This is a genomic window from Streptomyces sp. OR43, assembly GCF_008042275.1.
GTDB lineage: Bacteria > Actinomycetota > Actinomycetes > Streptomycetales > Streptomycetaceae > Streptomyces.
Window position 1 is genome coordinate 3,820,029 of the sequence record NZ_RDBK01000043.1, and the last position, 46,734, is coordinate 3,866,762.

39 protein-coding genes and 3 pseudogenes are annotated in these 46,734 nt (G+C 70.7%); 20 read left to right on the top strand and 22 right to left on the bottom strand.

Annotated elements, in window-relative coordinates; genetic code table 11:
• Positions 1 to 22: 22 nt before the first annotated feature.
• Positions 23 to 2,146 carry an alkaline phosphatase D family protein gene (locus tag EAO72_RS36375; protein ID WP_148021277.1) on the bottom strand — a complete coding sequence of 708 codons (2,124 nt, stop codon included), beginning with the start codon at positions 2,144 to 2,146 and terminating at the stop codon, positions 23 to 25.
• A gap of 234 nt (positions 2,147 to 2,380) precedes the next feature.
• A complete protein-coding gene (locus tag EAO72_RS36380) occupies positions 2,381 to 3,460 on the bottom strand; it encodes a zinc-binding dehydrogenase (protein ID WP_148021278.1) in 1,080 nt (359 codons plus the stop codon).
• Between the two features lie 303 nt (positions 3,461 to 3,763).
• On the opposite strand from EAO72_RS36380, the gene EAO72_RS36385 reads away from it, so the two are divergent.
• Positions 3,764 to 4,492, top strand: a complete 729-nt coding sequence (locus tag EAO72_RS36385; protein ID WP_187285327.1) for a GntR family transcriptional regulator — start codon at positions 3,764 to 3,766, stop codon at positions 4,490 to 4,492.
• A gap of 70 nt (positions 4,493 to 4,562) precedes the next feature.
• Here the strand turns inward: EAO72_RS36385 and EAO72_RS36390 are convergent, their stop codons facing one another.
• Both EAO72_RS36390 and EAO72_RS36395 read right to left on the bottom strand, forming a co-directional pair.
• Positions 4,563 to 5,726 (bottom strand): cellulose-binding domain-containing protein, encoded by a 1,164-nt coding sequence (locus EAO72_RS36390; protein ID WP_148021279.1) that lies wholly within the window; start codon positions 5,724 to 5,726, stop codon positions 4,563 to 4,565.
• A gap of 174 nt (positions 5,727 to 5,900) precedes the next feature.
• The gene (locus EAO72_RS36395; RefSeq protein WP_187285328.1) at positions 5,901 to 6,563 is read right to left on the bottom strand and encodes a DUF4230 domain-containing protein; all 663 of its coding nucleotides are present in this window, start codon (positions 6,561 to 6,563) and stop codon (positions 5,901 to 5,903) included.
• 319 nt (positions 6,564 to 6,882) lie between these two features.
• Here EAO72_RS36395 and EAO72_RS36400 point away from each other — a divergent pair, with 319 nt between their 5' ends.
• The 3 genes from EAO72_RS36400 (at position 6,883) to EAO72_RS36410 (ending at position 10,882) form a co-directional block, all read left to right on the top strand.
• Complete coding sequence (locus tag EAO72_RS36400) at positions 6,883 to 8,757, top strand: transketolase (protein WP_148021280.1); 1,875 nt, start codon at positions 6,883 to 6,885, stop codon at positions 8,755 to 8,757.
• A gap of 65 nt (positions 8,758 to 8,822) precedes the next feature.
• Positions 8,823 to 9,197 (top strand): VOC family protein, encoded by a 375-nt coding sequence (locus tag EAO72_RS36405; protein ID WP_148021281.1) that lies wholly within the window; start codon positions 8,823 to 8,825, stop codon positions 9,195 to 9,197.
• A gap of 176 nt (positions 9,198 to 9,373) precedes the next feature.
• A complete protein-coding gene (locus EAO72_RS36410) occupies positions 9,374 to 10,882 on the top strand; it encodes a DUF4246 domain-containing protein (RefSeq protein WP_148021282.1) in 1,509 nt (502 codons plus the stop codon).
• Here EAO72_RS36410 and EAO72_RS36415 read toward each other — a convergent pair.
• The 6 genes from EAO72_RS36415 to EAO72_RS36440 all read right to left on the bottom strand — a co-directional run bounded on the left by EAO72_RS36415 (position 10,849) and on the right by EAO72_RS36440 (position 18,148).
• Positions 10,849 to 11,967 carry a peptidase C39 family protein gene (locus EAO72_RS36415; protein WP_148021283.1) on the bottom strand — a complete coding sequence of 373 codons (1,119 nt, stop codon included), beginning with the start codon at positions 11,965 to 11,967 and terminating at the stop codon, positions 10,849 to 10,851. The two genes, EAO72_RS36410 and EAO72_RS36415, sit on opposite strands and share 34 nt — an antisense overlap.
• Positions 11,968 to 12,065: 98 nt before the next feature.
• Positions 12,066 to 14,168, bottom strand: a complete 2,103-nt coding sequence (locus EAO72_RS36420) for an iron ABC transporter permease (RefSeq protein ID WP_148021284.1) — start codon at positions 14,166 to 14,168, stop codon at positions 12,066 to 12,068.
• 4 nt (positions 14,169 to 14,172) lie between these two features.
• On the bottom strand, positions 14,173 to 15,240 hold the full coding sequence (locus EAO72_RS36425; protein ID WP_148021285.1) for an iron-siderophore ABC transporter substrate-binding protein: 1,068 nt from the start codon (positions 15,238 to 15,240) through the stop codon (positions 14,173 to 14,175).
• A gap of 294 nt (positions 15,241 to 15,534) precedes the next feature.
• Positions 15,535 to 16,398: an ABC transporter ATP-binding protein gene (locus EAO72_RS36430; protein WP_148021286.1), complete on the bottom strand. Its 864-nt coding sequence runs from the start codon at positions 16,396 to 16,398 to the stop codon at positions 15,535 to 15,537.
• A 205-nt stretch (positions 16,399 to 16,603) separates the two neighbouring features.
• Positions 16,604 to 17,413: a helix-turn-helix domain-containing protein gene (locus EAO72_RS36435; RefSeq protein ID WP_187285418.1), complete on the bottom strand. Its 810-nt coding sequence runs from the start codon at positions 17,411 to 17,413 to the stop codon at positions 16,604 to 16,606.
• 129 nt (positions 17,414 to 17,542) lie between these two features.
• Positions 17,543 to 18,148: a class I SAM-dependent methyltransferase gene (locus EAO72_RS36440; protein WP_148021288.1), complete on the bottom strand. Its 606-nt coding sequence runs from the start codon at positions 18,146 to 18,148 to the stop codon at positions 17,543 to 17,545.
• A gap of 407 nt (positions 18,149 to 18,555) precedes the next feature.
• On the opposite strand from EAO72_RS36440, the gene EAO72_RS36445 reads away from it, so the two are divergent.
• Together EAO72_RS36445 and EAO72_RS36450 are read left to right on the top strand one after the other, a co-directional pair.
• Positions 18,556 to 20,469: a family 20 glycosylhydrolase gene (locus tag EAO72_RS36445; RefSeq protein ID WP_187285329.1), complete on the top strand. Its 1,914-nt coding sequence runs from the start codon at positions 18,556 to 18,558 to the stop codon at positions 20,467 to 20,469.
• 110 nt (positions 20,470 to 20,579) lie between these two features.
• Positions 20,580 to 21,020 (top strand): hypothetical protein, encoded by a 441-nt coding sequence (locus tag EAO72_RS36450; RefSeq protein WP_148021290.1) that lies wholly within the window; start codon positions 20,580 to 20,582, stop codon positions 21,018 to 21,020.
• Between the two features lie 304 nt (positions 21,021 to 21,324).
• Here EAO72_RS36450 and EAO72_RS36455 read toward each other — a convergent pair whose 3' ends face one another.
• The gene (locus tag EAO72_RS36455; RefSeq protein WP_148022235.1) at positions 21,325 to 22,356 is read right to left on the bottom strand and encodes a zinc-binding dehydrogenase; all 1,032 of its coding nucleotides are present in this window, start codon (positions 22,354 to 22,356) and stop codon (positions 21,325 to 21,327) included.
• A gap of 91 nt (positions 22,357 to 22,447) precedes the next feature.
• Here EAO72_RS36455 and EAO72_RS36460 point away from each other — a divergent pair, with 91 nt between their 5' ends.
• The 3 genes and pseudogenes from EAO72_RS36460 (at position 22,448) to EAO72_RS43545 (ending at position 24,387) form a co-directional block, all read left to right on the top strand.
• On the top strand, positions 22,448 to 23,023 hold the full coding sequence (locus EAO72_RS36460; protein WP_148021291.1) for a TetR/AcrR family transcriptional regulator: 576 nt from the start codon (positions 22,448 to 22,450) through the stop codon (positions 23,021 to 23,023).
• A gap of 242 nt (positions 23,024 to 23,265) precedes the next feature.
• Positions 23,266 to 24,021, top strand: a pseudogene (gene recA, locus EAO72_RS36465) (recombinase RecA); the annotation flags it as partial.
• 60 nt (positions 24,022 to 24,081) lie between these two features.
• Positions 24,082 to 24,387, top strand: a complete 306-nt coding sequence (locus EAO72_RS43545) for an AzlD domain-containing protein (RefSeq protein WP_261991836.1) — start codon at positions 24,082 to 24,084, stop codon at positions 24,385 to 24,387.
• Positions 24,388 to 24,463: 76 nt separating this feature from the next.
• Here the strand turns inward: EAO72_RS43545 and EAO72_RS36470 are convergent, their stop codons facing one another.
• Entirely contained in the window at positions 24,464 to 25,378 is a 915-nt protein-coding gene (locus EAO72_RS36470; RefSeq protein WP_148021293.1) for a hypothetical protein, read from the bottom strand.
• Between the two features lie 79 nt (positions 25,379 to 25,457).
• Here EAO72_RS36470 and EAO72_RS36475 point away from each other — a divergent pair, with 79 nt between their 5' ends.
• The 5 genes and pseudogenes from EAO72_RS36475 to recX all read left to right on the top strand — a co-directional run bounded on the left by EAO72_RS36475 (position 25,458) and on the right by recX (position 29,576).
• Positions 25,458 to 25,652 (top strand): DUF3046 domain-containing protein, encoded by a 195-nt coding sequence (locus tag EAO72_RS36475; RefSeq protein WP_148021294.1) that lies wholly within the window; start codon positions 25,458 to 25,460, stop codon positions 25,650 to 25,652.
• A 205-nt stretch (positions 25,653 to 25,857) separates the two neighbouring features.
• Entirely contained in the window at positions 25,858 to 27,072 is a 1,215-nt protein-coding gene (locus EAO72_RS36480) for an AI-2E family transporter (RefSeq protein ID WP_148022236.1), read from the top strand.
• A gap of 300 nt (positions 27,073 to 27,372) precedes the next feature.
• Positions 27,373 to 28,353: pseudogene (recA, locus tag EAO72_RS36485) on the top strand (recombinase RecA); the annotation flags it as partial.
• Positions 28,353 to 28,805, top strand: a pseudogene (locus EAO72_RS43890) (recombinase RecA); the annotation flags it as partial. The pseudogenes recA (EAO72_RS36485) and EAO72_RS43890, both read left to right, overlap by 1 nt.
• Before the next feature lie 3 nt (positions 28,806 to 28,808).
• Positions 28,809 to 29,576, top strand: coding sequence for a recombination regulator RecX (gene recX / locus EAO72_RS36495; RefSeq protein ID WP_148021295.1), 768 nt, complete (start codon positions 28,809 to 28,811; stop codon positions 29,574 to 29,576).
• A gap of 210 nt (positions 29,577 to 29,786) precedes the next feature.
• On the opposite strand, the gene EAO72_RS36500 is transcribed toward recX, so the two are convergent.
• Positions 29,787 to 30,428, bottom strand: coding sequence for a DUF6197 family protein (locus EAO72_RS36500; RefSeq protein ID WP_148021296.1), 642 nt, complete (start codon positions 30,426 to 30,428; stop codon positions 29,787 to 29,789).
• Positions 30,429 to 30,937: 509 nt separating this feature from the next.
• Between EAO72_RS36500 and EAO72_RS36505 the strand changes: the two genes are divergently transcribed.
• Positions 30,938 to 31,693 (top strand): ArsR/SmtB family transcription factor, encoded by a 756-nt coding sequence (locus tag EAO72_RS36505; RefSeq protein WP_148021297.1) that lies wholly within the window; start codon positions 30,938 to 30,940, stop codon positions 31,691 to 31,693.
• Positions 31,690 to 34,290, top strand: a complete 2,601-nt coding sequence (locus EAO72_RS36510) for an FtsX-like permease family protein (protein WP_148021298.1) — start codon at positions 31,690 to 31,692, stop codon at positions 34,288 to 34,290. Before EAO72_RS36505 ends, EAO72_RS36510 begins: the two co-directional genes overlap by 4 nt.
• A 47-nt stretch (positions 34,291 to 34,337) precedes the next feature.
• Here the strand turns inward: EAO72_RS36510 and EAO72_RS36515 are convergent, their stop codons facing one another.
• The 8 genes from EAO72_RS36515 to EAO72_RS36545 all read right to left on the bottom strand — a co-directional run bounded on the left by EAO72_RS36515 (position 34,338) and on the right by EAO72_RS36545 (position 40,656).
• On the bottom strand, positions 34,338 to 34,748 hold the full coding sequence (locus EAO72_RS36515; protein WP_148021299.1) for a rhodanese-like domain-containing protein: 411 nt from the start codon (positions 34,746 to 34,748) through the stop codon (positions 34,338 to 34,340).
• On the bottom strand, positions 34,745 to 35,281 hold the full coding sequence (locus EAO72_RS36520) for a cupin domain-containing protein (protein ID WP_410090531.1): 537 nt from the start codon (positions 35,279 to 35,281) through the stop codon (positions 34,745 to 34,747). Before EAO72_RS36520 ends, EAO72_RS36515 begins: the two co-directional genes overlap by 4 nt.
• 74 nt (positions 35,282 to 35,355) lie before the next feature.
• Positions 35,356 to 35,442 (bottom strand): putative leader peptide, encoded by an 87-nt coding sequence (locus EAO72_RS44215; protein WP_311307652.1) that lies wholly within the window; start codon positions 35,440 to 35,442, stop codon positions 35,356 to 35,358.
• Between the two features lie 32 nt (positions 35,443 to 35,474).
• Positions 35,475 to 37,088, bottom strand: coding sequence for an FAD-dependent monooxygenase (locus EAO72_RS36525; protein ID WP_148021301.1), 1,614 nt, complete (start codon positions 37,086 to 37,088; stop codon positions 35,475 to 35,477).
• Positions 37,089 to 37,328: 240 nt separating this feature from the next.
• A complete protein-coding gene (locus tag EAO72_RS36530; RefSeq protein WP_148021302.1) occupies positions 37,329 to 38,219 on the bottom strand; it encodes an amino acid ABC transporter permease in 891 nt (296 codons plus the stop codon).
• Positions 38,216 to 38,881 (bottom strand): amino acid ABC transporter permease, encoded by a 666-nt coding sequence (locus tag EAO72_RS36535; protein WP_148021303.1) that lies wholly within the window; start codon positions 38,879 to 38,881, stop codon positions 38,216 to 38,218. The genes EAO72_RS36530 and EAO72_RS36535 overlap by 4 nt, the downstream gene beginning before the upstream one ends.
• Before the next feature lie 74 nt (positions 38,882 to 38,955).
• Complete coding sequence (locus EAO72_RS36540) at positions 38,956 to 39,798, bottom strand: glutamate ABC transporter substrate-binding protein (RefSeq protein ID WP_148021304.1); 843 nt, start codon at positions 39,796 to 39,798, stop codon at positions 38,956 to 38,958.
• Between the two features lie 69 nt (positions 39,799 to 39,867).
• On the bottom strand, positions 39,868 to 40,656 hold the full coding sequence (locus EAO72_RS36545) for an amino acid ABC transporter ATP-binding protein (RefSeq protein WP_148021305.1): 789 nt from the start codon (positions 40,654 to 40,656) through the stop codon (positions 39,868 to 39,870).
• Between the two features lie 315 nt (positions 40,657 to 40,971).
• Here EAO72_RS36545 and EAO72_RS36550 point away from each other — a divergent pair, with 315 nt between their 5' ends.
• Together EAO72_RS36550 and EAO72_RS36555 are read left to right on the top strand one after the other, a co-directional pair.
• Positions 40,972 to 41,664 carry a response regulator transcription factor gene (locus EAO72_RS36550; RefSeq protein ID WP_148021306.1) on the top strand — a complete coding sequence of 231 codons (693 nt, stop codon included), beginning with the start codon at positions 40,972 to 40,974 and terminating at the stop codon, positions 41,662 to 41,664.
• Between the two features lie 16 nt (positions 41,665 to 41,680).
• The gene (locus tag EAO72_RS36555) at positions 41,681 to 43,075 is read left to right on the top strand and encodes a sensor histidine kinase (protein WP_148021307.1); all 1,395 of its coding nucleotides are present in this window, start codon (positions 41,681 to 41,683) and stop codon (positions 43,073 to 43,075) included.
• Between the two features lie 15 nt (positions 43,076 to 43,090).
• Here EAO72_RS36555 and EAO72_RS36560 read toward each other — a convergent pair whose 3' ends face one another.
• Positions 43,091 to 44,089 (bottom strand): TAXI family TRAP transporter solute-binding subunit, encoded by a 999-nt coding sequence (locus EAO72_RS36560; RefSeq protein ID WP_148021308.1) that lies wholly within the window; start codon positions 44,087 to 44,089, stop codon positions 43,091 to 43,093.
• 135 nt (positions 44,090 to 44,224) lie between these two features.
• Here EAO72_RS36560 and miaB point away from each other — a divergent pair, with 135 nt between their 5' ends.
• Both miaB and EAO72_RS36570 read left to right on the top strand, forming a co-directional pair.
• The gene (miaB, locus tag EAO72_RS36565) at positions 44,225 to 45,745 is read left to right on the top strand and encodes a tRNA (N6-isopentenyl adenosine(37)-C2)-methylthiotransferase MiaB (RefSeq protein ID WP_187285330.1); all 1,521 of its coding nucleotides are present in this window, start codon (positions 44,225 to 44,227) and stop codon (positions 45,743 to 45,745) included.
• Positions 45,746 to 45,846: 101 nt separating this feature from the next.
• The gene (locus tag EAO72_RS36570) at positions 45,847 to 46,566 is read left to right on the top strand and encodes a class III extradiol dioxygenase subunit B-like domain-containing protein (RefSeq protein ID WP_148021309.1); all 720 of its coding nucleotides are present in this window, start codon (positions 45,847 to 45,849) and stop codon (positions 46,564 to 46,566) included.
• The last annotated feature ends 168 nt before the right edge of the window (positions 46,567 to 46,734 follow it).

Consider the following 46,734-nt stretch of genomic DNA (forward strand, 5'->3'; position numbering starts at 1 on the left):
GAAGGGGGCGGGACGACGGGGTTCAGCGGTGGCCGGAGGGCCTGGGGTAGGAGGTGTGGCCCAGTTCGCCCGCGGTGCGGGTCACCTCGAAGAGGCGCTCGCCGTCACGGTTGATCCAGGTGGCCGTGAGGGTCGGCATGTCGAGCGTCGTGTCGGCGACCAGCTTGAGGAAGACGTGCGGCTCGACGGCACTGTGCACCAGGTGGGGGCTGGGCACGTTGAGACTCGGGATGGTGCTGTCGTGCAGGGGGCTGACGATGAACTGCCACAGGTCGTAGCCGACGCGGGGGCCGTAGCTCAGGGCCCGGGAGACATGGATGTCGCCGCCGACCAGGAAGCAGCCGGGAATCCGCTCCTCCGCGATGAAGTCGTAGATCGCCTCGCGCTCGTAGGAGTAGGTGGCCCAGTCGTCCTTCTCGGCGTTCTGCTTGTCGTCCCAGATCATGCCGGTGGCGATGGCCTTGAACGGCGCGGTGCTCCCGCGGAGCTGCTTGCGGAGCCAGTCCCACTGCACCGTGCCCAGACAGGTCAGCTGGGTGCTGTCGGCCCAGCTCGGCGCGGTACGGCTGAACCAGCGCGGGTCGAGCAGGAACACCTCGATCGGGCCACGACGGAAGGATGTATAGACACCCTCGCCGTCCGTCCGCTGCGTGAGGATCTTCCCGTCCGCGGTCTGCCCGAAGGTGGGATTGGCGCGGTAGTTGACGAAGGCCGTGCGGTTCTGGCGCTTGCTCTTGTAGTCGCCGTGGAAGTCGTTGCCGCCGAAGTCGTGGTCGTCCCAGGTGGCCCAGACGGGCATGGAGCTGATCATCCGGGAGATCTCCGGCTGGACCAGGAACGTACGGTGTTTCTGCCGTGCCACCGCGAGGTCGGCGCTGTCGACGTACGGGGTGTCCCCCAGCATGACGAAGCTGTCGCAGCCCTCCTCCATGATCTTCGTCCACACGTGGTCGGCGACCGACGGTCCGCACGAGCCCATTCCCATGGTGACCACGGACGGCTTGTCCGGCGGGGGCGAGGTGGTGAACGAGCCCGTCATCGGCGTGAACCCGGCCGCCTCGTTGACGGGGGTCAGGACGAACTCGTACGCCGTGTCCGGGGCAAGACTTCGCAGTTGGGCGATGAGCGTGTGGTCGTTGTCGGGCTCGACCCTGGTGGTGACGGTGCGCCAGGCCCCGTGACCGTGCTTTCCGAGCTTCCGGTACGCACAGTTCCAGCGGGCGTACAGCGAGGGGTCGAGGCCGGGGCGCGCCCAGATGCGGGCGCTGCCGGCTTCGGTGTGGCCGACCATGGGCCCGACCGGCCGCTCCGGCGGCATCGGCGTCGGGACGACGGCGGGTGCCGTACCGGCACGCACCGACGTGACGTACCCGGCCAGCGCGGCGAAGAACGCCGCGCTGTCCGCCACCGCCTCGGCGGGCTGAACCGCGGCACCGGCACTGTCGCGGATCTTGTCGAGGGTCAGGCTGGTCACGAGGAACCGTCCGGCGCCGAACTGGCCCTCCAGGAGCGCGGGCGGGAACCCTGAGGCGGCGCACGCCATCAGCACCCGCATCGAACTCCACCGCTGGACCGTCTCGTAGCTCACCCGCGGGCTGGTGTTCCGGCCGGTGAACAGCCGGCCGTTGCTGACCCGCTGCCCCTTGACGAGCGGATGGCCGGCATCGACCGGGTAGATCGTGTCGTAGTCGGCGTCCGTACGCACGGCGGACACACCGGTCGGCAGATAGGCCACCGAGGCGCCGTACTGGTCGGACTGCGCCAGATCCAGGACGACCCCGCGGCCGGCGACGAACCGCCGCAGGGATTCGGCCTGGTCGGCGACGTACTCGAGGTAGTCACTGCTGTTGTTCGTGAACGTGCCGAAGGCGATCAGGTCGGCCGGCTGCGGCKGTTCGTCCGCCGGGAGCGCCAGATCGAGCGGAACGACCTCGAAGCCGGCCTGCCCCAGCAGTTCGGCCAGTCCCAGGGCCTTGGTCCAGGGGTCCTCGTACTCCAGGACGGCGGCGCGCAGCGGGGCTTCGGCACCCCGCGCGGCGTCCGGCGCGGCGCCTGCGGCGAAGGCCGGCGCGGCTCCACCGACCGTGAGAGCGGCTGCGACGCCGCCGGTCAGTATCTTCCGTCTGTCCAGGCCGTTGTCCGGCATCTTCTCTCCTTCGGAACGCGGTCCTCGTATCCGCCCGGCGGATACGAGGACCGAAAGGTGATGGCCCGTCCGGGGCCCCGGTGAAGACGCTGACAGAGCGCGCGGCGAAGGACAATGACTTGTATCTACAAGTCACTTCACGTTCATGCACGCCGCGGGGTCGGCGCACGGTGTTCACCCGCCCCCGGCCGCGCTGCGCGCCCGGCTGCCGCACGCGCGGCGCGGGGGGTGCGGTCAGCCCAGGGCCGGCAGAACGGCCTGCCGCGGCGCGTCCGCCCCCTGGGCGGCCCGCACGGCAGCACCGAGATCGCCCAGCGCGTACGCCCCTTCCACCAGGCCGGCGAAGGGGTGTGCGGCATGACGGTCGGCAAGGAACGCGACGGCCGACTGGAGGTCGGCGGGGCGGTAGTTGTGCACACCGGTGACCGTGCGCAGCCCCCGTACCAGCCACTCGGGGTCGACGGGCACGGCGTCCGCGGGAGAGACCGAGCCCGCCAGCACGGCGGTTCCCCCGACATCGAGGGCCGACAGGCACGCCACCACACCCTCCGTACGCCCCGACAGCTCCAGAGCGACGTCGAAGAGGCCGGGAGGTTCGTTCACGTCCCGCACCCGGGCGGCCCCGAACTGCCCGGCCCGCTCCCTGCGGGCCGGAGACGGATCGACAGCGGTCACGCGGGCACCCGCCATGGCGGCCATCGCCACCGCCGTCAGACCGAGCATGCCCGCCCCGGTGACCAGCACCTCCCGCCCTTCCAGCGGACCGGCGGCGGCCAGGACGGCGGCCACGGTGGCGGTGGCGCAGGAGGCCGGGGCGGCGACCGCGTCGGGCAGCCCTGCGGGCACGGCGACGATGGCCGTGCCCGGCAGCAGCAGGCAGTGGGTGGCGAACCCGCCGGTCAGGGGGGCCCGTTCGTCGAGCGGCTCGTGCCCGTACTTGCGCAGGCCCTGGCACTTCTGCGGGTTGCCGCGCAGACAGCGCCGGCAGGTTCCGCAGGAGGCGGTGACCGACCACACCACGCGCAGCCCCGGCACCACCGGCGTGCCGTCCACGCACGACGGCGCCCCGGGCCCCACCGCCAGCACGGTCCCCACCTGCTCGTGCCCCAGCACCGCGGGGACCGGGGACGGCCGCCGCCCGTGCACGGTGTGCAGGTCGCTGCCGCACACGGTGGCCAGATCGATGCGCACGAGCACCTCCCCCGCACCGGGCGACCGGGGGGTCGTGGCGGTCACCAACGTGAAGGGCCGGTCGACCCCGTCCCAGCGGGCGTAGCGAACGGCGACGAGTTCGTCGGGGGCGGTCCCAGGCATGGCGTCAAACCCAATCCGTCATGATTGCTTGCGTACGAGTAAGCAACATGTATAGACAGCCCTGAGGGGCCGGGGCGAAACTCTGGGTGAACAGCGGATGCAGAATCACTCCGGGGCCCAGCCCGCTCGACCACCCTCGGCAGCCGCCGCCCTCCACGCGCGGGGCCGAACAGCGCACGCCAGGAGGGCAGTTCGCGTCGGTTCCGCCCGAAGCGCACCGGGCTCGGAGGCGCCGAGGCGGGCCGCACGGCCAGGTGGCCGACGGCCGGAGTCGGATCGAAGGACATCTGTAGAGTCAAGTCCATGGCAACACCTCTGCACCGGACCATCGCAGCCGAACTCCGCCACCGGGTTCGTTCCGGGAACCTCCAGGTCGGCGAGTCGTTGCCGTCCGAATCCCAGCTGTGCGAGGAGTTCTCGGCGTCACGCGGCCCGGTCCGGCAGGCGCTCGCCACCCTGCGCGACGAGGGACTCATCGGTGGCGGCCAGGGCAAGCGGACGGTGGTGCTGGACACGGTCCCCACCCAGCCGTTCGAGTCCTTCCTGTCCTTCACCCACCGCGCGGAACTGACCGGACACACTCCCGGCCAGAAGCTGCAGGAGATCGCCCTGCGGCGCCCCGAACCGGAGATCGCCGCCGCCCTGGAGATCAACGCGGACGATCTCGCGGTCCAGCTCATCAGGCTGCGCCTGCTCGACGGGCGCCCCGCGATGCTGGAGCGCATGACGTATGTCGAGTCGGTGGGCCGCCCGTTGATCTCCGCCGATCTGGACGCCGGGTCCATCTACGCCCTGCTCACCGAGCAGGGCGTAGATCTGCACTCGGCCCGGCACACGTTCGACGCCGTACCCGCCAACCGACTGGACGCCGAGCTCCTGGACGTTCCCGAGGGCTTCCCGCTCCTGAGGGAACGGCGCCTGACGACCGATTCCCTGGGCACCCCCGTCGAATGGTCCGAGGACCGCTATCGCTCGGACACCGCCACGGTGACCGTGACCAACACCCGCAGCTCCCGCAGCGCGATGCTCTGAGCGCGATGGAGCCCGCTCCCCCGGCCGGAGCGGACTCCGGGCCCCGGCCGGGGCCGGGCGGATGCGGCCCTCAGCAGCCGACGGGCGACGAGCCGGCGACCACGTCGTCGAACCACAGGGTGTCATCGCCGGTTCCGTAGCTCTCCCAGCCCAGCCGCAGCTCGACAGGTCTCGGCGGAGTGGTCCGGGAGAGCCACTGCTGGTCGACGTCCTGCGTCGGTACACCGTCGGCATGCAGCCCGGGCACCTGCTCGTCGTTGAGCCAGGTGTCGAGTCCCGGAGCCGTGGTGTCGATGGCGAACCGTACGCACTGCCAGCTGTCCGTCGGCAGAGGCCTGCTCAGCCCCACCCCCACCGGGCTCTGCGCCGGAAGCGTGGCGTCGTCGCTCTCCCGGTTCCACTGCAGGGCACCGTTCTGGCCGCCGATCCGCAACGCCTTGCCGCCCTGGGAGCTGTCCGGCATCGACACGAAGGTGACGTGCGCGGCCGGGAGCGCGGTGGTGTGCCGTACCCACATGCGCAGGTGCAGCACCGGGCCCACCGACGACAGGTCCGCTGCGGCGGCCACGAAGGCGTGGTTGCAGTAGCCGGCCCGCCCGTCCAGCCGCAGCGATCTCGTGCCGCTGTGCGCGACCTCCGTATCGACGGCGGCCGTCCCGGTGCCCTGGCAGTCGGGGGCGGTGAACCGCCAGTTCCCGGCGGGGGCCGGCCCGGTCTGGTCCTCGAAGTCCTCGCAGACGGCGGCATCGCCGCACTCCGCCGAAGGCGGTGGCGTCGTGGGAGGTGGCGTGGTCGGTGGCGAGGTGCCGTCACCGCCGCAGGAGACGCCGTTGAGGGCGAAGTCGGTGGGGGCGTGGCCGGCCGACTGCCAGGTTCCCTGCAGACCGAAGTCCACGCTGCCCCCGTCGGCCACCTCGCCGTTCCAGTCCGCGTTGACGGCGGTCACCACGTGGCCGGTCTGCGTGACGGTCGCGTTCCATGCGGAGGTGACCTGCCGGTCGCCGTCGTACGTCCACGTCAGGCGCCAGCCGCTGAGCGCGGAGCCCGTATGAGTGAGGCGCACCTGCGCGGAATAGCCGCCGGTCCACTCGTTGACGGTGTAGTCGACCCGGCATCCGGATGCCGGGTCCGCACCGCTGGCGGGCATGGCGACGAAGGCCGAGATCACCAACGCGAGAGCGGCCGCAGCCGCCGTCCAGGGTCTGCGCAGTAATCGCGGGAGAAGTTTCGGCATGTGCGCCTCCTCGGGTGGGGAACCGTGGGACCGTGCGACAGTGATGGCAGTGGGAGCGCTCCCACTGCCATCACAGCGACTTGACGGCACACTGTCAATATTGATGTCCGTCCGAGTTCACCTCTCGGAGGCCGGGCGGACGCGTCCTGACACCCGGGCACCGAGGATTCCCCGTCAGGTGCCGTAGGAGACGCGCACGTCCTTGAAGCCCAGGGAGCGCAGGAGGCCCTCCAGCATGGTGGTGGTGTTGGCCTCGGCCCTCGCGGTCAGTCCGCTGTCCTCGGCCGCGTCGCCGATGTGCGAGACCGCGAGCTTCTGCACGGCGTGTTCACTGTTGGGATTGTCCGAGAACACGTCTCCGAGACGGTCCAGCAGTCCGCGTTGCTTGGAGACGGCGTAGGAGTGGTCCACGTCCAGTGCGGGTTTGCCGAGCCGCGCGTGCGGGAGCCGCAGCGTGGCGGAGGTGCGGTCCTCGTTCACCGTCACGCCGTTTTGCCCGATGGCGCCGAGGTCGACGTACGCCTCCACCGTGCCCGCGCCCACGTAGAGCGTGCGGGAGCCGCGTACGGCGTCCGGCAGGTACTTGGCGTCCTTCTCGAGGTCGACGACCACCTGGAAATTCCCGGATGCGGCGTCGAAACGGCTCATGTCCTTGATGGACTTCAGGACGGCGGGGCCCGAGCGGTCGGTCGTCCGGGTGCCGAACAGATCCTTGATGCCGGGCAGTACGGCCAGCCTGATCCCGGCGAACAGCACCGCCATCACCAGCACGAGAGCCGTCACCACCTTCGCCCAGGCAGGCATACGTCCCGGCAGGCGCCCCAGCGAATTCGTCATCCGAAGGCCCTCCTTTCCTGTACTACTCCGGATGCCCCCGAAATCCCGTACGAGACAGTCGAGTTGAGGAACGCGCAAGGCCCGGCCCGATGCGGGAACGTGCGACGGGCGGTGCGGACGCGCCCGGCCACCGCACGGCATCCCCGACGAGCCGGCCCGCAGGCGCTCGCGAGGCCCGGCCGGAGCAGCATCGGCACGGCCCCGCGCCTCCTGCTCACCGCCGAACGAGGTCAAGCGCTCCCGTGGGCGTGATGGACCGCGCGATTGCGGGAACCCTCCTTCGCATCGCATCGCGGCCACCCGACGAAAGGACCTGGTCATGTCCGCCCGAACGACCACGCTCGATTCCAGCACCGACCTGCCTCAGATCTTCGAACTCGCCCAGCAGCTCCGGGTGGATTCGGTGCGCTCCAGCACCTCCGCAGGATCCGGGCACCCCACCTCCAGCCTCTCGGCGGCAGACCTGATGGCCGTGCTGCTCGCTCGCCATCTCCACTACGACTGGTCCGCGCCGGACAACCCCGCCGGCGACCACCTCATCTTCTCCAAGGGGCATGCGTCGCCTCTCCTCTACGCCATGTTCAAGGCGGCCGGAGTCATCAGCGACGAGGAGCTGATGACCACGTACCGCCGGTTCGGCCACCGCCTCCAGGGCCATCCCACCCCGGTGCTGCCCTGGGTCGACGTGGCCACCGGCTCCCTGGGCCAGGGCATCGCCTACGGCGTCGGCATCGCGCTGGCGGGCCGCGACCTGGAGAAGCAGCCCTACCGGGTATGGGTGCTCTGCGGGGACAGCGAGATGAGCGAAGGCTCCGTCTGGGAGGCGCTCGACAAGGCGGGCAGGCACCAGCTGGCCAACTTCACCGCGATCGTCGACGTCAACCGGCTCGGTCAGAGCGGCCCCACCGAGCTCCAGTGGGACACGGCCGCGTACGCGCGGCGGGCCGAGGCGTTCGGCTGCCGTGCCCTCGTGGTCGACGGCCATGACCTCGAAGAGGTCGACCGGGCCCTGGCCACCGCCGCCGACGGGCAGGCACCCACGGTCATCGTCGCCAGGACCGTCAAGGGCCGCGGCGTCAGCGAGGTCGCCGACCAGGAGAACTGGCACGGCAAACCTCTGCCCGAGGATCTGGCCGAGCGCGCCGTGGCAGAACTCGGCGGCGTACGCGACCTGCGGGTGCGCGGCCCCCGGCCGCCCGAGGCCACCGCAGTCGCGGCCCCAGCGGCGGGCCCGGTGGAGCTGCCTCGCTACGACGTCGGGGACGAGGTCGCCACCCGGGTCGCCTTCGGCAAGGCGCTGGCCGCTCTGGGTGCTCGCCCGGACGTGGTCGCCCTGGATGCCGAGGTCGGCAACTCGACGCACGCCGAGGACTTCCGGAAGGCGCATCCGGAGCGGTACTTCCAGGTCTACATCGCCGAGCAGCAGATGATCGCCACCGCTGTCGGCATGGCCGTTCGCGGCTTCCGCCCCTACGCCACCACGTTCGCCGCCTTCCTCACCCGGGCGCACGACTTCATCCGGATGGCCGCCGTCTCCGGGATCACCATGGCCCTGTGCGGAACCCACAGCGGGGTGGAGATCGGCGCCGACGGCCCCTCCCAGATGGGTGTCGAGGACCTGTCGATGATGCGCGCGGTCCTCGGGTCCACCGTCCTGTATCCGTCCGACGCGACCTCGGCCGCCGCCCTGACGGCCGCGATGGCGGACATCGACGGCATCTCGTACCTGCGCACCACGCGCGGCGCCTACCCGGTGCTGTACAACGAGGACGAAAGCTTCGCGCCGGGTGGGTCCAAGACCCTGCGCGGGGGCGGTGACGACGACCGGGTCACCCTGATCGGCGCCGGCGTCACCCTGCACGAGTGTCTGGCCGCCGCCGAGGAGCTCGCCGGTGACGGGATCCCGGCCCGCGTCATCGATCTGTACTCGGTCAAGCCGGTCGACGCCGGCGCCCTGGCCCGAGCCGCCTCGGACACCGGCGCGCTGATCGTCGCCGAGGACCACCATCCCGAAGGCGGCATCGGCGAAGCGGTCCTCTCGGCCCTGGCCGCCTCCGGCGCCCACCCCCGCTTCGCCCACCTCGCCGTCACGAGCCTGCCGGGTTCGGGCGCCCCCGGCGAACTCCTCGACGCGGCCGGTATCTCCCGCTCCCACATCGCCGATGCCGCCCGCGCCCTGGTCGGGCGGCGCTGAAGGAGCCGCCGGGCGCTCCCGCGGAACGGATGCGCGCGGGCCCATCCCGCGGGCACAGTGGGGTCATGACGATCTCGCTCGGTGCCACGGTCCTCGGCACTCCCGATCCACCCGCGCTGGCCGACTTCTACCGTGCCCTGCTGGGGTGGGAGGAGGTGGAGCGGGAACCCGGCTGGGTCCGGCTGAGGGCTCCTGAACAGGAGCGCCCCGGACTCAGTTTCCAGGAGGAGGCCGACCACACGCCACCGGTCTGGCCCCCACGTCCGGGCGCCCAGCAGATGCAGGCGCACCTGGACCTCCAGGTCGACGATCTGGAGGCGGAGACCGCGCGGGCGTGTGCGCTGGGCGCGACGGTCGAGGAACATCAGCCCCAGAACGACGTGCGGGTCATGCGCGACCCGCACGGTCACCTCTTCTGCCTCTTCCTTCCCGGCGCCTGAAGGCGAGTCCTCCCGCGCGCCCGAAGACGCGTTCTCCCGGCGCCCTCCCGTGTGCCGGTGGCCATGCAGCCGCGGTCCCGCACCCGGACCCGGCGACGGCGGGGACGACTGAGGCACTGTCAGTCGGCTCACGTATCGTTCCCGCCACCACACGCCGACTCGGAGGAACAAGAGAAGTGACCGGCCTGACCGCCTTCCCGATGCCCTTTCACACCACCCGTTCCCGGTCGTCCCAATCGCCCCGGACACTCCGGGAACTGCAGATAACGCAGTGCAGCGCACACATCCGGGCGAAGCCGGACTGGTTCGACAAGAGGAACGACGCCGGCATCGTCGCCAGGTGGACGCGGGAGGCGGTCGCGCAGGGACTCACCGAAGCAGAGGTCGCCTACGTCCTGGCCGAACTGGCGCATTACGCGGCCCTGCGGGACGGACGGACCGGCATCGAGGTGTCCGCAGTCGACGGGGTGTGGCAGTCGGACAGACTGGTCGACGACAAGCTCGGATCCCGGCTGCGCGAGGCCGTCCGGGTTCTGGAACAGGTCCCGGAAGCCGACCTGGACTGGCATCCGGGTTCCGACGGCCAGGTCCTGGATCTGGTTCATCCCTCACTGTTCTGCCTGGTGAGAGAGGTGAGCGGTGCACCCGACCGGGCCTGGCACAACCCGACGAACCGCTATGCGCAGTACGAGTTCTCGGACACGTTCCAGTGGCTGCCCACGGATGTCGACATGAGTGCGGACGGCGATGTCTCGTTCCGTTCGTACGTCAACAACGTGCATCCCGAGAATCATCATGAACTCGCCGCCGTCCTGCCCGACTTGTTCGCGCGGGTCCGCCCTCTCTTCGAGAAGGTGCTCACCGACCTGCGTCATCCACGGCCCCTGCGGATCGAGGTCGATCCCTACGGGTGGTACGACTCGGAGCCGGAGTACCCGGACGAATCCTCCTTCGCCGATGACGCGGCGTACGCGGAAGCCGTCGAGACCTGGGAGGAGGCCTACGACGCCTGGTGCGAGAACCGCCGCCCGGCCGTTCCGGACGCCCCGGCCTTCGTCGCGCCCCAGTTGCCCGACGAGGAGTCCGCGGTCGACCTGCGCGGCCGTCGTCTCCAGGTCATCGTGAAGCTCGCCACGCTCCATCTCACCCCGGACAAGCCCGAGTACACCGGCGGTTCCTGGCATGTGGAGGGCATGCTGAACGAGCGGATCGTATCGACCGCCCTCTACTACTGGGACAGCGAGAACATCACCGAAAGCCGGCTGAGCTTCCGGACCGCACTCGACGAACCGGATTACGAGCAGAGCGACCACACCGGTATGCGGGAGGTCTACGGCCTGGAGAACGAAGGCGCGCTGAACCAGACGCTGGGATCGGCATCGACACCGGCGGGACGCTGTCTGGCGTTCCCGAACGTCCTGCAGCACCGCGTCGGATCGTTCCGTCTCGTGGACCCCGCCCGCCCGGGACACCGCAAGATTCTCGCGTTCTTCCTGGTCGACCCGTCGGAGCGGATCGTTTCGACCTCCGATGTGCCGCCGCAGCAACCGTGGGCCGAGACCTCGACCATGACGCTCGAACAGGCCAAGGGCTTCCGCGAACAGCTCATGCGGGAACGCAAGTTCTTCGTCGACGAGAACAACGAGCAGCTCTACGAGCGGGAGTTCTCCCTCTGCGAGCACTGAACCACACCGTTCCGCTCCGGGTGGCCGAGGGTCACGGCCCCCCGGAAGCGGTCCGGCGACAGGGTGGACATCGCGTCGAGTGACGTGTCGGGGACCGGCAGGAGGTGGGCGTCGACCCAGGTGTCCCCCGTCGCAGCGTTGGCCCAGGGATCCTCGATCACGACAGCTCCGGGTACGACACCGTGGCAGACCACCCAGTGCGGCACGTCGAACCCCTGCATGGCGGCGAGCGAGAGCAGGAGCAGTACGTGCTCCCCCCGGCCGATCGCGTCCCGGATCGCCGTCATGGAGAGGTGGCCGGGGTCGATGGGGACACTGGTGCGTGCGGCGTCCGTACGCGACGCGCGCTGGAGCAGGGCACGCCATTCCTGTTCCTTCTCCGGGTGATGGTCGATCAGGACGGGCCGTTCCGTGTCGAGGTGGACCTCGACGGGGGTCGACGGCCAGGCCCGGCGCACGGCGACGCCGAGTCCGACGGGTTCGCAGGCGGGGAAGTTGTTCGCGTCTCGCCACAGCGTCAGCTCCGCCTGGCGGTCGAGGGCCTCTCGCGGCAGCCTTCCCGCGTGCGCCTGCGCGACCAGGGCGGTGACGGCGCCGCACGTGAAGTGGGTGGTCTGCCCGTAGTACGGGGGCTCGGCGACCACGCCGTCGCTCAGCCAGCGGACGTAACCGGAAACGGGTCCGTCCGCACCCTCCGACTGCGTGAGCGGAGGGCTCAGGGCGGCGAAGCCGGCGGCAGCGGCGTCCTCGGGGTCTGCCGTCCAGCCCTCCCACTTGACCTGCGCGAGCTCACGTTCGCGTGCGTGGGCAACGACTGCCGCGACGGCCTCCCGCACATCACCGACGGCATCGACGATCTTCAGATAGGCGGTGTTCGGGCGTGCCGTCACGAGCGCGGCAGCGGTCCACTCCTCACCGTCGTCGCTGGGAACGGCGACGATATGAGGGGCGTGGCCCGAGCGGTCGGCCGTCTGCCAGCGCTCCGGCACCCGGTGGTCTCCCAGCCGCCTCGACAGGGCCGGCCACGCGTCGGGCACGAACGGGACGATGAGGCTCTTCACGGATGTTTCGCGCGGGGACGGCATTCCGGTGCTCCTGGCGGGACGGCGGGGAAGGGAGGGGAAAGGGAGAGCAGGGGGCGTTCACGGCGGGTGCGCGGCTGGCGCGGGCCCGCCGCCCGGTGTCATGTGCGGGACTGCCGGAGCACCCACACGAAGTACGGGGCACCGACCAGCGCGATCATGAGACCCGCCGGCACCTGGGACGGGGCGACGACGGTGCGGCCGAGGGCGTCGGCCACGCAGACCAGGAGTCCGCCGAGGAGCATCGCGACCGGGATCGACCGTCCGTGCCGGGCGCCTACCAGTGACCGGGCAAGGTGCGGGGCGACGAGCCCCACGAAGCCGACGACGCCGACGGCGGCCACGCTGAGTGCCGCGAGCACCGCGGCGATCGCCAGCGCGGCGAAGCGCACACGTACCGGCCTGATGCCGACGATGCGCGGGGTGTCCTCGTCGACGGCGAGCAGGTCCAGCCGGTCGCGCAGGGCGAGCAGGACGGGGAGTGCGAGCGCCAGGGCCACCGCGACGGGTACGACGTCGGGGAACGTGCGCCCGTAGGTCGTACCGGAGAGCCAGGTGAAGATCCGGGGCGTGTTCCACGGGTCGGCGCGCAGCAGGAGGAAGGTGGTGAGCGCGCTGAGGCCGTACCCGCAGCCGATCCCGATCAGTACGAACCGGTCGGGCAGGAAGCCGCCGCGCCAGGACAGCAGGGCGATCAGTCCGAACGTGGCGAGCCCCGTCACGACGGCGGCCCCGATGAGCAGCGGACGGCCGCCGGGCAGCCCCGACGTGACGATGGCCACGGCGCCGAGGCCGGCGCCCGCCGTGATGCCCAGCACACCGGGTTCCGCCAGCGGGTTGCGTACCGCGCCCTGTACGACGCAGCCGGCCAGGCCGAGTGCCGCACCGGCGAGGATCGCGGCGACCACGCGCGGGACGCGGTCGTCGAGCGCCTGTCCGATCAGGTCGGGGGCGGCACCTTGGACCCAGAGCGCGATGTCGCCGGTCCGCAGCCAGAGGGATCCGGCCAGGACGGCCACGACGGCTGCCACGACGAGGAGTGCCGCGGCGGCGGACAGGACGAGGAGGTAGGCGCGGCGCGACCGCGCGGCGACCCGCGCACGCGGTGGCTGCCGGAGCCCTCCCGTGTCACGGAGACGGAGCGCGAGGACCACGATCACGACGGAGCCGAGCAGCGCGGTCGGCACACCGGTGGGAATGGAGGCTGCCCCGTCGGCGCCCTGAATCGCACGCAGGGTCGCATCGGCGAGCAGGATGAGCAGCGCGCCCAGCAGCCCGGCCGCGGGCACCAGGAAGAGGTGGCGGCGCAGCGCCCTGGCCCGTCCGGCGATCAGCCGGGCGAACACGGGGGCACCGAGGCCGAGGAAGGCGATCGGGCCCGCGAGAGTCACCGCCGTGCTGGTCAGAACGACCGCGCAGATCACGGCGATCACCCGGGTGGCCCGGATCGGCACGCCGAGGGTGGACGCGGTGTCGTCGCCGAGGTTCATCACGTCGAGCCGCCGGGACAGCGCGAGGGCGACGCACAGCACCACGGCCACGACGGGGAGGGCGCGTACCGACGCGTCGATGTTCATCTGGGCGAGCGACCCGCTCCCCCAGGCGAACAGACCGGTGGTGTTCTCCTTGAACAGGATGAGGATCATCGCGGTCGCCGAGTCCAGGGCCATCGCGATCGCCGACCCGGCGAGGATAAGACGGGTGCCCGAGGTGCCCGCGGCCCGGCCCGCGAGGAGCAGCACGAGGGCCGCGGCGGCCAGGCCGCCGGCGAAGGCGACGGCGCCCGACGCCCAGAGGGGGACGGTGAGACCGAAGGCGGCGACGAGCGAGAGCGTGAAGTAGGACCCGGCGGTCGCCGCGAGGGTGTCGGGGGAGGCGAGCGTGTTCTGCGTGACGGACTGCAGCAGCGCACCGGCCGCTCCGAGGGCGAAGCCCACCGCCACACCCGCGAGCAGGCGCGGCAGGCGTGAGCCGATGAGGATCTCACCGACCGGCGCTCCGCCGGTGTTCTCCCGTTCCCCGGTGACGTACCTCAGCAGGTCGCCGACGCCGACCTCCGATGTTCCCTGCGTCAGGTGCCACAGGCCCACCAGGACGGTCAGCACGAACAGGGCTGCCAGGACGGCCGCCCCGGTGGGACCGCCGCCGCGCTCGGCGCGCGGCAGCGCTTCCCTCCGGGACACCGTTGTCTGTGAGGTGCTCACTTGCTCACTTCTTGTCGAGTACGTCGACGTAGGCGTCGATCGCCTGCTCGCAGGAGAGCGGGCCGCCTGCGCCCCACACACCCGACGGGAACGCGTGCGCGCGGCCTTCCTTGACGGCCGGGATGGTCTTCCAGAGCGGGTTCTTCGCCAGCGCGGCGACGTACCCGCCGGCCCCTTCGTCATTGGCGTAGAAGAAGTTGGCGTCGCCCACCGCGGTGAGTCCCTCGACGTCGGTCTGCGCGAGACCGTAGGAGGGGTCGACGCCTCCGTCGCCGTGCGCCTTGTTGACGTCGTCGGTCCATACGGGGTTCATGCCGAGCTCTTCACCGATCTGGGTGAACAGGGCGCCCTTGCCGTAGGGACGGACGGTGAGGTTGCCGCCCTCCAGCCATCCGTCGAAGAACAGGAAGTCGTCCGTCGGCAGATCGGCGTCGGTGACCTGCTGCTTCGCCGTCGCGAGGTGCGCGTCGAACTCCTTGAGCACCTGGTCGGCGCGCTCGGTGCGCCCCGTCGCCTCGCCGATCATGCTGAACACGTTCTTCATGTTCCCGATCGGGTCCTTCGGGTCCGCCCCCAGCGTGGCCATCACGGGGACGCCTCGCTTCTCCAGCTTCACGAGGGTCTCGTCGTCGGCCTTGAACGCCTCCACGACGATGAGGTCGGGCTTCGTCGCGTAGAGGGTGTCGAGGTCGGGCTCCTCACGGGTGCCGATGTCCGTCACTCCGCCGGGCAGCTTCTCCGCACTGACCCAGGTGCTGTATCCCTTGGCGTCGGAGACCGCGGTGGGGGTGACGCACAGGGTCAGCGCGTCCTCGACCTGCTGCCACTCCAGGACGGCGATCCGCTTGGCGGGCTTGTCCAGCTTGACCTGCCGGCCGACACCGTCCGTGAAGGAGACCGGCTTCGTCGAGGTGGCCGTGGTGTCGTCGGCGCAGCTCGCCGACGCGGGCGCCGCACTGGCGCTGCTGCCGGCGGCGTCGGTCCTGTCGGCGGACGTCGTGCCGCAAGCCGTTGCGGCGAGGACGACGAGTCCCGCGGAGGCTGACGCCGCGAGGCGATGGGCACGGTTCATGAACGTTCCTCTTTCTTACGATGAGGTGCGGCGGCGGATGGTGCGCCACCGCGAGTGAGGGCGGGGGGGGTGTGGTCCGGCCGCCCCGGGCGAGTTGGCGTCGGGCTGATTCACGCGGCCGGGGCCGGCCTTTCCGGACGCGACGGCCCGGGCGGCTCGGGAGGCTCGGAAGACTCGGCCGAGGCCAGGCCCGTGTTCCCGGGCAGGGACGGGCCGGTGGATGCGGACAGAGCCGGGCCGCTCATTTCAGGCAGGCGCAGGCCGGTGGATTCAAGCGGGGACAGGCTGGTGGATTCAGACGGGATGGCGTCCGATCGGATCGATACGGAGACGGCCCGTACGGGGGTCGGTGCCGACCTCGACACGGATGTCGTAGACCTCGCCGATGTTCTGCGCGGTGAGGACATCGGCCGGTGCTCCCACCGCGTGCACACGGCCGGAGCGCATCAGGACCAACGTGTCCGCGACGCGTGACGCGTGGTCGAGGTCGTGCAGCACGACGCCGACGGCGATGCCGTGCTTCTCCACGAGATCACGCACCAGGTCGAGGGTCTCGATCTGGTAGCGCAGGTCCAGGTGGTTGGTCGGTTCGTCGAGCAGCACGACGCCGGTGTCCTGGGCCAGGCAGGCCGCGAGCCAGACTCGCTGCATCTCACCGCCGGAGAGCTCCCCGACCGGCCGCTCGGCCATGTCCCGTACGCCGGTGACGCCCATGGCGCGGTCGACGGCGCTCCGGTCCTCGGCCGTCAGTCCGGCGAAGCCACGCCGGTACGGGTGGCGTCCGAAGGCCACGACCTCCGTGACCGTCAGCCCTTGGGGCGCGGGCCTCGACTGGGAGAACAGCGTGACCTCGCGGGCGAACCGGCGGGCGCTCAGCAGTGAGGTGTCGCGCGCGTCCGCTCCGCCGGGGGCGCCGAGCGTCATCCGGCCGCCGTCCACCCGGTGCAGGCGTGCGAGTGCGCGCAGCACCGTGGACTTCCCGCTGCCGTTGGGCCCCACCAGAGCGGTCGCACGGCCGGGTTCCAGGGCGATGGAGACGCCGTGGACGACCGGCTCGCAGCCGTAGCTCAGCACCAGGTCGTGCCCGTTGAGCGCGGCCACCGGGGTGTCGGGGCCGGCCGCGGGGGCGGTGGCTTGCCGGAAGGGGCTTGTGAACATCGATGCGTCCGGAGTTTCGAAGGGGCGAGGACTGCGGCACCCTCCGTCCGGTCTTCACGAGCCGGACAGCGAACTCTTCCGCGTACGGGCAGCACCGTTCGCGGCAAGCAACAACTAAGGGTTACCTAACTCCGAGAAGGTTATATTCCGCTTGCCGTGTCGACAACCAGGTGTTCTGGACACGCGATACGGGATTCCGGACATTTCACGAGGAGATGTCGGCGGCCGCGTCGAAGAAGGCGCCCGGCGTCGTACCCATGACGCGGCGGAAAGCGGCGATGAAGGAGCTGGGTTGCGCGTAGCCCAGCTCCTCGGAAACCGTCATCACATCGACACCCTCGGAGAGGAGCATCAGGGCCCGATGGACCCGCAGCATCTGCCGCCACTGGGCGAAGGAGAGACCGGTCGCCCGGCGGAACGCGCGGGTGACCGTGCGTTCGCTGGCCCCCAGCTGCCGGGCCCACTCCTCCAGTGAGCGGGCGTCGGCAGGATCGTCCAGCAGGGCTTCGGCTATCGCGTCGATCCGGGGGTCACCCGGCAGTTGCAAGGTGAACTGGCGCGCCGACGGCTGGATCACGTCGAACACCACCGACTCGGCCCGCGCCCTGGCCGCTGCGTCGAGATCCGTGCGGGACAAGTGGGCAAGCAGGGACTCGAGCAACGGCGTCATGTCGATCGCCTTCGGCTCCGCGAACGCGAACGGCGTGCGGTCAGGGGCGAAGAGGGCGTCGTGGAACTCCGCACCGGCCGTCGCCCGGCCCCCGTGAACCACTCCCGCGGGCATCCACAGCCCGTTGCCCTCGACCACGGTGAAGATGCGGTCCCCCACATGGGACGTCAGCGTTCCCCCGCGTACCCAGACGAGTTCGTGCAGAGGATGTGCGTGCGGCTCCCACTCCGTGGGAACGCGCGGAATCCGGAATCCGGCGCTGATGGCGAAGGGGCCCGCTCCTTGTTCCGAAGGCTCCGGGGCCGGGACCCTGCGCACCACGGTGCCCGCCTCGCGCCGCCACATCCCGGGCATCGCTTCACCACAGGACGACCGGACCATGCGGCCGAGTCTATCCCCGGCCCGTGGTCCCTCCCCGGCCCGCGACGCCCTGCGGGCCCGGCGGAAGCGGCCGTCCGGACGTCGCGTACGCCCTCATCGGCGATGGACACTGACGGCATAACCGCCGCCCGCGTAGGGGTCGGCATCCCAGGTGGCGAACCGGTCGACGAGAGTGAGGCCGGCCGCGGCACACCCGTCGTCGTAGTCCGCCAGCGTGAGGCCGGGCGGCACCGGCAGGTGGGCTTCGTCCAGACCGAAGCCCGCGACCAGCAGGCCACCCGGACGCAGTGCCGCGGACAGGCGCTCCACCACCGCCCTCTCGGTGCCGGGGGCCAGCAACGGGAAGATATTGCCCGCGGCGACGACAAGGTCGAAGCCCCCGGCGATGCCCAGCGAGTCCGGCTCGAAGCCGGCCAGATCAGCGTGGAACCAGGGCAGTCCGGGCGCCTGCTGACGCGCCACGGCCAGCATCGACGCGTCAAGATCCACCCCGACGCAGTCGTACCCGAGTTCCGCGAGCCGGATCATGACGCGTCCGGTACCGCACCCGGCGTCCAGCACCCGCGCCCCGACGGGCACGAGAGCGGCACAGAACCGCGCCTCACCGTGCACGTTCTTGCCGCTACGGGCCAGGGCCGCGAATCGTGCGGCGTAGTCCTCCCCGGAGGCTTTCCCGGCCATCTCCGACCAACGACTCATGGGGCCAACTATAGGGAGCCGCCCGGCCGCGCGAGGCAGCGGCCGGAGCCACAGCACCGACGGAGCGGCGAGGGCCCGAGGCCAGGTTCTCCGGCCGCGTGAGCATGGACTCCCAGGCCGGAGTGCTTGGACTTTTGGATGCCGGCACTCCGGCGCCCGAAGTCCCCACCTGCGTCTTCTGCCGTTCGTCCACGGCCGCGCGGCGGCAGCTCCGATCGAGAGGTCTACACCTCTTGACCGTTGCGAGGGCGCGCCGCGACCCTGTGGGCACCGCTCCTGGCACGTTCTCGAAGGCTGTCTCCGCCGCTCGGCGCAGGCAACTCACGTCCTTTTCACGCCCATCCCCGGAGAGATCTGTGAATCAACGGAAACCGGCGCGCAGAACCGTTCTGGGCAGCTTCCTGCTCATGCCCGTGGTGTCCCTCATCGGTGCCTCCCCCGCCGCCGCAGAGGTCAACACAGCGCCTCCCGGCGTGGTGCCCGCGCTGCAGCAGTGGACCGGTGGCACCGGCAAGCTCACCCTGACCTCGTCGAGCCGCGTCGTCGTTCCCCGTGGCGCGTCGGCGGCTCTGAAGGCGCTGGCGGCCCAGGTTGCCGCCGAGGCCGCCGAACTGACCTCGCTCCGGCTCACCACGGCCACGGGAAACCCTCGCGCGGGCGACATCCTCCTGCGCATCGATACCGCCGCCGACTTCGGCGCCGCGAAGAGTGAACTGCGCCCCGAGGCGTACCGCCTCACCGTGACCGGCCGCTCCGCCGAGATCGTCGGCGGAGGCCGGCAGGGCGCGTACTACGGCACCCGCACTCTGCTGCAGTCGGTCCTCGGGTCCGCCGACCGCAGCAGCATCCCGGTCGGCACCGCCGTGGACTACCCCGACTACGCCGTACGCGGTTTCATGCTCGATGTCGGGCGACGGTACTTCACGCCCGAGTTCATCAGGTCCTATCTGCACTGGATGGGCTGGCTGAAACTCAACACCTTCCAACTGCACCTCAATGACAACGAGATCCAGGCACCGGACGGTGACTGGTCGCAGGCCGTCTCCGCGTTCCGGCTCAAGAGCGGCAATCCCGCCTTCGCCGGACTCGGCGCCGACCAGGGCTACACGCGGCAGGACTGGGACTCCTTCGAGAACACCGCCTCGGCCCATGGCGTCACCATCATCCCCGAGATCGATGCCCCTGCCCATGCGCGCGCCTTCGTCAGGTTCAAGCCCGAGATCGGGCTCGACGGCGGCAATTCCGACCACCTCGACCTGAGCAATCCGGCCGCCACCGAGTTCATGAAGAGTGTCTATGCCGAGTTCGTGCCGTGGTTCCGCGGCCCGACGGTGCACATAGGCATCGACGAGTACCCGGCGTCGCTGGTCTCGCAGTACAAGACGTACGTGAACACCATCGCCCCGTACGTACGGTCGCTGGGCAAGAAGGTCAATGCGTGGGGAAGCTTCAGCGCCATGTCGGGCGGCGGAGCGGGCTACGACACGAACATGGTGATCAACAGCTGGAACAACGGCTGGTACTCGCCCAAGGCGGCCGTCGCGGACGGCTACAAGGTCATCAACTCCAACGACGGCCTGCTCTACGTGGTCCCGTTCGCGAACTACTACCACGGCCAGGGGCTGGACGGTCAGTACGTCTTCGACAGCTGGGAACCGCACGTCTTCGGCGGAACCAGTGATCTCACCTTCCAGGATCCGATGCTCCTCGGCGCCATGCCGGCCGTGTGGAACGACCTCGTCCGCGCCACGTACACCGAACTCCAGGTCCACGGCCTGGTCGAGAAGAGCTTTGCCGCACTGGCCCAGAAGATGTGGTCCGGCTCTCGCGCAGGCACCAACTACGCCGCGTTCCTGAACCGGGTGGGCACTGTCGGCCAGGGACCGGGAACCGCGTACCTCCCCGACACGGTCGTCAAGCCCGAGCCGACGCCCGGAGACCTCGCCTTCAACAAGGCGGCAACGGCCTCCTCGTCGGAGACGGCGAGCCTGGTGCCGTCGAACGCGGTGGACGGCACCCCCCGTACGCGCTGGGCGAGCCAGTACACCGACGGTCAGTGGCTGAGCGTCGACCTCGGCAGCCGTCAGCCGTTCTCGAAGGTCAGCCTCGACTGGGAGTCGGCCTACGGCAAGGACTACGACATCCAGGTCTCCGACGACGGTGCGACGTGGCGGACCGTGGCGCAGCGCCGCGGCCTGGCCGCGGCCGGCGTCGACACGCTCACGTTCCCCGCCACCACGGCGCGCCATGTCCGCATGCAGGGCATCACCCGCGCCACCGGCTACGGCTATTCGATCTACTCCTTCGAGGTCCTGGCCTGAGCCGCACGGCCCGGCCTCTGCTCTCCCGGCGCACTCGGCACGGCCGCCCGCACGGCGAGCTACGGGGCCCGGATGCGCGAGGCGGCGGCCGGGCAGGCTAGTTTGCTCGGATGAGTCTCCTTGATGATGTGGCCGAGCGCGACGGCTGGCGATGCTGGGTGTGTGACGAAGCGGTCGACCCCGACGAGTCGGTGAACGACCCGCGGGGACCCAGCGTCGACAGCCGGACGGCCGACCGGAAGGCCAAGGTCGCCGAGCGGCTCGCCCATCGCGGGTGCAACACCCGCAAGGGGGCGGTCAAGGTGACCATCGCCTGGCCGGACCACGTCTACGTGGTCGAACCCGCGCCGTTGATCACCGTGGCCGGGCGGCTGGAGCGCAAGGGGGGCCGCGAGATGGTGGGCCGTTGTCCGACCAGGCGGGACGCCCAGGAGGCGGCGGACTGGCTGGTGGACCGGTTCTCCCGACTGGTACCGGGGCTGCCGGTGACGGCCGACATCGAGCCGGGCGGCGGCCAGTTCCTCGTCATCCTGGCCACCGGCCGCCGCTGACCGGGCATCACTCGTCGTCCTGGCCACCGGCCGCCGCTGACCGGGCATCACCGGAACGGCCGCTCCCTTAGAGCGGGCGGGCGGCCCACACGGGCCCGTGCTCGCCGTACGGGGCCGTGGCCGACGGCGTAGACGCAGGGCGAACCGCCGGGCTTCCGATACACCGGTGCCGTCCGTGGCCTCGCGACCGGCCCCGCGCGCCACCCCGACTGCCGCGGCGCCCGAGGCGGCAGGTCAACCGGCTTCCGCTGCGCCCCGCGGCGGCGCGCTCATGGCTCCGCCCGCGAACCGTCGGACGGAGGGATCACGGGTGCATGACGATCTTTCCCACATGCCCCCGGCGGGACAGTGCTTCCTGTGCCTGACCGGCCCGGTCCAGGGGGAAGACGGCGGCGATGACGGGCTCGATCTCGGCCCGGCGGGCCAGGCCCATGAGGAGGTCGAAGTGCGCCGGCGTGTGCATCGCGGAACCGATGACCTGGGCGTTGTGCAGATAGAGCCGGCGCACATCCAAGGTCACACCGTATCCACCGAGCGCACCGGCGATGACCCACCGGCCCCCTTCACGCAGCAGCGGAAGCCCGTCGCTCACCAGCTCACCCGCCACGACATCGAGTGCGACGTCGATCCCCTCCGGCGCGACGGCGCGAATCTGCGCGGCGACGTCCCCTGCGCGGTCGATGACTTCGTGCGCGCCCGTTTCGCGCACCGCGTCGATCTTCGTCCCACTGCTGATGGCGATCACCCTGGCCCCGCGTGCGCGGGCGAGCTGCACCAGCGCGAGGCCGACGCCGCCGGACGCTCCCGAGACCAGGGCGGTTTCTCCCTGCCTCAGCCGGCCTCGCTCGAGCATGCCCAGCGCCGTGCCGTAGGCGGTGGGCAGTGATGCCAGCTGGTCGTCCGTGAGCGGGGAGCCCGTCACGTCGTGCACCCGCTTCGCGGGCGCCGTCACGTACTCGGCGTATCCGCCGTCGCGTTCGCTCCCCATCAGGCCCACCGGGTTGGCGTCCGGCCCTTCGGCGTCGTAGATCGCGGGGTCGACGACCACTCGGCGTCCGACGAGACTCTCCCCCACCCCGGCCCCGACGGCCAGGACCCGGCCGGCCACGTCGGCGCCCTGGATACGCGGGAAGTCGATCGGCCCCCGCCAGCCCGACAGCGCCTTCGGGTCATCGGGACGGCCGTAGGCGCCCTCACGGGTCCACAGGTCGGTGTTGTTCAGCGCCACGGAGCCGACCTGGACCAGCACCTCCCCCGCCCGAAGCGTGGGGACGGCGACCCTCGCCGGCTCAAGGACCTCCGGCCCTCCGTGCCTGGTGATGCGCACCGCTCGCATGGAATCGGACACACCCGTCACGTGAACCTCCTCGCAGGTATACTGATCGGTGAACTTCTTCCACCGTACACCGATCAGTGAAGGAATCGCCGTGCAGGCAGTGCGGCCTCTGACGCCGGCCGGCCGCCGCATCGTGGCCGCCGCCGACGAGTTGTTCTATCACCGCGGAATCACAGCGGTCGGCGTGGATCTGATCGCCGAGCATTCGGGCGTGACCAAGCGGACCCTGTACAACCAGTTCGGCTCGAAGGACCACCTCGTGGCGACCTACCTGGCGGAACGCGACCACCGCTGGCGGTCACTCGTCCGTGCCGCCGTCGACGCCTCCGACACTCCCGCCGAGGCCGTCACCGCACCCTTCGAGGCGCTGCGGAGCTGGAGCGGGACCAATACCCGCGGGTGCGCCTTCATCAACGCCCTGGCCGAGCTCCCGGACCCCTCACATCCCGCGCACCGCATCGCCGCTGACCAGAAGCTCTGGCTGCTGAACCTGTTCGGGGAACTCGCGGCCACGGCGGGCTGCGCGCACCCGGCCACACTCGCCACCCAGCTCCTCGTGCTGCACGAGGGCGCTGTCGCCACGCAACCCCTTCCCCTCGACACCCTCCCGGAGAGCACCGCGTTGGCACGGATCCTGGTTTGGTCCAGCACTTCACCCCGGCCGTAACCGTCCGCGGCGCAGCTCCGTGCCGCCGTCCGGCCAGGCCCGGGCACGCCCGGCGCCCACGAGGGCCGGCCGGCACGGTCCGGCGCGCACCCCCGTCCCGCTTCTCTCTGTTTGGTACCTTTCACTGGACACGAAATTCGATCGGATGTTCGTTTTCAGGACCTCCGACACGTCCGTTGTCGGCAGCAGACGCCCGCGTTCTCCGACGTGTGGCGCGCCACTCAATCGGACTGGTGAAGCACATGACAGGAACCGACCATGTGAAAGCGCTGGACGCCGCACTCGCACAGATCGAGCGGAAGTTCGGCAAGGGCGCGGTGATGCGCCTCGGCGAGCGGCCGAACGAGCCCATCGAGGTGATTCCCACCGGGTCCACCGCGCTGGACGTGGCGCTCGGTGTCGGCGGTCTGCCGCGCGGCCGTGTGGTGGAGGTGTACGGACCGGAGTCCTCCGGTAAGACGACGCTGACGCTGCACGCCGTGGCCAATGCACAGAAAGCCGGGGGCCAGGTGGCCTTCATCGACGCGGAGCACGCGCTTGATCCGGAGTACGCGAAGAAGCTCGGCGTCGACATCGACAACCTCATCCTGTCCCAGCCGGACAACGGTGAGCAGGCCCTCGAGATCGTCGACATGCTGGTCCGCTCGGGCGCGCTCGACCTGATCGTCATCGACTCCGTCGCGGCCCTCGTGCCGCGCGCGGAGATCGAGGGCGAGATGGGTGACTCGCACGTGGGTCTGCAGGCGCGTCTGATGAGCCAGGCGCTGCGGAAGATCACCGGTGCGCTCAGCCAGACGAGGACCACGGCGATCTTCATCAACCAGCTGCGCGAGAAGATCGGTGTGATGTTCGGCTCGCCGGAGACCACCACCGGTGGCCGGGCGCTGAAGTTCTATGCCTCGGTGCGTCTGGACATCCGGCGGATCGAGACGCTGAAGGACGGTACCGACGCGGTCGGTAACCGCACCCGCGTCAAGGTCGTCAAGAACAAGGTAAGCGGAGAAGACGGCCGCGAAGACCCGGGTGGCGCCGAGCACCAGCGCTCAGGAGGACGGCCGATGAACGTCTGGATCGCCATCGCGCTGACCGCCATCGGCTGTTACCTCGCCAAGCTCCTGGGGCTTCTGGTGCCGGCCGGCGCCCTGGAGCGTCCGGTCGTGCAGCGCCTGGCCGCCCTGCTTCCGGTGGCTCTGCTGGCTGCTCTGACCGCGCAGCAGGCCTTCGGTACCGGCCAGCACCTGGTACTCGACGCCAGGGGAGCCGGGCTCGCCGCCGCTGCCCTCGCCCTCGTGCTGCGTGCGCCCTTTCTCGTGGTCGTGGGGGTGGCCGTGGCCGTCACCGCCGGAGTACGAGCCCTCGGCTGACCACGTCTTGCGCCGGCGCGGGACAGGGGCCCGGTTCCCTGGGCCGGGCACCGAGCCCATGGCCGGTGCCCGGTGGTCAGCCCAGGCCGCGCCCGTACGCCCGGAGCGTCTGCAGGGCTCTGAGCGTGACCAGGGGGCGCCCTTCCAGAGCGGTTCCCGGGGCCCACTGCCGCCAGGTCACGGGCCAGCCGCCGTCCGCCTGCTGCCCGGCCGCGAGATGGTCCAGCGCGCGGTCCATCTCCGCGTCGGTGAACCAGCGCCGGGCGAGCGACTCGGGCGCACGGGCGTAGTCGTATGGAAAGTGCTGCTCACCCAGCGCGTACCCGGGCGCCACGGGGGAGTCGGCGCGCCGCTCCGGGTCCAGGGCGACGAGCCGCTGGTCGCGCACCAGACGCCCGAGCCGGTCGGCAGCGGCCTCGGCCCGCGGCCGGTCCGGCGCACCGTCGAGGAAGGCGACCGCGGCCTCGATCTCGTAGGGATGCGACACCTCCAGGGCGTCGACGGCCGCCCAGCAGAAGTCCGTCGCCCGGAACAGCCAGGCATGCCACACCGAATTGCGGTGGAGCAGTCCGACGACGGGCCCGGTGACCAGGAGTTCGGCCGGTGGGTCGTCGATGACCGGGATGAACGGCGCGGCAGGGTAGCCGCGTTGCGTGGGGAGCAGAGCAGGTAAGGCGCCCTCCTTGGTGGACACGGCGGTCAGGAATCGGCAGATCCGCTCCACCCGGAGCCCGCCGCAGCGATCGATGGAGTCGAGGACGCTCAGCGCGTGTGCCGTGTGGAGCGGCTGACTCACGGGGCCCCGCAGATCGGGTTCGAGCGCGTGACCGTATCCGCCGTCCTCGTTGAGGAAGGCGGCGAGCGCTGTTTCCACGGCGTCCGCACTTCCCTTCAGGAAGTGATGGGCGAACCGCCGCTGTTCCAGGACGCGGGCCGTGAGCCAGATGAACTGCTCGGCACGGTTGAGGGGACTTGTTCCGGTTCCAGCCATGCACCGACCGTAGGACGGCAAACGCTCTCGGCAAGGCCGGGCGGCCAGGCTGCACTCTCAGGAGCGGGATACTGGTGGCATGCGGTTGACGATTTTCTGGGAACGGATGGCGGACCACTTCGGCGCGGGGTACGCCGACTCCTTCGCGCGCGACCATGTGATGGCCGAGCTCGGCGGGCGCACCGTGCGGCAGGCACTGGACGCGGGATGGGAGGCCAAGGACGTCTGGCGTGGGGTGTGCGCGGCCGTGGACATCCCCGCGGACAAGCGCTGAAGCGCGTCGAGGTGGTGTGGCGGGCAGGCCGTGGCCGGTGCGCCCGGGCAGCGGGCGAAGGGGTGCGCGACCCGGTGTCCACGGAGTAGGCGAGACTTGCTCCGTGGCACCGACAGACGAGACCGCTCAGACCCAGCCGCCCCTCGACCCGCCCGTCCCGCCGACCGCGCCACCGCACCCGCCGTCCGGAGCCGGGAACGCGCGCATGCCCGGCTGGCTGCCGCGTGCCATGGTGCTGGCACTGGCGCTCTACGCCTGCTTCCGGCTCGGCAGCTGGGTCTTCGACCAGCTCATCGGTCTCTTGATCAATGTGCTGATCGCCTTCTTCCTGGCGCTCGCGATCGAACCCGCTGTGAGCCGGATGTCGTCCCGCGGCGTACGCCGGGGTTTCGCCACCTTCCTGGTCTTCCTCGGCGTGCTGATCGCCGGCGCAGGCTTCGTCGTGCTGCTCAGTTCGATGCTCGCGGGCCAGATCGTCGACATGGTGGAGGACTTCCCCAAGTACCTCGACTCGGTGATCAACTGGGTCAACCAGACCTTCCGCACAGAGCTCTCCCGTGTCGAGGTGCAGGACAGCCTGCTGCACTCGGACTGGTTGCAGAAGTACGTCCAGAACAGTGCGAGCGGTGTCCTCGACGTGTCCACCACGGTCCTCGGCGGTCTGTTCCGGCTGCTGACGATCTTCCTGTTCTCGTTCTACTTCGCGGCTGACGGCCCCCGGCTGCGCCGCGCGCTGTGCTCCGTCCTTCCTCCGTCCCGCCAGGCCGAGGTGCTGCGGGCCTGGGAGATCGCGGTCGACAAGACCGGCGGGTATCTCTACTCGCGCGGACTGATGGCGCTCATCTCCGGAGTCGCGCACTACATCCTGCTGCTGGCCCTGGGCGTGCCGTACGCACCGGTGCTCGCGGTGTGGGTGGGGCTCGTCTCGCAGTTCATCCCCACGATCGGTACGTATCTGGCGGGCGCCCTGCCGATGCTGATCGCGTTCACCGTCGACCCCTGGTACGCCCTGTGGGTCCTCGGGTTCGTCGTGGTGTACCAGCAGTTCGAGAACTACGTGCTGCAGCCCAAGCTGACCTCGAAGACCGTGGACATCCATCCGGCGGTCGCCTTCGGCTCGGTCATCGCCGGCACGGCCCTGATGGGCGCGGTCGGTGCGCTGATCGCCATCCCGGCCGTCGCCACGCTGCAGGCCTTCCTGGGGGCCTACGTGAAGCGCTACGACGTCACGGACGACCCACGGGTGCACGGACGCCATCAGTGGCGGCGCGGTGAACCGGTGGCCGTGCGGCTGCGCCGGATCTGGCACGCCCCCGAGGCCGACGGCGGCCAGGGCGGCCAAGGCGGGCAGGGCGGCCAAGGCGGGCAGGGCGGTCAGGGGGAGGGCGACGAGCCCCAGGATCCGCAGCCGCGTTCCTGAGGCACGGCGTTCCTTCGGCCCGTTTTGTCTAGCTTCTGCTCATTCAGGCGTGACGTCACTTAGAAGGCCTTCTCCTCCTGAATGCCCGACTTCGGGACGCTATCCTGGGGGCGAGCCGGCGCGGCGTGGTGCGCTTGACACCAAAATCGAACATCCATTCTCATGGGATTCCGGCCGGGTTTTCCCGGGCTCGACCGTGGAGTTATCCACAGGCCGGGAGGACGTCGAGGCCCATTGTCAGTGGCAGGGGTTAGCGTCTTTGACGTGAAGCGATCGACTCAAGCAAATCGGGTGGAACCCATGGCAGGAACCGACCGCGAGAAGGCGCTGGACGCCGCACTCGCACAGATTGAACGGCAATTCGGCAAGGGCGCGGTGATGCGCCTCGGCGAGCGGCCGAACGAGCCCATCGAGGTGATTCCCACCGGGTCCACCGCGCTGGACGTGGCGCTCGGTGTCGGCGGTCTGCCGCGCGGCCGTGTGGTGGAGGTGTACGGACCGGAGTCCTCCGGTAAGACGACGCTGACGCTGCACGCCGTGGCGAACGCGCAGAAGCTCGGCGGCCAGGTGGCCTTCATCGACGCGGAGCACGCGCTCGACCCGGAGTACGCGAAGAAGCTCGGCGTCGACATCGACAACCTCATCCTGTCCCAGCCGGACAACGGTGAGCAGGCCCTCGAGATCGTCGACATGCTGGTCCGCTCGGGCGCGCTCGACCTGATCGTCATCGACTCCGTCGCGGCCCTCGTGCCGCGCGCGGAGATCGAGGGCGAGATGGGTGACTCGCACGTGGGTCTGCAGGCGCGTCTGATGAGCCAGGCGCTGCGGAAGATCACCAGCGCGCTCAACCAGTCCAAGACCACCGCGATCTTCATCAACCAGCTGCGCGAGAAGATCGGTGTGATGTTCGGCTCGCCGGAGACCACCACCGGTGGCCGGGCGCTGAAGTTCTATGCCTCGGTGCGTCTGGACATCCGGCGGATCGAGACGCTGAAGGACGGTACCGACGCGGTCGGTAACCGCACCCGCGTCAAGGTCGTCAAGAACAAGGTCGCGCCGCCGTTCAAGCAGGCCGAGTTCGACATCCTCTACGGCCAGGGCATCAGCCGCGAGGGCGGCCTGATCGACATGGGCGTGGAGCACGGCTTCGTCCGCAAGGCCGGCGCCTGGTACACGTACGAGGGCGACCAGCTCGGCCAGGGCAAGGAGAACGCCCGCAACTTCCTCAAGGACAACCCCGACCTCGCCAACGAGATCGAGAAGAAGATCCTCGAGAAGCTATCGAGACGCTGAAGGACGGTACCGACGCGGTCGGTAACCGCACCCGCGTCAAGGTCGTCAAGAACAAGGTCGCGCCGCCGTTCAAGCAGGCCGAGTTCGACATCCTCTACGGCCAGGGCATCAGCCGCGAGGGCGGCCTGATCGACATGGGCGTGGAGCACGGCTTCGTCCGCAAGGCCGGCGCCTGGTACACGTACGAGGGCGACCAGCTCGGCCAGGGCAAGGAGAACGCCCGCAACTTCCTCAAGGACAACCCCGACCTCGCCAACGAGATCGAGAAGAAGATCCTCGAGAAGCTGGGCGTCGGAGTCCGGCCCGAGGCCGAGCCCGCCGCCGAATCCGGCGCGGACGCGGCAGGCGCTGCGGCGGCTCCTGCCGACGGTGCGGCGAAGTCGGTGCCCGCTCCGGCCGGCAAGGCCAAGCCGGCCAAGACGGCGGCGGCCAAGAGCTAGACCGTGACGCGTCGTACGGAGTGGCCGGGCAGCGCCGCCGATCACGGCGCAGGCCCCGGTCCCGAATTCGCCGCCGGGCAGGAATTCGACGCCGGGCAAGCGGCCGGATCCGACCATGAGTCCGATGTCTTCCACGGGTCGGCCGCCAGAGCCGGCCGTGGGAGAGGCGCGGCCTCGGGAGCCGGATTCGGTGAGGGGGCGGGGCGTCGTTCCCGCTCCCGTTCCAGGGACGGCGGTTCCCCCTCCCCGTCGAGGGCCGAGAAGGGGGAACCGCTGGACCCGGTCGAGCAGGCGCGCAACATCTGCCTGCGACTGCTCACCGGGACCCCGCGCACGCGCAAGCAACTCGCGGACGCTCTGCGCAAGCGGGAGATCCCGGACGAGGCGGCCGAAGAGGTGCTGTCGCGCTTTGAGGACGTCGGGCTGATCGACGATGCCGCGTTCGCCGGTGCCTGGGTGGAATCCCGGCACCACGGACGCGGTCTGGCCCGCCGCGCGCTCGTCCGGGAGCTGCGGACCAAGGGTGTGGACTCCGCCGTGATCGACGAGGCCGTCGGGCAGCTCGATTCCGAGCAGGAGGAGGAGACGGCGCGTGAGCTCGTTGCGCGCAAGCTCCGGTCGACGCGGGGCCTGGAGCGCGACAAGCGGCTTCGCCGTCTTGCGGGCATGCTCGCCCGCAAGGGGTACGGGGAGGGCATGGCCCTGCGCGTAGTGCGCCGGGCTCTGGAGGAGGAGGGTGAGGACACGGAAGGGCTGGACGAACCCTTCTGAACGGCAACGTCAACGGCAGCAGTATCGGTACCGGTATCGGCACAGGTGACGACATCGGTAACGGCACCGGCACCGGCATCGGTAACGGCAGTGGAGTTGGCCTCGACGGCGTCACGGCAATACTGCTGTCCGCGACAGTGGTTTCGGCTCAACGGCAGCGGCAAGAGCAGCGGCACCCGTTGAGCCTGTTCGCCGACGTCTCCCGTGCCGTCACTGGCCGGCGCGGGCCGCGCGGCTGATCGTGGCGTCGATCAGGGCGAGGGCGTCTGCGGCGGTGCGCCCCGGGTAGCGGTTCCACGGCCCGATCAGCCCGGTCCATCCCTGAGCGCGGAGCTCGGAGATGAGCCAGGCGCCGGCCCGGTCGACGGTGTGCGCCGACCCGTAACCCAGGCGGTGCGCCGTGAGCATGGCGCCGCAGATGCACCGGGCGCCCCGGGCGTTGCGGAGCCGATAAGGGGTGTTCTGCCAGCCCCATTCGGTCAGGATCTGACGGGCATGGGCGAGATGGACGGAGGGCCGCACCTCCGGTTGTCCGATGCGCCGCCAGGCGTGGAGCCGGTCGGGCAGCACCGCGCCGAGACGCCCTGGAAGGGGTCGCGCGCGTGGCAAGGGGGCGGGCAGGGCACGCACGGTATCCGCGATGAGCTGATCCACCGGCACGGACAGCAGAGCGCGCCAGTCGCCCGACGGTGCGGGACGGTTCTGCTCGGTTCCGGGTGGGACGTGTCCCTGGGGCTCGGGGACGGTGAGGTCCCAACCCGTGATGATCTGCTGCCAGGCCTCCGTGTCATGGAGGCGTGCGGCCTGGGCGTCGAGTTCGTCGGGCGTGAGGGCGGTGGCGGTGGTCGGCATGGGTGCGGGCTCCCCGTCGTAGCGGTGGTGACGCGATGCCGTGGCGGTGTGATGGCGACGCCGTGGCGGATCTCGCCGTTGAGGCGAATGTCCGTCCGGTCCGCGGTTCGCTCCACCGGAGCGAGGCCATACGGGTGTGTCGCCACGCATTTCGGGGATGCTGAGCGGCCGGCCCGGCCCAGCGGGGTGTGCCTGGGCACGGTGGAACGGGGAGGCCGGAACGTGGGTCCGGCGCGGAGGCATGGAAGGGGAAGGTCCGGCACGGCACCGGGAGGCCTGAACGACGGACCGGCACCGAGGCTGCCCTGAAGGGGAAGCCCGGCACAGGGAGTCCCGGCACAGGGAAGCCCGGCACAGGGAGGCCCGGCACACGGAGGCCCGGCACACGGAGGCCCGGCAAGGGGAAGCCGGGCCGGTCCCCCGTGGCCGGGGCACGGGGGAAAACCCCCTGCGAAGACGCCGGAACGCTCCAGTGCACAGACATCTGTGCACAGAGCAGTGTGTGACGCATGCCAGAGAAGCCCGGCGGTACCGAGATCACCGAGCTGGCCGCCCTCAAAGCCCTCGCCCAGCCGCGACGCCAGCATATCCTTCAGCACCTCACCCTGTACGGCCCCGCGACATCGGCGATCCTCGCCCGCGCCCTGGGCCTGAACACCGGGGCCACCAGCTACCACCTGCGCGAACTGGCCCGGTACGGCTTCGTCGCCGACACCACACCGCAGGCGCAGGCGCAGGCGCAGGCGCAGGCGTCGCGCGGGGGCCGGGCGCGGTGGTGGCGGGCCGTGCCCGGTGACCGCCGGTTCCCGCCTCCGTCCCGCCGGACACCCGGGATGCGGCTCGTCATGGAAGAGCTGAACCGTCACGCGTACGCCGCGGACCTCGCACTCTTCGAGCGACTCCAGCGCGAGAGCGCGGCAGCCGGGGACGGAGCCGCCGGGAGCGGGGTAGCCGGGGACGGAGCCGCCGGGCACGGTGCAGCCAGGGGTGGGACTGCCGGAGACGGCTCGGGGCCCGACGAGTGGGCCGACGCGCACGCGTACTCACGTGGCTCGCTGCGGCTCACCCTCCCCGAACTCCAGCAGTTCTTCGAGGAGTACATCGGCCTCATGAACCGCTACAAGCGCCCCGAAGCGGAGACGCCGCCGGGCGCCCGCACGGTCCACACCCGGCTGCTGGTGTTCCCGGGGCCGGGCGAAGACACCCCCGCCGCTGATGGTTCCGCCACGGACGACACCCACAGAAGAGAGACGGACGCGTCATGATGCTGCGCTACGCCCTGCGAACGGTCCGCGACCGCAAAGGAGGATTCCTCGGCGCACTGCTGGCCCTCATGTGTGCCGCCGCCCTCGTCACCGCCTGCGGCACTCTTCTGGAGACCGGCCTGCGGGGACGGATCGCCACCGAGCGCTACGCCGCTGCCCCGGTCGTCGTCTCGGCCGACCAGAACGTCCATCGGACCACCGTCAAGCACAAGGGCAACGGGAAGACGAAGGTCAAGCACAAGGCCAAACCCGTCGCCGAGCGCGCCTGGCTGCCCGCCTCCACCGCCGACCGGCTGCGCGCCCTGGAGGGCGTACGAGCGGTCGTCCCCGAACTCACTTTCCTCGCTGAGCCGTTGTCGTTCCGGCCCGCACAGGCGGGGAGCGGGAGCGGCGACACGTCCTCCCGGCCCGCGCGTGCCGGCAGCGGCGACACGCCCTCGTACGGGCACTCCTGGGAGTCCGCCCCGCTCACCCCGTTCACCCTCACCTCCGGCCGCGCCCCCGCCTCTTCCGGCGACGTGGTGATCGACCGGGGCCTCGCCGAACGGACCGGCCTGACCACCGGTGACCGGCTCACCGTGCAGTCCACGCAGGCTCCTCGCACGTACCGTGTCAGCGGCATCGCCGCCCCGCGCGAAACCGGCGAACTGCGGCAGCAGACCTCGCTGTTCTTCTCCGGGGCGGAGGCCGAACGCCTCGCCGCCCGCCCGGGCCAGGTCTCCGCCCTGGGCGTGCTGCCCGCAGCCGGTACGGATCCCGGCCGGCTGAAGCAGCGGGTCGAGCAGGAACTCGACGGCACCGGCGCCCAGGTCTCGACGGGGGACGAACGCGGTCCGGTCGAGTTCCTGGATGCCGCGGGCGCGAGGGTCAAGCTGGTCTCGATGGGCGGTGCCATGGGCGGGACTTCGCTGCTGGTCGCGGTACTCGTGGTCGTCGGGACCTTCGCGCTCTCCATCCAGCAACGCCACCGCGAACTCGCGCTGCTGCGTACGATCGCCGCCACATCGCGGCAGATCCGCCGCCTGCTCGGCCGGGAGGCGCTGCTCGTGGGTGCCGTCGCCGGAGTGCTGGGGGCCCTGGCCGGGCTGCCGCTGGCCGCCTGGCTGCACAGTCGATTCATCGACATGGGTGTGGTCCCGGCGACGCTGGAGCGGACAGCCGGAATCCTTCCCGCCTGTGCCGCGCTCGCCGTCACCCTCCTCGGCGCCTGGGCCGCGGCCCGTATCTCCGGCCGTCGTATCGCCCGCCTCCGCCCCGCCGAGGCCATGGCCGAGTCCGCCGTCGAGCGCCGCCGCCCGGCCCGGGGCCGGATCGCCGCCGGTGTGGTCCTGCTCATCGGCGGCGGGGTGCTCGTCGCGGTGCTGAGCATCCTGCACACCGAGGCCGCCTCGACCCCGGTCACCTTCCTGGCCGTGGTGGTGCTGGCCACGGCGGTGTCGCTGCTCGGCCCGCTCCTGGTCCGGGCGGCCGCGTTCCTCCTGGCGGGCGCGAACCGGGCGGCCGGACACGTCGGCATCCTGGCCACGGCGAACATACGCGGGAACTCCACCCGGATGGCCTCCGTCGTCACCCCTCTCACCCTGCTCATCGGCATGACCTGCACGGTTCTCTTCCTCCAGCCGACCCTCGGCGACGCCGCCCTCGCCCAGGCCCGTGAGGGCACCCGAGCCACCTGGGTGCTGTGCGCGCAGGGCCCCGGAGTGCCGTCGGAAGCCGCCGAGGCCGTGCGCAGGACGCCCGGAGTCACCGCCGCCACGGAGGTGGTCCGCACCACCGTCCGGGTAGGGCTCGCCAAGTACCAGGCCCAGGGAGTCACCGCGGCAGGTCTCGGCCGCACCTGGGACCCCGGTGTGACGCGCGGTTCGATCGCCGCGTTCAGTGCGGACTCCCGCTCTGCCGCCATCAGTGAACTGGCCGCCGGACAACTCGGCCTGCGCCCCGGCAGCGAACTGAAGCTGCACCTGGGCGACGGCACCCCCGTCACCCTCACGGTCGCGGCCGTCTACCGCCGCGGGCTGGGCTTCGGTGACCTGACGCTGCCGCACGACCTGCTCGCCCGGCACATGGACAATCCTCTCGCGGCGACCGTCCTGGTCGCAGGGGACGCGAGCCGCAGCGAACTGACGGCCGCTCTGGGGCGGTTCCCGGGTGTCGCCGTCGTCGCCCCCGAGACCGCCGACCGGCTCCAGGCGGACCGTCAGCAGGAGAACGCCGAGGTCAACCTGCTGGCCATGGGACTCGTCCTGGCCTTCACCGCCATCGCCGTCGTCAACACGCTCGCCATGTCGGTCTCCGAGCGGCTCAAGGAGTTCGCGCTCCTGAGACTGGCCGGGGCGACCCGCCGCCAGGTGCTGCGGATGCTGCGTATCGAGACGCTTTCGGTCCTGGCCGTCGCCGCAGCCCTCGGCACCGGTATCGCGCTCGCCGTGCTGACCGCCTTCAGCATCGGCATGACGGGCGGCGCGGCGCCCACCGTGGTGCCGCTGGTGTACGCGACGGTGGTGGGCGCCGCGGCCGTGCTCGCCCTGGTGGCCACGGCGTTGCCCGGCAGGCTGACGCTGAAGGCCCGCCCGGTGGAAGCCGTCACGAGCCGGTGACCGACGGCTCCCGACTCGGCGGCCTCCGGTCCGGACGGGGCTCCCGGTCATACCTCGACCGGGAGCCCCGCCGCGCGCCAGGCCTGGAAGCCGCCGATCAGGTCCGTCGCGCGGTACAGCCCGAGCCGGTGCAGCGATTCGGCGGCGAGGCTCGACGCGTACCCCTCGTTGCAGATCACCACCACGCGCAGACCGTGGCTCACGGCCTCTGCCGCGCGATGGCTTCCCTGCGGGTCCAGCCGCCATTCCAGTTCGTTGCGTTCGACGACCAGCGCCCCCGGGATGAGCCCGTCCCGCCCCCGCAGTTCCGCGTAGCGGATGTCCACGAGCAGCGCGCCGTCCTCGGCGGCCGCCTTCGCCTCGTGCGGTCCGAGCCGCTCGTATCCGGCCCGCACCCGCTCCAGGAGCTGGTCGATCCCGGGCGGGGCGTCGCCGCCGTCGTGCTGGGTGTCGCTCACTGCCAGTCCTCCGGGCGTTCGGTCTGCTCGAGACGGAGCACCGCGCCGGTACGGCTGTAGCGCCGGATCTGCGGCAGCGGCGGGTAGTACGCGTGGACGGAGACGGCGTGCTCCGTGGCGGATTCGTTCAGCACCTCGTGGACGTGGTGCCGGCCGAACGCCTTGCCCTGACCCGCCGTCAACTGCCGTGACCGGTCGATGTCCTCGGCCAGTTCCAGGGTTTTCCAGCCGTCGGTGGGCAGCCGTGCCGCGAGCGAGTGCTCCTTCAGCGTCCCGGCCGCGGTGAGGAAGGCGCCGATCGAGTCGGCGTGGTCGTGCCAGCCGGTGCCGGTGCCGGGCGGCCAGCCGATCAGCCAGGCCTCGCTGCCCCCGGGCCCGTCGAGCCGGACCCAGGTACGGCCCTCCGGATCGAGGGGAAGCGAGGCGATGAGCACGGTATCGGCGGCGGTACGGCGGACGAAGTCGAGCAGTTCCGCGGCGGTCGGGCCGGAGGACGTGCGTACGGGCACGACAGGGGAAGGAGAGGCAGACACAGGGACCGTCCTGAGAGTTCGCGTGGGTGCCCCTGCCGCACGTCACGGCGCGCGGCGGAGCAGGAGAAGGCGATTCAGCAGGACGGGCGACACACGCAGCCCGCATAGCGGAGCAGGTCCATATGGACCCTCCGCCACAGGCGCACATCGGTGTCGGTCATGTTCCGGAGTAGACCATGTGCGCCCGCGTCGGTCAATTGACGTCTGCGGTCCGGTCGGAGCGTACGGAGGCGAGAGCCGCGCCGCCGCGCGCCGCGTCCGCCGCCGCGAGGAGCTCCGCCGGCCGGACACCGCCGAACGACTCCACGAGATGGCCGTCCGGCCTGATGAGCAGCACGGTGTGCGCGGACGCCCCCGGGTAACTCTCGGCGACCAGCAGCTCGGCCTTCACCGGGAGGCCGTCGACCGTCTCGACGAGCCGGGGCATGACCCCGGCCCGCATCCAGTGCCGCCGGTCCCAGACCCCGGTGCCCGGCGCGACGAGCAGCACGAGCAGATGCCCCTGCCCCAGCCGCTCCCGGAGCCGTACGGGCGTTCCGTCCGGTGCGGTGACCCGTACATCGGCGACCGGCGCACCGGGGGGCGTGCCCACGGCGGTGTGCGCCTCCGCGCGTGGGGGCGCAAGGGGGGAGTGGGAGTAGGACGGGGGCGCACCGAGTGGCCCGCACCCCAGATGTCCGTCGGTGAGCAGCGAGTCGTGCCCCCGTGCGCTCCCCGGGACAAGGGTCCGCAGACCCCCGCCGCCCCGCAGTATCGGCAACGACTGGTCGGCGGCGCGCAGACGGGAGGCGACGGCGGCCCGGCGTTCGGCCTGGTAGCTGTCGAGGAGCACCTCGGACGCACCGTGGTGCCAGGCCAGTGCCAGCTTCCACGCGAGGTTCTCGGCGTCCCGCAGCCCCTCGTCGAGCCCCTGAGTGCCGAGGGCACCCAGCAGATGCGCGGCGTCCCCGGCCAGGAAGGCCCGCTTCGCCCGCCACCGCCGGGCGAGCCGGTGATGGAGGGTGTAGACACCGGTGTCCAGCAGTTCGTACGGGGGTGTCTCGCCGCACCAGCCCTCCAGGGTGTCCCGGACCCGGGTGACCAGGGCGTCCGGCGTGACGAGCTCACCGCGCGGCGGCAGCAGCCAGTCCAGCCGCCACACCCCGTCCGGCAGCGGCCGCGCGGTGACCTCGGCCCCGCCGGTGCGCCAGGGCGGCAACCGGTGCAGTACCGCTTCGCCGGGCCAGGGCAGTTCGGTGCGCAGCGCGGCGACGGCATGCCGCTCCACCGCCGTACGCCCGGGAAACCGGATGTCGAGGAGCTTGCGCACGGTGGACCGGGCCCCGTCGCAGCCGACCAGATAACTCCCGCGCCACCAGGTCGAACCCGGCTCCCGGGTGTGCACCGTGACGCCGTCGGCGTCCTGCTCCAGCGTGTCGATGCGGCTGAGCCGCGCCGTCTGTACGAGTTCCTGCGCGGCGACCGCGTCCCGCAGGCCCCGCACCAGCGCGTGCTGCGGTACGTGGACGGGGGCGGCAGGCAGGTCGGAGACGGGGGAGCCCTCGCCGAGCGGCAGCTGCCGTACGAGCTGCCGGCGCCGCATCGACCGCCAGCCGGACCAGCGGAGACCCTCGTCGTGCAGCGTCTTGCAACCGAGCCGTTCGACCAGATCGGCGGTGTCCTCGCGCAGCACGACCGTGCGGGCCGGACGTGTCTCGTCCTTGCCCGGGTCCTCGTCGAGAAGCACGGAGGGCACACCCTGCGCCGCGAGGGCGAGCGACAGCGCCAGGCCTACGGGCCCGGCACCGACGACGATCACCGGGTCCACGGCGCGGCCCCCGGAACACCTGTGGTCGGACGCGAGGAGGCGCAGGAGAGGAGGCAGGAGGCCGGGACGGCTCCTGGGGCGGAGGGCGGCGTCGAAGGAGATGCGGCGGCGGTGGCTCGGGGCGCGATCACAGAACGTATGCAACCTACTGGGGGTGCGTGCGTCAAGTGACACCGGAACGCGGCGAGGGGCGGTGGCAGGAGTGCCACCGCCCCTCGCGGGATGTCTGCCGACGAGCCGTCAGGTGGAAGCCGAGTCCATGACGAGCACCGGCTCACCGACCGTCGTCGGTGCGCCCTTCTTGCCGTCGCTCTTCTTCCGTTGCCGCAACCGTCGCTCCAGCCAGCTCGCGAACGAGGTCAGGGAGAAGTTCACGGCGATGTAGATCAGTGCGATGACGGTGAAGCACGCAATGGTGTTCGCCCCGTAGTTTGCCGACATCGGCCGGACCGACGCCAGCAGTTCGGGGAACGTCATCATCGCGCCACCCAGGGCGGTGTCCTTCACGATCACCACGAGCTGACTGACGATCGCGGGCAGCATGGCGGTCACCGCCTGCGGGAGCAGAACGAAGACCATGGTCTGGCCCTTGCGCATCCCGATCGCCTTTGCGGCATCCGTCTGCCCCGACGGGAGGGTCAGAATGCCCGCCCGTACGATCTCGGCGAGTACCGACGCGTTGTAGAGCACCAGGCCGGTGATTACCGCGTACAGCGGACGGGTGTCGGTGGAGATGTTTGTGTACTCGGAGTACACGGCATTCGCGATGATCATCAGGATCAGCACGGGAATGGCCCGGAAGAACTCCACCACCACACCGGACGGCACCCGCATCCACCGGTGGTCCGACAGCCGGCCGATACCGAACAGGGCGCCCAGCGGCAGCGCGATGATCAGCGCGAAGAACGCCGCCTTGAGGGTGTTCCAGAGCCCGGGCCAGATGTAGGTCTCCCAGGGCTGGGAACTGGTGAAGAAGGGCTTCCACTTGATCCAGTCAAGCTGGTGCTTGGAGGCGAGGCCGTCGTACACCCACCACACCACGACCGCGGCGACGAGGACGAACAGGACCGTGTAGAGGATGTTGCGCCGTTTGGCGCGCGGTCCCTGGGCGTCATAGAGAACGGAGCTCATCGCTTCACCGCCACCTTCTTGCTCACCCAGCCGAGAAGGAGGCCGGTGGGGAGGGTCAGAACGATGAATCCGAGTGCGAAGATGGCCGCAATCAGAAGCAGTTGGGCTTCCGCCTCGATCATGCCCTTCATCAGGTAGGAGGCCTCCGCCACACCGATCGCGGAAGCGACCGTGGTGTTCTTCGTCAGCGCGATCAGCACGTTGGAGAGCGGATTGACGACCGAGCGAAAGGCCTGCGGGAGGATAATCAGCCGCAGTACCTGAGCGAAGGTGAGGCCGAGGGCGCGCGCCGCTTCGGCCTGGCCGACCGGCACCGTGTTGATCCCGGATCGCAGTGCTTCACAGACGAAGGCTGCGGTGTACGCGCTCAGAGCGAGCACCGCGAGCCGGAAGTTGATATCGGTGAAGTCACTGGCACCGAGCTTGACGCTCAGCGTCTGGAACAGGCCCAGCGACGCGAAGATAATGATCACCGTCAGCGGAATGTTCCGGACCACGTTCACGTAGGCCGTGGCGAAGCCGCGCATTAGGGGGACCGGGCTGACCTTCATGCCGGCCAGCAGCGTTCCCCATATGAGGGAGCCGAGGGCGGAGTACACGGTGAGCTGCACCGTTACCCAGAACGCCCCAAGCAGGTCGTAACCATCAAGAAAGTCGAACACGATCTCCCGCGCTTCCGCGTGTAGGAGGGCATGGCGCGCCGCCCTCAGTGGCGGCGCGCCCGGTCAGCCCTGCTTCACTTGACGACGTTGCCGATCTTCGGGGCGGGCTCGTTCTTGTAGCCCGCCGGACCGAAGTTGGCCTCCACGGCCTTGTCCCACGAACCGTCCGAGACCATCTTGGTCAGCGCGTCGTTGATCTTCTTCTTGAGGTCGGCGTCGCCCTTCTTCAGGCCGATGCCGTAGTTCTCGTTGGTCATCTTGAAGCCGGCCAGCTTGAACTTGCCCTTGTTGGCGTCCTGCGAGGCATACCCGGCCAGGATGCTGTCGTCGGTGGTCAGCGCGTCGACGACCTTGTTCTCCAGGCCGGTCAGGCACTCCGAGTAGCCGCCGAACTCCTGGAGCTGGGCCTTCGGGGCCAGCTTGTCCTTGACGTTCTTCGCCGAGGTCGAGCCGGTGACCGAGCAGAGCTTCTTGTTGTTCAGATCCTCGGGCGACTTGATCGAGGTGTCATCCGCGCGGACCAGGATGTCCTGGTGGGCAAGGAGGTACGGACCCGCGAAGTCGACCTTCTGCAGACGCTCGTCGTTGATCGAGTAGGACGCGGCGATGAACTTCACGTCACCGCGCTCGATCGACGTCTCGCGGTCGGCGCTCTTGGTCTCCTTGAACGTGATGTCCGCGGCGTCGTAGCCCAGTTCCTTGGCGACGTACGTGGCGACATCGACGTCGAAGCCGGTGTACTTGCCGTCCGGGGTCTTCAGACCGATACCAGGCTGGTCGATCTTGATGCCGATGGTGATCTTCTTGCCGCCGCCCGAACCGGACGCGTCGTCCTTGTCGTTGGAACCACAGGCGGTGGCGGTCAGGGCGAGGGCGAGCACGGCGGCCGAGGCGGCGGTGACCTTACGAAGCTGCATGGTGATATTCCCTAGAGTTGACGCGATGTGAGTGATCGGCCGGTCCGGAGACCGGCGCCGAAGGCTCCATCAGTGGTGAAGGATCTTCGACAGGAAGTCCTTGGCCCGGTCACTGCGCGGGTTGCTGAAGAACTGGTCGGGCGTGGCCTCTTCGACGATCTTTCCGTCCGCCATGAAGACGACCCGGTTCGCCGCGGAGCGGGCGAAGCCCATCTCGTGGGTGACGACGACCATGGTCATGCCGTCGCGGGCGAGCTGCTGCATGACCTCCAGCACCTCGTTGATCATCTCCGGGTCGAGCGCGGAGGTCGGCTCGTCGAAGAGCATGACCTTCGGGTCCATCGCCAACGCCCGAGCGATCGCCACACGTTGCTGCTGGCCACCGGAGAGCTGGGAGGGGTACTTGTCGGCCTGGGTTCCGACGCCCACCCGGTCGAGCAGTGAACGTGCCTTGTCCTCGGCAGCCTTCTTGTCCGTCTTGCGGACCTTGAGCTGGCCGAGCGTCACGTTCTCGAGCACCGTCTTGTGCGCGAAGAGGTTGAACGACTGGAAGACCATGCCGACATCGGCACGCAGCCTCGCCAGCTCCTTGCCCTCCGCGGGCAACGGCTTTCCGTCGATCGAGATCGCGCCCGAGTCGATCGTCTCCAAGCGGTTGATCGTGCGGCACAGCGTGGACTTCCCGGACCCGGAGGGCCCGATGACGACCACGACCTCGCCACGGGCGATCGTCAGGTCGATGTCCTGGAGCACATGCAGCGCGCCGAAGTGCTTGTTGACGTTGCTCAGCACGACCAGGTCGCCGCCGGGCGCGGGTGCAGCGTCCTCGGCGCCCTTGGTCACTGAAACTCCGCTCATCGGCTTCTTGCTCCGTCCTCCTCGGTTGGGAAGGACCTTAGTGACGCAGTGCGACCAGCGTCATTACATCTGAGCGGAAATTGAGCATAACGATCCGGCTGCAACCGGACACTCCGTGTGAACGGGGCGCCTTTCCGGGCCCCGGGGCGTACCGGGTGCATAACGGAAACCTGGATGCAACAGGCGGGCACTTGACTGGCCCCCCGTCATCGGAGTGGATGCTCTGGTACACCCTGACGTGAAACGCCCCGGTACGGGGAAGTAACCGGGGGTGTACGCGACCGTACGGATACCGCGCAGGGAGAGAGGGGGGCCATGAGACTGCTGCTCGTCGAGGACGACAACCACGTTGCCGCCGCCCTGTCCGCGATCCTCGCCCGGCACGGCTTCCAGGTCGTCCACGCCCGCAGCGGCGAGGAGGCGCTCCAGGCGCTGCTGCCCACCGAGACCGAACCCGTCGGTGTCGTGCTCCTCGACCTCGGCCTGCCCGACCAGGACGGCTACGAGGTGTGCGGGAAGATCCGCAAGCGCAGCTCCGTACCCGTGATCATGGTGACCGCGCGGGCCGACGTCCGCTCACGGATCCACGGGCTCAACCTCGGCGCCGACGACTACGTGACCAAGCCGTACGACACCGGTGAGCTCCTCGCCCGTATCCACGCCGTCAGCCGGCGCAAGACGGGTCCCGAGGACACCGCGCCCATGCCCGTCGCCGCGCTGCGCCTGGGGCATGTGCACATCGAGCTGCCCACCCGCCGGGTCAGCGTCGACGGCAGCGAAGTGCAGCTCACCCGCAAGGAGTTCGACCTGCTCGCGCTGCTCGCCCAGCGGCCCGGCGTGGTGTTCCGCCGGGAACAGATCATCAGCGAGGTGTGGCGTACGAGCTGGGAGGGGACGGGCCGCACCCTGGAGGTGCATGTCGCCTCGCTGCGCTCCAAGCTGCGGCTGCCCGCCCTGATCGAGACCGTGCGCGGGGTCGGCTACCGCCTCGTCGCGCCGGCCGCGTAGAGGGCGCTCGTTCCCGTTGCGTACCCGGCTGCTTCCGCTGCTCATCGTCCTCATGGCGGGCGTCCTGCTCGCCCTCGGCTTCCCGCTGGCCGTCAGCGTGGCGGCGGCCCGGCAACAGGGCGTCGTGATCGACCGCATCGACGACACGGCACGCTTCGCCGCGCTCGCCCAGTTCATCACCGAACGCACCAGCGGCTACGACGAACGGCGCCGCACGCTCCGGGGCGAGCTGGAGACGTACGACTCCGTGTACGGCATCAGGGCCGGTGTCTTCTACCGCGACGACACCGCCATGGCCAAGGCGCCGGCGTCCTGGCAACTGCCCGACGAGGGCGAGGGCCGTGAGGCGTTCAAGGAGGCGCTGCTCGGCCGTCGCAGCCACGACCCGCCCCAGGTCTGGCCCTGGCAGGACGGCCGGGTCGTCGTCGCCTCGCCCGTCGTGCGGGACGGCGATGTGATCGCCGTCGTCGTCATCGACTCGCCCACCGACCAGATGCGCGCCGCCACGCTCCGCGGCTGGCTGGTGATCGCCGCGGGCGAGGTCATCGCGATGCTGGTGGCCGTCGGCGCCGCGAACCGGCTCACCGGCTGGGTGCTGCTCCCCGTGCGGACTCTGGACGCCGCCGCCCACGACATCGCCATCGGGCGCATGCGGTCCCGGGTGGCGGCCTCCGGCGGGCCCCCGGAACTCAGGCGCCTGGCCCGTTCGTTCAACGAGATGGCCGACAACGTCGAGGACGTGCTGGAGCAGCAGCGCGCCTTCGTGGCCGACGCCTCCCACCAGTTGCGCAATCCCCTGGCCGCCCTGCTGCTGCGGATCGAGCTGCTCGCTCTCGAACTTCCCGAGGGCAACGAGGAGATCGCCTCGGTGCGTACGGAGGGCAAGCGGCTCGGCCAGGTTCTCGACGACCTCCTCGACCTGGCGCTGGCCGAGCACGCCGACGCCGATCTGCAGCTCACGGACATCGGCGGCCTCAGCGCCGAGCGGGTCGCCTCCTGGCGGCCGGTGGCCGAGGAGAGGGGCGTGAGGCTGCGGGCGGACGGCATGGCGGCCGTCACCGCCTGGGCGGACCCCATCGCCCTGTCCAGCGCACTCGACGCGATCATCGACAACGCCCTCAAGTTCACCCCGCGGGACGAGGAGGTCCGGGTCACGGTCGCCTCCGACGGCGCGTGTGTCACCGTCGTCGTCGCGGACGGCGGACCGGGTCTCACCGATCAGGAGTTGGAGCGCGTGGGCGACCGGTTCTGGCGCAGTTCCCAGCATCAGAACGTACGGGGATCGGGGCTCGGCCTCTCCATCTCCAAGGCGCTCCTCGCCGCGAGCGACGGCTCGCTGTCCTGCGCGCGGAACGAACCGCACGGGCTGCGGGTGACGGTCTCGGTCCCGCGCAACGACCCGCGGGGCTGAGGGAGCACCCGCCCCTCAGGGTTTGACCGAGCGGTAGTAGCGCTTGGCCCCTTCGTGCAGCGGCAGCGGATCCGTGTAGATCGCCGTTCGCAGGTCCACCAGCTGTGCGGCATGCACCTCGCGGCCGATCCGGTCCCTGCTGTCGATCACGGTGCGCGTGAACGCCTCGGTCATCGCGGCGCTGGTGCGGTCCGTGGTCACCAGCACATTGGCGACCGCCACCGTGGGAACGGCCTGTCCCTGCTGGGCGTCGAGGTAGGCGTCGGCCGGCATCACGGCCGAGCGGTAGAAGCGGGTGGACCCGCCGGCCGCCTGGAGCTGCCTGATGAGCGCGTCCTCCAGCGGAACCAGCCGGATCGAGAACCGGGCGGAGAGGTCCGCGACCGCGGTGGTCGGCAGTCCGCCGGACCAGAAGAACGCGTCCAGCTGCCCGTCCTCCAGCAGCTTCGGCATCGTGTCGATTCCCGCGGGCACGGCCGTCACGTCGGCGACGGGATCCAGGCCCGCAGCCGTCATCAGCCGGTCGGCGACCAGCCGCACCCCCGAGCCCGGCTGGCCGACCGCGACCGTCTTGCCCCGCAGATCCGCCACCTTGCGGATGTCCGAGCCCCGCTCCACGACCAGCTGTATGTAGTCGTCGTACAGGCGGACACAGCCGCGCAGCCGGTCGGCGCCCGGCTTGCGGTCCCGGAGGTACGTGGCGACGGCGTCCGTGGTCGCGATGGTGAAGTCGGCCTTGCCCGTCGCCACCCGGGCGATGTTCTGCTGCGAGCCCTCGCTGGTCTGGAGCTTTATCGACACTTCGGGAAGGTCCTTGGCGAGCGCTCCCTCGAGCCGTTCACCGTAGCGCTGGTAGACGCCGCTGCGTACTCCGGTGCTGAAGGTCAGCGTCCCGGTCGGCGCCGGATTCCCGAGGGGGAGCAGCCACCAGAGCAGCAGTCCGAGCACGACGACGGCGGCGGCGCCCACCCGCAGCGAGCGACGCCGGCCGATTCGGGACAGAGCCGGGAGCATGGCGGCGATCCTGCCAGGTGGTTCCCGGCCCTGGCCAGGGGTGCCGTCGGATCTCACAGCCCGCTGCGGCGGCCGATCGGCGGCCCGCAGGCCGCCCGCGGCGGGAGGTGTCCGTGCAGCGCCTACCCTTGTCGCATGAGCAGCGGCAACCGGAGCGAAGCAGTGGACGTCAGAAAAAGCTACGAGGTGCGCACCTACGGGTGCCAGATGAACGTCCACGACTCCGAGCGGCTGTCGGGACTCCTGGAGGACGCCGGCTACGTACGGGCGCCCGAAGGGTCCGACGGTGACGCCGACGTCGTCGTCTTCAACACCTGCGCGGTGCGGGAGAACGCCGACAACAAGCTGTACGGCAACCTCGGCCGGCTCGCCCCGATGAAGACGAAGCGCCCCGGGATGCAGATCGCGGTCGGCGGCTGCCTCGCGCAGAAGGACCGCGACACCATCGTCCAGCGGGCGCCCTGGGTCGACGTCGTCTTCGGTACGCACAACATCGGCAAGCTGCCCGTCCTGCTGGAGCGCGCCCGGATCCAGGAGGAGGCGCAGATCGAGATCGCCGAGTCACTGGAGGCGTTCCCCTCGACGCTCCCCACCCGCCGCGAGTCCGCGTACGCGGCGTGGGTCTCGATCTCCGTCGGCTGCAACAACACCTGCACCTTCTGCATCGTCCCGGCACTGCGCGGCAAGGAGAAGGACCGCCGGACCGGCGACATCCTCGCCGAGATCGAGGCCCTCGTCGCCGAGGGCGTCTCCGAGATCACCCTGCTCGGCCAGAACGTGAACGCGTACGGCTCCGACATCGGCGACCGCGAGGCATTCTCCAAGCTGCTGCGCGCCTGCGGGCGGATCGAAGGACTGGAGCGCGTTCGCTTCACCTCGCCGCACCCGCGCGACTTCACGGACGACGTGATCGCGGCCATGGCCGAGACACCGAACGTGATGCCGCAGCTCCACATGCCGATGCAGTCCGGGTCGGACAAGGTCCTGAAGGCCATGCGGCGCTCGTACCGGCAGGAACGCTTCCTCGGCATCATCGAGAAGGTGCGGGCCGCGATGCCGGACGCCGCGATCTCCACCGACATCATCGTCGGCTTCCCCGGGGAGACCGAGGAGGACTTCGAGCAGACCATGCACGCGGTCCGCGAGGCGCGCTTCGCCAACGCCTTCACCTTCCAGTACTCCAAGCGCCCCGGAACCCCCGCCGCCGACATGGACGGGCAGATCCCCAAGGAGGTCGTCCAGGAGCGCTACATGCGCCTGTCCGCCCTTCAGGAGCAGATCTCCTGGGACGAGAACAAGAAGCAGGTCGGCCGCACCCTGGACGTCATGGTCGCGGAGGGCGAGGGCCGCAAGGACGGCGCGACCCACCGCCTGTCCGGCCGCGCCCCCGACAACCGCCTGGTGCACTTCACCAAGCCGGACGAGGAAGTCCGGCCTGGCGACGTGGTGACTGTCGAGATCAGTTACGCCGCCCCGCACCACCTGCTGGCCGAGGGCGCTCCGCTCGGGGTGCGGCGGACCCGCTCGGGGGACGCCTGGGAGAAGCGCACCGCCGCCGCGGCCGCCAAGCCCGCCGGCGTCATGCTGGGCCTGCCCGGGATCGGCGCCCCGGCGCCGCTGCCCGCCGCCTCGGCACCGGGCTGCGGCTGCGACTGACGGCGGGGTCCGGTACGGACCCGGCGGCGCTGCGGCTGGGGCTGCCGCCTCGGCGCGGTCCCCGCGCGGCAGGCCCGCGGCGGGCCAGTACGCTGCCCCTCATGCTTGTCGCCGCCGCAGTCTGCCCCTGCCCGCCGCTGCTGGTCCCCGAGGTCGCCGCCGGTGCCGCGCCCGAGCTCGACGGAGCGAGGACCGCGTGCACCGACGCCCTGGGGGTCCTCGCGGCCTCCCGGCCCGATCTGCTGATCGTGATCGGTCCGGCGGACCTCGCGGGCCGCGGTACGCATCCCGAAGGCGCCACGGGCGGCTTCCAGGAGTTCGGGGTGGACCTCGACGTACGGCTGGGGCAGGCCGGCGGCACGGCCGCGGTCGCCGAGCGCCCGCTCGCGCCGTCGCTCGCGGTCGGCGCGTGGCTGCTGTCCCGCACGGGATGGGCGGGCACCCCGGTCGAGGCGCTCGGTGTCGGGGAGCCGCTGGAGACCGCCCGCTGCACGGAGACGGGGCGCGCCCTGGCCGCTCGGGCGGAGCGGGTCGCGCTGCTGGTGATGGGCGACGGAAGCGCCTGCCGCACCGTGAAGTCGCCCGGCTACCTGGACGAGCGCGCCGCCGGGTTCGACGCGGAGGCCGCGCGGGCGCTGGGGGCGGCGGACACGGGCGCGCTGATCGCGCTGGACGAGGCGCTGGCGTACGAACTCAAGGCCGCGGGCCGCGCGCCCTGGCAGGTGCTCGCGGGGGCGGCCGAGGGAGCCGGGCTGGACGGGCGGCTGCTCTACGACGACGCGCCGTACGGCGTGGGGTACATGGTCGCGGCCTGGGCCTGACGTTCTCTCAGGACAGCACGACGGCCGTGGAGCGACATCGCTCCACGGCCGTCGTGCTGTCGTGGCTGCCCGGTGTCAGGAAGCCGGCGGCGGCGGCGACAAGCATGAGGGGCAGCGTACTGGCCCGCCGCGGGCCTGCCGCGCGGGGACCGCGCCGAGGCGGCAGCC

Coding starts and splice junctions, on each gene's coding strand:
- EAO72_RS36395 (WP_187285328.1), bottom strand. CDS start 6,563: ATGACGAATTCGCTGGGGCGCCTGCCGGGACGTATGCCTGCCTGGGCG.
- EAO72_RS36435 (WP_187285418.1), bottom strand. CDS start 17,413: ATGTGGCGGCGCGAGGCGGGCACCGTGGTGCGCAGGGTCCCGGCCCCG.
- EAO72_RS36430 (WP_148021286.1), bottom strand. CDS start 16,398: ATGTTCACAAGCCCCTTCCGGCAAGCCACCGCCCCCGCGGCCGGCCCC.
- EAO72_RS36405 (WP_148021281.1), top strand. CDS start 8,823: ATGACGATCTCGCTCGGTGCCACGGTCCTCGGCACTCCCGATCCACCC.
- EAO72_RS36475 (WP_148021294.1), top strand. CDS start 25,458: ATGCGGTTGACGATTTTCTGGGAACGGATGGCGGACCACTTCGGCGCG.
- EAO72_RS36390 (WP_148021279.1), bottom strand. CDS start 5,726: ATGCCGAAACTTCTCCCGCGATTACTGCGCAGACCCTGGACGGCGGCT.
- EAO72_RS36505 (WP_148021297.1), top strand. CDS start 30,938: ATGCCAGAGAAGCCCGGCGGTACCGAGATCACCGAGCTGGCCGCCCTC.
- EAO72_RS43545 (WP_261991836.1), top strand. CDS start 24,082: ATGAACGTCTGGATCGCCATCGCGCTGACCGCCATCGGCTGTTACCTC.
- EAO72_RS36470 (WP_148021293.1), bottom strand. CDS start 25,378: ATGGCTGGAACCGGAACAAGTCCCCTCAACCGTGCCGAGCAGTTCATC.
- miaB (WP_187285330.1), top strand. CDS start 44,225: ATGAGCAGCGGCAACCGGAGCGAAGCAGTGGACGTCAGAAAAAGCTAC.
- EAO72_RS36385 (WP_187285327.1), top strand. CDS start 3,764: ATGGCAACACCTCTGCACCGGACCATCGCAGCCGAACTCCGCCACCGG.
- EAO72_RS36550 (WP_148021306.1), top strand. CDS start 40,972: ATGAGACTGCTGCTCGTCGAGGACGACAACCACGTTGCCGCCGCCCTG.
- EAO72_RS36560 (WP_148021308.1), bottom strand. CDS start 44,089: ATGCTCCCGGCTCTGTCCCGAATCGGCCGGCGTCGCTCGCTGCGGGTG.
- EAO72_RS36425 (WP_148021285.1), bottom strand. CDS start 15,240: ATGAACCGTGCCCATCGCCTCGCGGCGTCAGCCTCCGCGGGACTCGTC.
- EAO72_RS36530 (WP_148021302.1), bottom strand. CDS start 38,219: ATGAGCTCCGTTCTCTATGACGCCCAGGGACCGCGCGCCAAACGGCGC.
- EAO72_RS36380 (WP_148021278.1), bottom strand. CDS start 3,460: ATGCCTGGGACCGCCCCCGACGAACTCGTCGCCGTTCGCTACGCCCGC.
- EAO72_RS36570 (WP_148021309.1), top strand. CDS start 45,847: ATGCTTGTCGCCGCCGCAGTCTGCCCCTGCCCGCCGCTGCTGGTCCCC.
- EAO72_RS36480 (WP_148022236.1), top strand. CDS start 25,858: ATGCCCGGCTGGCTGCCGCGTGCCATGGTGCTGGCACTGGCGCTCTAC.
- EAO72_RS36545 (WP_148021305.1), bottom strand. CDS start 40,656: ATGAGCGGAGTTTCAGTGACCAAGGGCGCCGAGGACGCTGCACCCGCG.
- EAO72_RS36445 (WP_187285329.1), top strand. CDS start 18,556: ATGCCCGTGGTGTCCCTCATCGGTGCCTCCCCCGCCGCCGCAGAGGTC.
- EAO72_RS36440 (WP_148021288.1), bottom strand. CDS start 18,148: ATGAGTCGTTGGTCGGAGATGGCCGGGAAAGCCTCCGGGGAGGACTAC.
- EAO72_RS36415 (WP_148021283.1), bottom strand. CDS start 11,967: ATGCCGTCCCCGCGCGAAACATCCGTGAAGAGCCTCATCGTCCCGTTC.
- EAO72_RS36400 (WP_148021280.1), top strand. CDS start 6,883: ATGTCCGCCCGAACGACCACGCTCGATTCCAGCACCGACCTGCCTCAG.
- EAO72_RS44215 (WP_311307652.1), bottom strand. CDS start 35,442: ATGACCGACACCGATGTGCGCCTGTGGCGGAGGGTCCATATGGACCTG.
- EAO72_RS36540 (WP_148021304.1), bottom strand. CDS start 39,798: ATGCAGCTTCGTAAGGTCACCGCCGCCTCGGCCGCCGTGCTCGCCCTC.
- EAO72_RS36450 (WP_148021290.1), top strand. CDS start 20,580: ATGAGTCTCCTTGATGATGTGGCCGAGCGCGACGGCTGGCGATGCTGG.
- EAO72_RS36500 (WP_148021296.1), bottom strand. CDS start 30,428: ATGCCGACCACCGCCACCGCCCTCACGCCCGACGAACTCGACGCCCAG.
- EAO72_RS36510 (WP_148021298.1), top strand. CDS start 31,690: ATGATGCTGCGCTACGCCCTGCGAACGGTCCGCGACCGCAAAGGAGGA.
- EAO72_RS36455 (WP_148022235.1), bottom strand. CDS start 22,356: ATGCGAGCGGTGCGCATCACCAGGCACGGAGGGCCGGAGGTCCTTGAG.